The 57,250-nt window shown below is 68.2% G+C and carries 51 protein-coding genes, 1 pseudogene and 1 riboswitch (2 of these 53 only partly in view); of the genes and pseudogenes, 20 read left to right on the top strand and 32 right to left on the bottom strand.

Annotated elements, in window-relative coordinates; all coding sequences use genetic code 11:
* On the top strand, nt 1–157 hold the end of the coding sequence (locus OG817_RS41040; protein ID WP_406050383.1) for a glutathionylspermidine synthase family protein. It extends 1,070 nt beyond the left edge of the window; the window shows 157 of its 1,227 coding nt (coding positions 1,071–1,227); its start codon lies off the left edge, out of view; the stop codon is at nt 155–157.
* On the opposite strand, the gene OG817_RS41035 is transcribed toward OG817_RS41040, so the two are convergent.
* On the bottom strand, nt 158–1,618 hold the full coding sequence (locus OG817_RS41035) for an NAD-dependent succinate-semialdehyde dehydrogenase (RefSeq protein WP_406050381.1): 1,461 nt from the start codon (nt 1,616–1,618) through the stop codon (nt 158–160). It lies immediately after the preceding gene.
* Between the two features lie 33 nt (nt 1,619–1,651).
* Nucleotides 1,652–2,725, bottom strand: coding sequence for an MsnO8 family LLM class oxidoreductase (locus OG817_RS41030; protein ID WP_396392686.1), 1,074 nt, complete (start codon nt 2,723–2,725; stop codon nt 1,652–1,654).
* A 410-nt stretch (nt 2,726–3,135) separates the two neighbouring features.
* Between OG817_RS41030 and OG817_RS41025 the strand changes: the two genes are divergently transcribed.
* The 4 genes from OG817_RS41025 (at nt 3,136) to OG817_RS41010 (ending at nt 10,799) form a co-directional block, all read left to right on the top strand.
* Nucleotides 3,136–6,123 (top strand): type 2 lanthipeptide synthetase LanM family protein, encoded by a 2,988-nt coding sequence (locus OG817_RS41025; protein WP_406050379.1) that lies wholly within the window; start codon nt 3,136–3,138, stop codon nt 6,121–6,123.
* Nucleotides 6,120–6,335, top strand: coding sequence for a hypothetical protein (locus OG817_RS41020; protein ID WP_396392688.1), 216 nt, complete (start codon nt 6,120–6,122; stop codon nt 6,333–6,335). The genes OG817_RS41025 and OG817_RS41020 overlap by 4 nt, the downstream gene beginning before the upstream one ends.
* Nucleotides 6,336–6,444: 109 nt before the next feature.
* The gene (locus OG817_RS41015) at nt 6,445–9,369 is read left to right on the top strand and encodes an ATP-binding protein (protein ID WP_406050378.1); all 2,925 of its coding nucleotides are present in this window, start codon (nt 6,445–6,447) and stop codon (nt 9,367–9,369) included.
* 179 nt (nt 9,370–9,548) lie between these two features.
* Nucleotides 9,549–10,799, top strand: a complete 1,251-nt coding sequence (locus OG817_RS41010; protein ID WP_131359856.1) for an ROK family transcriptional regulator — start codon at nt 9,549–9,551, stop codon at nt 10,797–10,799.
* Here OG817_RS41010 and OG817_RS41005 read toward each other — a convergent pair.
* Nucleotides 10,796–11,554 carry an alpha/beta fold hydrolase gene (locus tag OG817_RS41005; RefSeq protein ID WP_406050377.1) on the bottom strand — a complete coding sequence of 253 codons (759 nt, stop codon included), beginning with the start codon at nt 11,552–11,554 and terminating at the stop codon, nt 10,796–10,798. The two genes, OG817_RS41010 and OG817_RS41005, sit on opposite strands and share 4 nt — an antisense overlap.
* A gap of 161 nt (nt 11,555–11,715) precedes the next feature.
* Between OG817_RS41005 and lysX the strand changes: the two genes are divergently transcribed.
* The 3 genes from lysX (at nt 11,716) to OG817_RS40990 (ending at nt 16,973) form a co-directional block, all read left to right on the top strand.
* A complete protein-coding gene (gene lysX / locus OG817_RS41000) occupies nt 11,716–15,072 on the top strand; it encodes a bifunctional lysylphosphatidylglycerol synthetase/lysine--tRNA ligase LysX (RefSeq protein WP_406050376.1) in 3,357 nt (1,118 codons plus the stop codon).
* A gap of 78 nt (nt 15,073–15,150) precedes the next feature.
* On the top strand, nt 15,151–16,074 hold the full coding sequence (locus OG817_RS40995) for a hypothetical protein (RefSeq protein ID WP_406050375.1): 924 nt from the start codon (nt 15,151–15,153) through the stop codon (nt 16,072–16,074).
* Between the two features lie 71 nt (nt 16,075–16,145).
* A complete protein-coding gene (locus tag OG817_RS40990; RefSeq protein WP_406050374.1) occupies nt 16,146–16,973 on the top strand; it encodes an alpha/beta fold hydrolase in 828 nt (275 codons plus the stop codon).
* Between the two features lie 3 nt (nt 16,974–16,976).
* On the opposite strand, the gene OG817_RS40985 is transcribed toward OG817_RS40990, so the two are convergent.
* The 4 genes from OG817_RS40985 to OG817_RS40970 all read right to left on the bottom strand — a co-directional run bounded on the left by OG817_RS40985 (nt 16,977) and on the right by OG817_RS40970 (nt 19,285).
* Nucleotides 16,977–17,411: a PIN domain-containing protein gene (locus tag OG817_RS40985; RefSeq protein ID WP_406050373.1), complete on the bottom strand. Its 435-nt coding sequence runs from the start codon at nt 17,409–17,411 to the stop codon at nt 16,977–16,979.
* Entirely contained in the window at nt 17,408–17,644 is a 237-nt protein-coding gene (locus OG817_RS40980) for a CopG family transcriptional regulator (RefSeq protein ID WP_396392695.1), read from the bottom strand. The genes OG817_RS40985 and OG817_RS40980 overlap by 4 nt, the downstream gene beginning before the upstream one ends.
* A gap of 22 nt (nt 17,645–17,666) precedes the next feature.
* Entirely contained in the window at nt 17,667–18,311 is a 645-nt protein-coding gene (locus tag OG817_RS40975) for a hypothetical protein (protein ID WP_406050371.1), read from the bottom strand.
* A gap of 143 nt (nt 18,312–18,454) precedes the next feature.
* A complete protein-coding gene (locus tag OG817_RS40970) occupies nt 18,455–19,285 on the bottom strand; it encodes a helix-turn-helix transcriptional regulator (RefSeq protein WP_406050370.1) in 831 nt (276 codons plus the stop codon).
* A 102-nt stretch (nt 19,286–19,387) separates the two neighbouring features.
* Between OG817_RS40970 and OG817_RS40965 the strand changes: the two genes are divergently transcribed.
* Nucleotides 19,388–19,666, top strand: a complete 279-nt coding sequence (locus OG817_RS40965) for an SDR family NAD(P)-dependent oxidoreductase (RefSeq protein ID WP_406050368.1) — start codon at nt 19,388–19,390, stop codon at nt 19,664–19,666.
* 35 nt (nt 19,667–19,701) lie between these two features.
* A complete protein-coding gene (locus tag OG817_RS40960) occupies nt 19,702–20,094 on the top strand; it encodes an SDR family NAD(P)-dependent oxidoreductase (RefSeq protein WP_406050367.1) in 393 nt (130 codons plus the stop codon).
* Here OG817_RS40960 and OG817_RS40955 read toward each other — a convergent pair whose 3' ends face one another.
* Complete coding sequence (locus tag OG817_RS40955) at nt 20,095–21,468, bottom strand: L-serine ammonia-lyase (protein ID WP_406050365.1); 1,374 nt, start codon at nt 21,466–21,468, stop codon at nt 20,095–20,097.
* A gap of 86 nt (nt 21,469–21,554) precedes the next feature.
* Nucleotides 21,555–21,647, bottom strand: a riboswitch (glycine riboswitch).
* Entirely contained in the window at nt 21,645–22,028 is a 384-nt protein-coding gene (locus OG817_RS40950) for a DUF3817 domain-containing protein (RefSeq protein ID WP_393381008.1), read from the bottom strand. (Overlaps the previous riboswitch by 3 nt.)
* Before the next feature lie 122 nt (nt 22,029–22,150).
* Between OG817_RS40950 and OG817_RS40945 the strand changes: the two genes are divergently transcribed.
* On the top strand, nt 22,151–23,638 hold the full coding sequence (locus OG817_RS40945; RefSeq protein WP_406050364.1) for an alpha/beta hydrolase: 1,488 nt from the start codon (nt 22,151–22,153) through the stop codon (nt 23,636–23,638).
* 54 nt (nt 23,639–23,692) lie between these two features.
* Here OG817_RS40945 and OG817_RS40940 read toward each other — a convergent pair whose 3' ends face one another.
* The 3 genes from OG817_RS40940 to OG817_RS40930 form a co-directional block, all read right to left on the bottom strand.
* Nucleotides 23,693–23,920, bottom strand: a complete 228-nt coding sequence (locus tag OG817_RS40940) for a hypothetical protein (RefSeq protein WP_360445773.1) — start codon at nt 23,918–23,920, stop codon at nt 23,693–23,695.
* A gap of 190 nt (nt 23,921–24,110) precedes the next feature.
* Nucleotides 24,111–25,541: an aminopeptidase P family protein gene (locus tag OG817_RS40935; RefSeq protein WP_406050362.1), complete on the bottom strand. Its 1,431-nt coding sequence runs from the start codon at nt 25,539–25,541 to the stop codon at nt 24,111–24,113.
* A gap of 86 nt (nt 25,542–25,627) precedes the next feature.
* Nucleotides 25,628–26,353 carry a GntR family transcriptional regulator gene (locus tag OG817_RS40930; protein ID WP_406050360.1) on the bottom strand — a complete coding sequence of 242 codons (726 nt, stop codon included), beginning with the start codon at nt 26,351–26,353 and terminating at the stop codon, nt 25,628–25,630.
* A 120-nt stretch (nt 26,354–26,473) separates the two neighbouring features.
* Here OG817_RS40930 and OG817_RS40925 point away from each other — a divergent pair, with 120 nt between their 5' ends.
* On the top strand, nt 26,474–30,067 hold the full coding sequence (locus OG817_RS40925) for a hydantoinase B/oxoprolinase family protein (RefSeq protein WP_406050359.1): 3,594 nt from the start codon (nt 26,474–26,476) through the stop codon (nt 30,065–30,067).
* A 120-nt stretch (nt 30,068–30,187) separates the two neighbouring features.
* On the opposite strand, the gene OG817_RS40920 is transcribed toward OG817_RS40925, so the two are convergent.
* The 3 genes and pseudogenes from OG817_RS40920 to OG817_RS40910 all read right to left on the bottom strand — a co-directional run.
* Nucleotides 30,188–32,218 (bottom strand): hypothetical protein, encoded by a 2,031-nt coding sequence (locus tag OG817_RS40920; protein ID WP_406050358.1) that lies wholly within the window; start codon nt 32,216–32,218, stop codon nt 30,188–30,190.
* Nucleotides 32,219–32,272: 54 nt separating this feature from the next.
* Complete coding sequence (locus OG817_RS40915; protein WP_406050357.1) at nt 32,273–32,956, bottom strand: WD40/YVTN/BNR-like repeat-containing protein; 684 nt, start codon at nt 32,954–32,956, stop codon at nt 32,273–32,275.
* 618 nt (nt 32,957–33,574) lie between these two features.
* Nucleotides 33,575–33,918: pseudogene (locus OG817_RS40910) on the bottom strand (transposase); the annotation flags it as partial.
* A gap of 77 nt (nt 33,919–33,995) precedes the next feature.
* Between OG817_RS40910 and OG817_RS40905 the strand changes: the two are divergent.
* Nucleotides 33,996–34,826: a hypothetical protein gene (locus tag OG817_RS40905; RefSeq protein ID WP_406050356.1), complete on the top strand. Its 831-nt coding sequence runs from the start codon at nt 33,996–33,998 to the stop codon at nt 34,824–34,826.
* 81 nt (nt 34,827–34,907) lie between these two features.
* Here OG817_RS40905 and OG817_RS40900 read toward each other — a convergent pair whose 3' ends face one another.
* On the bottom strand, nt 34,908–35,708 hold the full coding sequence (locus tag OG817_RS40900; protein ID WP_406050355.1) for a class I SAM-dependent methyltransferase: 801 nt from the start codon (nt 35,706–35,708) through the stop codon (nt 34,908–34,910).
* A 188-nt stretch (nt 35,709–35,896) separates the two neighbouring features.
* Nucleotides 35,897–36,874, bottom strand: a complete 978-nt coding sequence (locus OG817_RS40895) for a GlxA family transcriptional regulator (protein ID WP_406050354.1) — start codon at nt 36,872–36,874, stop codon at nt 35,897–35,899.
* Nucleotides 36,875–36,943: 69 nt separating this feature from the next.
* Here OG817_RS40895 and OG817_RS40890 point away from each other — a divergent pair, with 69 nt between their 5' ends.
* Both OG817_RS40890 and OG817_RS40885 read left to right on the top strand, forming a co-directional pair.
* Entirely contained in the window at nt 36,944–37,582 is a 639-nt protein-coding gene (locus tag OG817_RS40890) for an HD domain-containing protein (protein WP_396392712.1), read from the top strand.
* Nucleotides 37,583–37,654: 72 nt separating this feature from the next.
* Nucleotides 37,655–38,014 carry a UBP-type zinc finger domain-containing protein gene (locus OG817_RS40885; RefSeq protein WP_406050352.1) on the top strand — a complete coding sequence of 120 codons (360 nt, stop codon included), beginning with the start codon at nt 37,655–37,657 and terminating at the stop codon, nt 38,012–38,014.
* A 7-nt stretch (nt 38,015–38,021) separates the two neighbouring features.
* Here the strand turns inward: OG817_RS40885 and OG817_RS40880 are convergent, their stop codons facing one another.
* From OG817_RS40880 to OG817_RS40860, 5 genes are all read right to left on the bottom strand, one after another.
* A complete protein-coding gene (locus tag OG817_RS40880; RefSeq protein WP_406050351.1) occupies nt 38,022–39,023 on the bottom strand; it encodes a proline racemase family protein in 1,002 nt (333 codons plus the stop codon).
* Nucleotides 39,020–39,922, bottom strand: a complete 903-nt coding sequence (locus OG817_RS40875; RefSeq protein WP_406050349.1) for a dihydrodipicolinate synthase family protein — start codon at nt 39,920–39,922, stop codon at nt 39,020–39,022. Before OG817_RS40875 ends, OG817_RS40880 begins: the two co-directional genes overlap by 4 nt.
* Nucleotides 39,919–41,814, bottom strand: coding sequence for a 2Fe-2S iron-sulfur cluster-binding protein (locus OG817_RS40870; RefSeq protein WP_406050348.1), 1,896 nt, complete (start codon nt 41,812–41,814; stop codon nt 39,919–39,921). The genes OG817_RS40875 and OG817_RS40870 overlap by 4 nt, the downstream gene beginning before the upstream one ends.
* Entirely contained in the window at nt 41,811–42,974 is a 1,164-nt protein-coding gene (locus OG817_RS40865) for an NAD(P)/FAD-dependent oxidoreductase (protein ID WP_406050346.1), read from the bottom strand. The genes OG817_RS40870 and OG817_RS40865 overlap by 4 nt, the downstream gene beginning before the upstream one ends.
* A gap of 111 nt (nt 42,975–43,085) precedes the next feature.
* Nucleotides 43,086–43,691, bottom strand: a complete 606-nt coding sequence (locus tag OG817_RS40860; protein ID WP_406050344.1) for a helix-turn-helix domain-containing protein — start codon at nt 43,689–43,691, stop codon at nt 43,086–43,088.
* 61 nt (nt 43,692–43,752) lie between these two features.
* Between OG817_RS40860 and OG817_RS40855 the strand changes: the two genes are divergently transcribed.
* Nucleotides 43,753–44,688 carry a cation diffusion facilitator family transporter gene (locus OG817_RS40855; protein WP_406050342.1) on the top strand — a complete coding sequence of 312 codons (936 nt, stop codon included), beginning with the start codon at nt 43,753–43,755 and terminating at the stop codon, nt 44,686–44,688.
* Here the strand turns inward: OG817_RS40855 and OG817_RS40850 are convergent.
* Together OG817_RS40850 and OG817_RS40845 are read right to left on the bottom strand one after the other, a co-directional pair.
* On the bottom strand, nt 44,660–44,842 hold the full coding sequence (locus OG817_RS40850) for a DUF3099 domain-containing protein (protein WP_131359803.1): 183 nt from the start codon (nt 44,840–44,842) through the stop codon (nt 44,660–44,662). The two genes, OG817_RS40855 and OG817_RS40850, sit on opposite strands and share 29 nt — an antisense overlap.
* Nucleotides 44,842–45,291, bottom strand: a complete 450-nt coding sequence (locus OG817_RS40845) for a MarR family winged helix-turn-helix transcriptional regulator (protein WP_406050340.1) — start codon at nt 45,289–45,291, stop codon at nt 44,842–44,844. Before OG817_RS40845 ends, OG817_RS40850 begins: the two co-directional genes overlap by 1 nt.
* Nucleotides 45,292–45,519: 228 nt before the next feature.
* Here OG817_RS40845 and OG817_RS40840 point away from each other — a divergent pair, with 228 nt between their 5' ends.
* On the top strand, nt 45,520–48,006 hold the full coding sequence (locus OG817_RS40840; protein ID WP_406050339.1) for a glycoside hydrolase domain-containing protein: 2,487 nt from the start codon (nt 45,520–45,522) through the stop codon (nt 48,004–48,006).
* Here the strand turns inward: OG817_RS40840 and OG817_RS40835 are convergent.
* The 3 genes from OG817_RS40835 to OG817_RS40825 all read right to left on the bottom strand — a co-directional run bounded on the left by OG817_RS40835 (nt 47,995) and on the right by OG817_RS40825 (nt 49,995).
* On the bottom strand, nt 47,995–48,231 hold the full coding sequence (locus tag OG817_RS40835; protein WP_406050338.1) for a hypothetical protein: 237 nt from the start codon (nt 48,229–48,231) through the stop codon (nt 47,995–47,997). The two genes, OG817_RS40840 and OG817_RS40835, sit on opposite strands and share 12 nt — an antisense overlap.
* Before the next feature lie 86 nt (nt 48,232–48,317).
* Nucleotides 48,318–49,034: a sortase domain-bontaining protein gene (locus OG817_RS40830; RefSeq protein WP_406050337.1), complete on the bottom strand. Its 717-nt coding sequence runs from the start codon at nt 49,032–49,034 to the stop codon at nt 48,318–48,320.
* A 1-nt stretch (nt 49,035) separates the two neighbouring features.
* On the bottom strand, nt 49,036–49,995 hold the full coding sequence (locus OG817_RS40825) for a hypothetical protein (protein ID WP_406050336.1): 960 nt from the start codon (nt 49,993–49,995) through the stop codon (nt 49,036–49,038).
* 183 nt (nt 49,996–50,178) lie between these two features.
* Here OG817_RS40825 and OG817_RS40820 point away from each other — a divergent pair, with 183 nt between their 5' ends.
* The gene (locus OG817_RS40820) at nt 50,179–50,883 is read left to right on the top strand and encodes a TetR/AcrR family transcriptional regulator (protein ID WP_406050335.1); all 705 of its coding nucleotides are present in this window, start codon (nt 50,179–50,181) and stop codon (nt 50,881–50,883) included.
* A 3-nt stretch (nt 50,884–50,886) separates the two neighbouring features.
* Here OG817_RS40820 and OG817_RS40815 read toward each other — a convergent pair whose 3' ends face one another.
* From OG817_RS40815 to OG817_RS40800, 4 genes are read right to left on the bottom strand one after another with little or no spacing between them, the layout of a single operon-like run.
* Complete coding sequence (locus tag OG817_RS40815; RefSeq protein ID WP_406050334.1) at nt 50,887–51,249, bottom strand: hypothetical protein; 363 nt, start codon at nt 51,247–51,249, stop codon at nt 50,887–50,889.
* Nucleotides 51,250–51,283: 34 nt separating this feature from the next.
* Nucleotides 51,284–52,732 carry a dihydrolipoamide acetyltransferase family protein gene (locus tag OG817_RS40810; protein WP_406050333.1) on the bottom strand — a complete coding sequence of 483 codons (1,449 nt, stop codon included), beginning with the start codon at nt 52,730–52,732 and terminating at the stop codon, nt 51,284–51,286.
* Nucleotides 52,729–53,715: an alpha-ketoacid dehydrogenase subunit beta gene (locus OG817_RS40805; RefSeq protein WP_396392726.1), complete on the bottom strand. Its 987-nt coding sequence runs from the start codon at nt 53,713–53,715 to the stop codon at nt 52,729–52,731. The genes OG817_RS40810 and OG817_RS40805 overlap by 4 nt, the downstream gene beginning before the upstream one ends.
* A gap of 4 nt (nt 53,716–53,719) precedes the next feature.
* Nucleotides 53,720–54,808, bottom strand: a complete 1,089-nt coding sequence (locus OG817_RS40800) for a thiamine pyrophosphate-dependent dehydrogenase E1 component subunit alpha (protein ID WP_406050331.1) — start codon at nt 54,806–54,808, stop codon at nt 53,720–53,722.
* A 119-nt stretch (nt 54,809–54,927) separates the two neighbouring features.
* On the opposite strand from OG817_RS40800, the gene OG817_RS40795 reads away from it, so the two are divergent.
* Entirely contained in the window at nt 54,928–55,416 is a 489-nt protein-coding gene (locus OG817_RS40795; RefSeq protein ID WP_131359784.1) for an Lrp/AsnC family transcriptional regulator, read from the top strand.
* Here OG817_RS40795 and OG817_RS40790 read toward each other — a convergent pair.
* The gene (locus tag OG817_RS40790; protein WP_406050330.1) at nt 55,413–56,393 is read right to left on the bottom strand and encodes a LacI family DNA-binding transcriptional regulator; all 981 of its coding nucleotides are present in this window, start codon (nt 56,391–56,393) and stop codon (nt 55,413–55,415) included. The genes OG817_RS40795 and OG817_RS40790 overlap by 4 nt on opposite strands.
* Nucleotides 56,394–56,471: 78 nt before the next feature.
* On the opposite strand from OG817_RS40790, the gene OG817_RS40785 reads away from it, so the two are divergent.
* Nucleotides 56,472–57,250, top strand: partial view of a Gfo/Idh/MocA family oxidoreductase gene (locus OG817_RS40785; protein WP_360445712.1) — the 5' portion only. 535 nt of this gene lie beyond the right edge of the window; the window shows 779 of its 1,314 coding nt (coding positions 1–779); its start codon is at nt 56,472–56,474; the stop codon falls past the right edge of the window.

The raw sequence follows: 57,250 nt of genomic DNA, 5'->3' as shown, positions 1-57,250 counted from the left end.
GATCGGGAGCTGGATCGTCGACGGGGTCGCGGCCGGGATGATGGTGCGCGAGTCGGACGGGCCGATCACGGACTACTTCGCCCGGTTCGTCCCGCACGCGATCGGCACCAGCCCGCGACCGGACGACGAGACCGTCCAGCGCTGGCTGGCCGAGTGATCAGTCCAGGTTCACCGCGACGTACTTGATCTCCAGGTACTCGTCGATACCGACGCTGCCGCCCTCGCGGCCGAGGCCGGACTGCTTCACGCCGCCGAACGGCGCTGCGGGGTTGGACACGATGCCCTGGTTGAGCCCGATCATCCCGGTCTCGAGCTTCTCGGAGACGCGGAGCGCACGGCTGAGGTCGTTGGTGAACAGGTAGGAGACCAGCCCGTACTCCGTGTCGTTCGCCATCCGGACCGCCTCGTCCTCGGTCTCGAACGGGGTCAGTGGGGCGACCGGGCCGAAGATCTCCTCCTTCTGCAGCCGGGCGCTGTACGGTACGTCGGCCAGCACCGTCGGTTGGTAGAAGTACCCGTTGCCGTCAGCAACTGACCCGCCGGTGAGCGCCCGGGCGCCTTGAGCGATCGCGTCGTCGACCAGGTCCTTCACCTTGTCCCGCTGGGTCGCGTCGATCAGCGGGCCGACGTCGACGCCGTCCTCGGTGCCGCGACCGACCTTCAGCGCGTCCATCCGCTGGGTCAGTCGAGTGGCGAACTCGTCCATCAGCGGCGCCTGGACGTAAATCCGGTTGGCCGCCGTACAGGCCTCGCCGCCGTTGCGCATCTTGGCCAGCATCGCGCCGTCGACCGCCTTGTCCAGGTCGGCGTCGGCGAACACCAGCAGCGGCGCGTTGCCGCCGAGCTCCATGCTGGTCCGCAGTACCCGGCCGGCCGCCTGCTCGATCAGCTTCCGGCCAACCTGGGTGGAGCCGGTGAAGGACAGCTTGCGGGCGCGGCCGTCGCGGATCAGCGGCTCCATCACGCCACCGGCGTCGTGGGTGGTGATCACGTTGAGTACGCCGGCCGGCAGCCCGGCCTCGGTCATCAATTCGGCCAGCTTCAGCATCGACAGCGGCGTCTGGCTGGCGGGCTTGATCACCATCGTGCAGCCGGCCGCAACGGCCGGGCCGATCTTGCGTGCGCCCATCGCGGCCGGGAAGTTCCACGGCGTGATCAGCAGGCATGGCCCGACCGGTTGCCGCATCACCAGGAACCGGCCCTTGCCGTTCGGCGCGACCTGGTAGCCGCCCTCGATCCGGACCGCTTCCTCGGCGAACCAGCGGAAGAACTCGGCCGCGTACGCGATCTCGCCCTTCGACTCGGCGACGGGTTTGCCCATCTCGAGCGTCATCAGCAGCGCCAGCTCGTCGGCCCGCTCGGTCATCAGCTCATACGTACGCCGCAGGATTTCGCCTCGGTCCCGAGGCGGCGTGGCGGCCCACTCGGCCTGCGCGGCCACCGCGGCGTCCAGGGCAGCCAGTCCATCCGCCGGACTCGCGTCGGCGACGTCACAGATCGTCGTACCGGTGGCTGGGTCCTCGACCGGGAGGGTCTTGCCACCCTCGGCCGCCTGCCACTTACCTCCGATGAACAACTCGGTCGGACACGCCTCGACGACTTCCCGCTCCCGTGACATGAGTCTGCCTTTCGCTAGTCGGCAAGATCCAGACTAGGCGGTGGCGATGAGGGGTGGGGCGTGTCTGGGGACGGTCCGGACGGACTTGGTCAGGCCGGCGGCGATGGTCCGGAGGATGGCCGACCGGACCAGGCCGTCGAAGGCCAGCGGGACCAGCATGATCTCGTCGGCGCCGGTCTCGGCCGCGAGCGTCCCGAGCGCGGACACCACGGTCGCTCGCGAGCCGACGATGTGACCGGGGTCGTCCAGCAGCCGCTCGGCGCGGCCGCGTTCCCGTCCGGTCAGCGGTGGATCCAGCAGAGCCATCAGTTCGGCCGGCGTCGCCCGTGGCGATGCCGTCGCCAGCCGGGTCTTCACCCGGACGTAGTCGGCGAACCGGACGATGGCCGACTCCTCCGAGTCGGCAGCCACGACACCGACGGTCACAGCCATATACGGCTTCACCGTAGGCCCACTCGATTCGAAGTGATCCCGGTACGCTGCCACCGCCGCAGGAGTCGGCGCGGCAGCGGAGTGATGCGCCAGGAACACCGGCAGCCCACGTACCGCAGCCGTCGCGGCAGCACCCGGGTGGTCGGCCAGCACGAACACAGGAGGCGGCAGACCGGCCAGCGACAGCCGTACGTCGCCTACAGGTGCGCGGCCGGGCAGTCCGTCGCGCAGGAACCCGCAGAGCTCGTCCAGCCGCTGCGGGAAGGCATCACGGGCACTGCCGCCGAGTGCGGCCGCCGTACTGGGCACAAGGCCGAACTGCTGGCCGACGCCGAGATCGATGCGACTCGGGTACGCCGCTGCCAACGCGGCGAACTGTTCGGCCACGACCAGCGGCTGATGGTTCGTGAGCAGGACTCCACCGGCGCCGAGCCGGATCCGGTCCGTCCGTGCGGCCAGGACTGCCGCGAGTACCGCCGGTGCCGCGCTGCCGACGCCCCGGACGCCGTGCTGCTCCCCCACCCAGAACCGGCGATACCCGAGGTCATCGGCAGCCTGTGCCACCTCCGCGGTCTCCCGGAGTGCGGCCGCAGCCGACTGACCGGGCAGCTGCGGTACGACGTCCAGCACCGAATGGGCTGAGACGGGCAGTCCGGGAGTGACAGGGGCAAGCACCTGTTCACCGTGGCAGCGCCGGCCCGATCGCACATGGGTGCGCGGCCCCCATGTTCGGACCGCGCGGCACCCATCTGTCCGTGCCTGCCGGCGATCCGAAATTGGGTAGGCGGAGGTCTTGCCGGACCCCAGGACGTGGGGGCATCGTTCCGGGCGTTCCTTCCAGATTTCGCGGACAGAGGAGGCCGAAGACGAGTGCAGACATCTAGCTGGGAGCCGTAGCGCTCCCTACCTGAGCCGGCCGTCCTTCCACCAGAGGCCGACCGGCCGGGCGCTGCTGCCGCGGGGTGGTCAACCCCCAGTCGTCACCCCGCGGCAGGTGCTGCCCCACGCCTGGACCATGAGCTCCCAGGAAATATGGGGGCCGGATACCCATGCCCCGAGCGGGTGGGCAATGGCAGCCTGTCCGCGTGCTCAACTCAGCGACCGCCGGGCCGGCCCGGACCGACCAGCGCACAGCCTGGTGGTCCGCGGGGATGCGCCCGCACGAGCTGGCCCAGACCGCACCGGCCTGGGCCGAGTACGTGGAGCGCAGTACCTCCACCCAGACCGCGCCTGCCGCCGGTCGAGGCCCCGCAGGGACCGGCACCGCAGCCAGCCACACGTCAGGTGGGGCAGGCGGGGCGTCGGGTGGGCCTGACATGGACTGGCGGCAGGCGCTTATGCGCTGCTTGGAGCCATTGCTCTCGGCAGCTCGCCGCGATCTTGCGGCAGCCGGCCGCACCGGCGTACTGGCCGAGCAGTTCCTGCAGCGGCTCGGGCTGCGACTGGTCAAGCTGGCGTCGCGCACGCTGGTGCTGGAGCTCGCTCGGGCACGGGACCGCGGTGAGCTGGCCGGTGACACTCCGGCCGAACGTTTTCTGGACTTCACCCACCGGCTCGTTGGAGGGAGCGAGCTGGCGGACTTCCTGGCCGCATACCCGGTGCTGGCCAGGGTCCTGGGCGAGTCGTGCCGGCAAGGCGTCGAGGGACACCTCGAACTGCTGGCACGGCTCGCCGAGGACCGTGAGTCGCTCGTCACCGGGCTGCTGGACGGCCGTGATCCCGGCGCGCTGACCGCCATCGACCCCGGGGGCGATCCCCATCGGGGCGGTCGGTCCACCGCAACCCTCACCTTCACCGACGGACGGCGGGTGGTCTACAAGCCCCGGCCGCTCGACCTGCACCGGCATTTCAACGAGTTCGTCGCCTGGCTGAACGACAAGACCGGTCTGGGCATCCGCACGGTCGATCTGCTTCCCCGCCGCGGCTACGGCTGGCTGGAGTACGTCGTACCCGAGCCCTGCAACGACGTGGCTGAGGTACGCCGGTTCTACCAGCGGCAAGGCGCTCTGCTGGCACTGCTGTACGTGCTGGACGGCACCGACATGCACTACGAGAACCTGATCGCCGTCGGCGACCAACCGGTGCTTGTGGACGTCGAGACCCTGTTTCATCCGAGCCACCTACCAACCGGCACGCTCAGCCAGGACCCGGCGTACCGGACGCTGCTCAGCTCGGTCTACCGCACAGCGCTGCTACCGCTTCTGGTCGCCGGCGAGCACGGTGTCGCGGACATGTCCGGCCTCGGCGGCGACGCGGACGCGACTGCGCCTTCCAGCGTGGTCGACTGGGGGGACGCCGGACTGGACTCCATGCACCTCATCAGGCGTCCCGGCAAGACGCCCGGCGCTGCCAACCGGCCACATCTCGACGGCGCGGTGATGGAGCCACGGGACCACGAGATCGCCGTCCTGACAGGGTTCCGGGCCGCGTACGAGGCGATCGCCTGGCACCGCGACGAGCTGATCGGTCCGGACGGTCTGGTACGCCGGTGCGCGCAGGACCGGATCCGGTTCGTGCCGCGGAACACCAGTCTCTACACGGGTTTGCTCGACGAGGCGACGCATCCCGACGCGTTGCGGAACGCGGCAGGTCGCAGTCAGTTGCTGGATCTGCTGTGGGACGCCGACGAGTCACTGCACGACGTGGTGCCGCACGAACTGGCCGACATGTGGGCGGGCGACGTACCGCTGTTCACGGCACGGCCGGACAGCCGCGACCTGTGGGCGTCCGACGGCACGCGCATCCCCGACATCCTTGCCACCGAAGGGCTTGCCGCGGTCGAGGCGAAGATCGCCGGGCTCAATGACATCGACGAGCACCGGCAGAAGTGGCTGATCTCCGCATCCCTCGCCACCCGGCCGGAGCCGATCGTGCACGCCAGTACCGCCGGCCGGCGCGGTGTCGGCGCCACCGAGGCGGATCCCGGCTGCCTACTGGCGGCCGCCACCGACATCGCCGACGAGATCGTGGCGCAGGTGATCAGCGAACGCGGCGGTGCCGCCAACTGGCTCGGCCTCGAACTGCTCGACGACCACCACTGGGCCATTCGCCCAATGGGCGCAGGGCTTTCCAACGGCTACACCGGTACGGCGCTGTTCCTCGCACAGGTCGGTGTGCTCACCGGAGCCAACAAGTACTGCGAGCTGGCGCGTGACGCGATCCGCCCGATCCCCTTGGTACTGGAGAGTCTGTCCGCAGACTTGGAGACGGCTCAGCTGGTCGGACCGGGTCTGCACGGCCTCGGCGGGATCAGCTACGGACTCCATCGGCTCAGCACGTTGCTCGACGACTCTGAGCTCACCAGTTGGTTGCACGCAGCCCTGGAACTGACCGATCGACTCAAGCCCGAGCCCACCGAGTTCCCGACGTACGCCGAGGGTGCGGCGGGTGGACTCGCCGCCATGCAAGCGATTGAAGGCAACCCGGCCGCGGCCGACCTGGCCAAGCGGTACGCCGACGAACTGGTCGCCGCTGTGGACCAAGGGCTGCGCGGCGGCCTGGCCGCTCCGGACCACGGGTTCACTCGCGGCTACCAGGGCATCGCCTGGACTCTCGGGCAGTACGGCGTACCTGGCGACAGGTACACGGATGCCGCGCGTACGGCGGCCGACCTGGACCGGCGGACCCGGTCCGGCGGCCATGGATGGTGCTCCGGCGACGCCGGGACCGCGTTGGCCCGGCTGGCGGTCGGAGTACCCGCGGACCTCGACGCCTACCTGAGGACCGCAACAGAACGTCCGGTGCTCGCAGACCTCAGTCTGTGTCATGGCGAGCTCGGCGCGGTGGAGCCACTGGTGTGGCTCGCCGAACGCGAACACCCAGCTGTTGAGGCGGTCCGGCGACGCCGGGCCGGGCTGGTGCTCGCAGCAGTACAGCAGTACGGCCCACAGTGCGGGACACCCCGTGCCGTTCCGTCACCAGGCTTGCTGACCGGCCTGGCGGGCATCGGCTACGGCTTGCTCCGGCTGGCGTTCTCCGAACGCGTCCCGTCCGTCCTGCTGCTCGAACCATCCACCGGGTCGACGCGCCCATCACGGCGCGGACGCCCCACAGCGACAGGGGAAACAGCATGACCGCCCAGCAGCACCACGAAGACGACATCCGCGACGCCCAGCTCGAGCGCCCGGACTCCACCGACCCACTCGGCCCGATCACTCTGCCGAAGCGCACCCACGTCGGCGCCCGCGCGATGGCACTCGTGGGCACGGTAGGGATGAGTGCGTTCGCCCTCGCGGCGGTCGCCAACGCCGGAGGTTTCAGCACCTGGCCCACGATCGAAGCTTGAGCCTGCCAGCAAGCGCTTGATCGGCGGAGTCGCCCGGTCACCCGAGGGTGCCCGGCCGGCCCCGCCGATCCGCTGCGGTGGCAGCGATACGTCGTTAGAGTTGGCAAGCATGCAGACCCGTGCGCCCGGAGTGGTCGGCAGAGACAGGGAGATCGATCAGCTCCACCGCCTGCTGGCTGCAGCCCGTGGCGGTCACGGAGGTGCGGTCTTCCTCGTCGGTGAGCCCGGTATCGGCAAGAGCCGGCTGGCCGGAGTCGCCACCACGCGGGCGCTGGACGATGCGATGGCAACCTTGCGCGGACGCGTCGGAGCGATCGGCACGATGGTTGCGTTCCGCCCGTTCACGGAGGCGTTGCTGTCGTTGATCCGTCGCGGCGAGATGCCTGCGGCGGATGGACTCGGGCCGTACCGCCAGGTGCTCGGCCGCCTGGTGCCGGACTGGGACGACGGGACGGCGCACAACACTGCGACCTCCACTGTCGTTCTCGGTGAGGCTGTCCTGCGGTTGCTGGCCTTGGTCGGCAAGGACCGCGGCTGCCTGCTGGTGCTGGAGGATCTGCACGGTTCCGATCCGGAGACTCTCGCTGTGATCGAGTATCTGCTCGACAACTTGGAGGACCAGCCGATCGCTCTGGTCGCCACACTTCGTTCGGAGACCTGCGCGGCCTTCGAGCTCGCCCAACTGTCCGCACAGCGTGGAGCGGCCGGCCTGGTCGAGCTGCAGCCCTTGGACCGCGCAGAGGTGGGTGAGCTCGCGGCCGGGTGCCTCGAGGTCCCAGCGGACGGCGTGCCCGATGCGCTGGTCGACAGCCTGTGGCGGGACAGTGCCGGAGTCCCTTTTATCGTTGAGGAATTGCTGCAGGAGGCGAGTCGGACCGGACAGCTGCTGTCGAAGGAGGACGGCAGTGTCCAGGTGGTCGATGGCCTGCAGACCACCGTCCCGGCGGCCGTTGTGCGCAGCATCAGTAGCCGGACGGACCAGCTCGGACCACAGTCGCGTGACCTGCTGGTGCTTGCCGCGGTCATCGGCCATCGCTTCCCGCTGAGCGTCGTACGCAAGGCCACCGGGACCGATGAGCGGTTGCTGCTGGCCACGCTGCGCGCCGGTCTTGCGGCGCAACTGGTCGGGCCGGACGAACCCGTTCCGGACTGGTACGCATTCCGGCATCCATTGACCGCGGATGCACTCCTGGCCGGGCTGACACCGACGGAGCGCTCTACCCTTGCACGACGGTGTGCCGATGCGATCGAGGAACTGCATCCGGGTCTGCCGGGTGAGTGGTGTCCGATGGTCGCGGAACTGGCTGAGACCGGTGGCGACCACGGGCGAGCCGGGCGGCTCTTCGCGATGGCCGGGCGACGATCGTTCGACGATGGGTCGATGGCCTCGGCCGTCAACCTGCTCGAGCGCGCGAACGCCTTACTGGCCGGCGATCCCGACACCATCTACCGCGCCGAGGTACTGGGGTCGTTGCTGATCGCACTCAGTGAGACCGGCCAGTTCGAGAGCAGCGCCGAGCACGCGGCGACCATCGAGGAGATGGCCGACCGCAACCTCGACAGCAGCAGGGTCGCCGCCCTGCATGTCCAGTTGGCCAATCTCGAACACATGGCGGGCCGCTGGTCTGCGGCACTGACCCAGGTCGCGACCGCGCGATCGTTGCTCGGCATCGACGCGGGCGACGCCGACCTCGCACCGGTCGATGCCATCGCCGCACACCTCGAGCTCGCCCGGCCCAGTCCCGGCCGGCTGAAGGCGGCCACCGAGCTCGCCACTCGCGCTGCCGAAGCGGCGGAACGCGCCAAGCTGCCCGCGGTGGCGTGCGATGCGCTGCAACTGCTCGGCATCCTGTCCCGTGAGCACGACCTGGACCGGTCGATCGACTTCTTCCACCGGGCCCGGCTGGTGGCCGAAGAGCACAACATGACCTTCCAGCGGGTGTGCTCGCACATCTTCCAGGCCGGCACGATCTGCCTGGCCAACGGCAGCATCGCCGAGCTCGAACGGGCCCGGCAGCAGGCACTGCGGATCGGCGCGATTCCCCTCGCCTACGAGGTGGACGGCATCCTCGGCCAGCAGGCGATCCTGCGGTCGGAGTATGCCAAGGCCGCGGTCATCATCGACGAGTGCCTGGAGGTGACCCGGCGCCTGCGGCTCGGCCGCTCGGCGACGTACTTCCTGTCCACCAAGGCGATCCTCGAGGCGCATCAGGGCCGTCGTACGGCGATGGAGGCGACGCTGGCCGAGGTCGCGAACTGGGGTGGCGAACGGGCGTCGTACGAGCTGCCGTACTCCTACGGGCTGGCGCGGACGTTCTGCGCGCTGCTGGAGGAGAACCGCGAGCTGGCCGACTCCGAGATGGCACAGGCGCTCGCGTACGACGCGCAGAACCCGACCACCCTGCACACCTCGGGGAAGTACGGTCTGGGCCTGCTGCTCGGCGTACTGTCCGGCCGCAACGCCTGGGCGCACTTCGAGGCGATCACCGCCGCGGCTGCCAGTGGGATGCGGTGGAACAAGCAGTTCGTCCAACTGGCGCATGCCGTACTGCTCGGCCGGGACGGTCGGGTGGACGCGGCCAACGCCAAGGTGCTGGAGGCGCTGGAGACCGCGTCGCTTTACCCGATGGCGCGCTATCTGGGTCTTCGGCTGGTGGCCGAGCCGGCCCATGCGGACGGCTGGGGCGACCCGGTCGCGTGGCTGCGGCAGGCCGAGGACTACTTCCACAACGCGGAGGTGCCGGCGGTGGCCAGTGCCTGTCGTAGTCTGCTGCGTCAGCTCGGGGCAACCGTCTCGCAGCGGCGGAGCGGGACCGAGCAGGTGCCGGCGCACCTGCGTCAGCTCGGGGTCACCACCCGCGAGTACGAGGTCTGCCGGTTGCTGGTCGACCGGATCGGGAACAAGTCGATCGCCTCCCGGCTGCACATCTCGCCACGGACGGTGGAGAAACACGTGGCGAGCCTGATGACCAAAACCCAGCAACCGGATCGGGAGGCACTGAGCAGTTTCGCCCGGACCGTTGTGCAGGACTGAACAGCGGACCGGGACACTCCGCGAGTCGCGGGTCCGATTCCGGCACTGATGCGTGTTCTGGAGGATCGGACCCCCAGTGGGTGATAGTTGTCGACGCACGCAGTCGGGACCGCCGGCCGCTTGCGGACACGGGAATCACGGTAATTTATGAACGCTCGCTTTCTATATAGGATGGGCGAGTGGCAGGCAAGGGGTCGGACATGGGCAAGGGAACGGTCGGCGGCGGCGGTACGACGATGCTGCGGCGGATCAACGTCGCGGCAGTCCTGGACGCGGTACGGCGCTCCGCACCGGCACCACTGCGTGTCGCGGAGCTGGTCGAACGGACCGGCCTGGCCAGACCGACCGTCGCACAGGCGGTCGATGAACTCCTGGACGCCGGCTGGCTGCAGCAGCACGGCCCCGACTCGGCGGACCGTTCGCTCGGCCGCCCGGCGATCCGCGTGTCGCTGCGCGGCCGCGCGGCGCCGGTGCTCGGCCTCGACGTCGGCCCGCACCGGGTGACCGTCGGCGTCTCCGACCTGGCCGGCCGCAAGCTCTCCCTGGTACGGCGCTCCGGACCCGGATGGACCGCCCAGGAGCTGCTCGGAGTCATCAGCGAGGTGATCACCGAGGCTCTCGCAGAGGCCGAAGTACCGGCCGAGGACGTAGCCGCAGCCGTCGCCGCCAGCCCCGGCATCGTGGACGAGCACACCGGTCGGGTCCAGTTGGTCCCGAGTGTGCCGGGCTGGTCTGCGATCGACCTGATCAAACACGTCCGCGGTCTGCTCGACTGCCCGGTGATGCTCGACAACGACGCCAACCTGGCCGCCCTCGCCATCGCCGCCGCACGTGGCGGCACAGGCACGCTGCTGGCAGTGCAGTGGGGCGAGCGACTCGGCGCCGGCATCGTCATCGACGGGCGGCTGCACCGCGGCACGGGAGCGGCGGGCGAGATCGGCTTCATCGCCACCGCGCCGGACGACGTGATCAACCCGGAGGACAGCCGGGGCCCGTTGGAGCGTGCGGTCGGCTCGGAGGCGATCGCAGCTCTCGGACGGCAGGCCGCACTGGACAACCCGAAGTCCCGGCTCGCCGAGCTGGGTGGAGAGCAACTCGACACGGCTGACGTGTTCGCGGCCGCGGCGGAACGCGATCCCGTGGCTCAGGCCGTCGTGCAGCAGGTCGCCCGCGACTTCGCCCGCGCGCTGGCGCCGTCCATCCTCGTGCTCGACCCGACGGCCGTCGTCATCGGCGGCGGCGTCGCCCGGGCCGGCGCCGTACTGCTCGACGCCATCTCCGACCAGTTGCGCCTGCTCACCCTGAACCACCCAAAGCTGGAGCTGTCCGCCCTGGCCGAGGACGCTGTGGTCACCGGCGCCATGCGCATGGCCCTCGACGAGGTCTGGCAACGCAAGCTCCCCACCCCGACCCTCACCACAACCGCCTAGGTCGCCCGCCCGCGGACGGCCGCGGCGATTGCGTCTGGGCGGTCCAGGTGGACGAGGTGGGCGGAATCCGGTAGCACCTCGACCGAGCCGCCCAGCGCGTCCGCCAGCCGTTGCTGACCCGCCACCCAGCGGTTGGCGGTGAAGCGCGAGCTACCACCGGTGGCGACCAGCAGCACGGTCGGCGCGATCGCATCAACCGGCCGGGCGACCAGGCGTCCGACCTCGGTCGCCAGCTCCCAGCTCCCAGCCAGTTCGTCCCAGAACAGCAGCCACGACGACGCAGCGCCGTACCGGGACCTTTCAGTTGCCTTGGACAACAGATCCCGCTTCGTCGCGCTGCCGATCCGCACGATCAGCCGCCGCAGTCCAGGTCCCAGCAGTTGCGGTACGCCGATCCGCCCGAGCAACCGCAGGAACCCACGCACCGCCCGATCACCCCGCGTCCCCGGATACAACCACCGCACCCCGGTCTCCGAGGTGAGACTCGTGTCGACGAGCACGAGACCGACCACCTCGACCGGCCGGGTCAGCGCCCACCGCAAGGCAGCCAGTCCGCCGATCGAGTGACCGACCAATCCGATCTCCGCATCCACCGGTAGGCCGGCCGCCGTACGCAACTCGTCGACAGCGGAGGTGACCGGCGTACGCCAAGGATCGATCACGCGCAGCTCGGTGCCCGGCAACAACTCGACGACCCGCGCGAACTCCTCCGGAGTCTCGGCCAGGCCGGGCAGCACGATCCAGGTGACGGTCATCGAGAGCAAGCGTGCCTCACGCCGGGCAGTACTGTCCCCAGGAATATGCACATGCCCGACAGCGTCGCACCCGAACCAAGGGATTGACTGTCGTCTCAGCTATACCCTTGAGGTGGACTAGCACGACCGAAGCCGCGGCGAGGTAGTGGCATGATCGCTGCGTGCGGTCGGAACAAGCCGAGGTGATTCCCGCGTGGCAGCATCGTGCTGCCGTGTGGGTCGGACGTGTTGTGGTGGCCGCCGCGGTCTGGTCGTTCATCGCGATCCCGTTGCACTTGTTCGCCCCGGCGTACGTGAAGCGCGTCGACCAGGCGTTCGACTTCTTCGGCATCCCGGCCGGACACACCTTCTTCCCAGCGGTCTACCTGGCCGTCGTCGGCAGCGCGCTGCTGCGCGGCAAGCGCGCCGCGTTGCTCTGGGTGCTGTGGGTCTTCGAGGCCCTCTGGTTACTGGCACAGACCGCGGCCGTCGCGTTCACCAGCGTCCGCCTGGCCAATCCGAACGACGCCGAGCTGCTCTCCGACTTCGGCCCGGCCACGGTCAAGGACCTCGAGCTCGGCATCGTCCAGGTGGTCGTGGTGATCGCGATCATCGTGCTGCTGTGGACGATCCGGGGCGCGTTCCCGGCCCGACTGGCGCCCGGCACCCGGCGGCTCGCGATCGGCGCGTTGGTCGCCGGCATGCTGATCTCGATCGCGGTCAGCATCACGCTGACGCAGATCTTCCCCAACACCCTGACCGGTCAACGGGAGAAGATCGGCTGGGCGATCGTCGCGGCGTTCGGCCAGTCCCGCAATCGGATGGGCGGGCACGAGGGCCACGGCTGGATCGGCCTGACGGTCGGCGCGATCTCGGCCGCGACGCTGGTGATCGCGTTCGCCATCTTCCTGCGCTCGGTCCGCCGAGTCCGCTACCTCACGCAACCCGAGGAGCTCGACGTACGCCGCCTGTTGCTGGAGCACGGTGAACGCGACTCGCTCGGGTACTTCGCCACCCGGCGCGACAAGGCGGTCGTCTTCTCCCCCGACAAGCAGGCGGCGATCGCGTACCGCGTGGTCAACGGGGTCAGCCTGGCCAGCGGCGACCCACTCGGCGATCCGGTCGCCTGGCCTGGCGCGATCCAGCGCTGGCTCGCGGAAGCCCGCACGTACGGCTGGTCGCCCGCGGTCTTGTCGGTGAGCGAGGAGGGCGCACACGCGTACGTCGACGCCGGCCTGCGCGCACTGTCGATGGGTGACGAGGCAATCATCGACGTCGCGGACTTCACGCTGGAAGGCCGGACCATGCGGCCGGTCCGGCAGGCGGTGACGCGGGTCCAGCGGGCCGGCTATCACGCGGAAGTCGTCCGGCACGGAGACCTGTCGCCCGAGGCCCTGGCGCAGTACGTCGGTCTCGCCGAGAAGTGGCGTGGCGCGCAGACCGAGCGCGGGTTCTCGATGGCGCTCGGGCGGCTGGGTGACCCGTCCGACGCGCGCTGTGTGATGGTCATCGCGCGCGACTCCGACGGCCAGGTCCGCGGGCTGCTGTCGTTCGTGCCGTGGGGTGTACGAGGGGTTTCGCTGGACCTGATGCGGCGCGACCCGGAGTCCGTGAACGGGTTGATGGAGTTCATGGTCACGTCGCTCGTGGACGCGTGCGGCGACCTCGGACTGCACCGGATCTCGCTGAACTTCGCGATGTTCCGGGAGATCTTCAGCGATGCCGAGCGAGTCGGGGCCGGGCCGGTACTGCGGCTGACCAACGCGCTGCTCACCGCCGCCTCACGCTTCTGGCAACTGGAGAGTCTCTACCAGTCGAACGAGAGGTACCTGCCGCGCTGGTCTCCACGACTGATCTGCTACTCCCGTGGGGCGTCGCTCGCGCAGGTCCTGCTGGCGGCGGGGACCGCGGAGGGCTTCCTGCCCGCACCGAGGCCGTGGACCCGGGTCGACACCGTGGCGACCGCCGAGCGGCACGCGATCATGGCGGCGGACGGCGGCGCGTTCGCTACCGCCGTTCGTGAGCAGGAGGAGAAGCTGCTGCGACCGGCGCTGCCTGATCGCAAGCTCACCGAGCAGGAGCTGATCCGCCGGACCAAGCTCGGCGAGCTGATTGCTGCGGGCATCGATCCCTACCCGGTCAGCGTGCCGCGCACGGAGACCCTGGAGCGGGTGCGCGCACTGCACCCGAACCTGCCGACCGATCACCGCACCGGCGACACGGTGTCGATCACCGGGCGGATCATGCGGATGCGGGACCACGGTGGTCTGTCGTTCGCCCAGCTGCAGGACGGCCTGGCGCAGCTTCAGGTGATGCTGACGATTGAGGACTGCGGCGAGACGGCACTCGAGCAGTGGCGGCGATTTGTCGACATCGGCGATCACGTCAGCGTCACCGGCGAGGTGGTCACCAGTCGTCGCGGCGAGCTGTCGATCGCGGTGACCAGCTGGCTGATGGCGGCGAAGTGCCTGCACCCCCTGCCGGACAAGCGGAAGGGTTTCACCGATCCGGAGGCACGGGTCCGGCAGCGGCATCTCGACCTGATCATGAACCCGGACTCGCTCCGGATGATGCAGCAGCGCAGTACGGCGGTCCGGGCCCTGCGCAACGGTTTCGAGGCGCGCGGGTTCATCGAGGTGGAGACGCCGATGCTGCAGGCGGTCCACGGCGGGGCGAACGCGCGGCCGTTCGCGACCCACATCAACGCCTACGACACCGAACTGTTTCTCCGGATCGCGCCGGAGCTGTTCCTGAAGCGGCTGAGTGTCGGCGGGATGGGCAAGGTCTTCGAACTGAACCGGAACTTCCGCAACGAGGGCGCCGACGCGACCCACAACCCGGAGTTCACCTCGGTCGAGGCGTACCAGCCGTACGCCGACTACCAGGTGATGCGGGAGCTGACCCGCGAGCTGCTGATCGAGGCGGCGACCGCGGTGTTCGGCAAGCCGGTGGTGCAGCGACCGGACGGCGAGATCGACATCTCCGGTGAGTGGCCCGTCATCACCGTGCACGACGCGGTCGGCCGGGCCGTGGGCACAACGATCGACGTGGACACACCGGTCGAGCGGCTCCGCGAGCTGTGCGCGGAGCACGGCGTACACACGACCTTCGAACTGACCGCGGGCGAGCTCGTCCTCGAGCTATACGACGAGTTGGTCGAGCCTGCGACGACCGTGCCGACGTTCTACACCGACTTCCCGTTGGAGACGTCACCGCTGACCCGGAGCCACCGGTCCGAACCGCGGCTGGCCGAACGCTGGGACCTGGTTGCCTTCGGCGCGGAGATCGGTACGGCGTACTCCGAACTCGTCGACCCGGTCGAGCAGCGCCGCCGGCTGACCGAGCAGTCCCTCAAGGCCGCGGCCGGCGACCCCGAGGCGATGTCCCTGGACGAGGACTTCCTCAGCACCCTCGAGTACGCGATGCCCCCGACCGGCGGCCTCGGTATCGGTGTGGATCGAGTCATGATGATGCTCACCGGCCAGAACATCCGCGCCACCCTCGCCTTCCCGTTCGTTAGATCCGCTCCCAGAAGCTAGAGCTCGACTCGCACGGACCTGGCCGGTGCGCATACCCTGTGCGGCACAAGGGTTGTGGGGCGACCTGGGGGGACGTGCATGAAGCGGTTCTGCGTGCTCTGGGCCGGTGTTGCGGTGCTGGGGCTGGTGGCTGGTTGTGGTGGTCCGGCCGAGGACGATGCCTCGGGTGCGCCGTCGACGCCGGCGGGTGCGTCGTCCTCGGCGCCGGCTTCGTCGACCCCGACCGGGCCGCTCGGGACGGCGGCGTACCAGGCGGAGCTGACGAAGCTCGAGCAGGGTCTGGCGAAAGACCTGCGGAGTCTCACCCGAGTGCGCACCGCCGAGGCGCTGGCTCAGACCATGACAAGCCTGGCGGAGTCGCTGAACACCGCCGCCTCACGACTTGCCGACTCCACGGTGACCAGCCGCCTGACCGCCGTACACGAACTGCTGCAGGACAGCCTCGGCACTGCCGCGGTCTCACTGGCCGACTCGGACCAGGCCGAGCTGAACGCGCGCTGCGGCGGAGTCGCGTACACCTCGCAGAAGGTCCGGCGGACGCTGCGCGCCGATCTGAAGACCGCGATCGCGGCCCTGACGAAGCTCAAGCTGAAGTTCGGCGCCACACTGCCCGATCCCGGCCCGGCACCGGACAACGAGCGACCGGACAACGGCGAGATCCTGGTCCGCGAGGGGGACTCCGGCACCGGCCGGATCAAGGTCACCAACGGAACGGCGAACGACGTCGCGATCTCGGTCGTCAACGACGGCGACCCACCCAGCGAGCCGCATGTGATGATGTTCGTCCAGGCGAACAAGGCCGCCACGATCACCCGGATCGGCGGCACGTACCGGATCTACTACAAGAGCGGCACGGACTGGAACTCCGAACGTCGCCAGTTCAGCGCCGGCTGCACGTTCCAGAAGTTCGACCGCTCCTTCGGCCGGAACGAGTCCTGGCAGGTGAACCTCGAACCGACCGTCGACGGCAACGCGTCGACGACCGAGGTCGAAGCCTACTGAGGCCTGTCGAGGTTATGTGACATCGGCCATGTCACGGTGACAGGACTTCGTCCCGCGGTCACGATGAAGTGATGAGCGCCATCGCAACCGTGACCGTGGCCGGCGTCCCGGGAGTGGAGATCGCCTACCACCGCAAGGGAGCCGGCGAGCCGCTGCTGCTCCTGCACGGCATCGGCCACCACCGGCAGGCCTTCGACCCGGTCCTCGACCGGCTGGCCGAACACCGCGACGTGATCGCCCTCGACCTCCCCGGCTTCGGCGAGTCACCCGACGTACCGGCCGGCGTCCCGAACGAGCTCGACACCTTCGCCTACGCGATCGAGGCTTTCTGTACGGCCCTCGACGTCGACCGGCCGCAGGTCGCGGGGAACTCGATGGGCGGCCTGGTCGCGCTCCGCATGGGCCAGCTCGGTTTCGCTCGGTCCGTCAGCGCGCTCTCCCCGGCCGGCTTCTGGACGCCCCGTGAACGCACCTGGGCGATCGGCCTGCTGACCAACCTCCGCCGCGTCGCCCGGCGTACCCCTGAAGCGACCGTACGGCGGCTGTCCCACACCGCAGCCGGCCGACGGGTGATGACCGGCGCGATCTACCACCGCCCGGCCCTGCGCGATCCGGACGCCGTGGTCGCCGAGACGCGCGCCCTCCGCAACGCACCCGCCTTCGATCGCGTCGCCGCGCATGCGCGCGCCGGCGTCACGTTCGACGGCGACGTACCGGACATTCCGGTCACGATCGCATGGGGCACGCACGACCGCGTTCTCATCCCGACCCAGGCGGCGCGAGCTCACCTTCAGCTCCCGCGCGCCCGCATGATCCCACTTCTCGACTGCGGTCACGTCCCGATGAACGACGCACCCGCCCTGGTAGCAGACACCATCCTCCAAACCCCGGAGGGCTGACGATCACAGATCGTCAGGCAGCAGCCGGAAAGCAGCATGTGGCGTGAGCGGACGGACGGCTCTGAAGTCCCTCCGGTCCAGGGTGAGGACAGCATCGGTCCGGTAGTCCGCGGCGAGCGCGACGCTGACAGCATCAGCCAGATCGAGATCCAGGTCCGCGTACCGGCTCATGATCGCCAAGGCAGTCGCGAAGGTTTCCGGGCGAATGTCAGGTACCTGAAAACGCATCCGCCGGACCTGGGTCAGCAGTAACTCGAGGATCGACGCCCTGGCCGCGCCACCAAGCCGGGCTCGGGCCAGGTGATCAACCTCTGCAAGCACCAGCGGCGAAAGAACAACTGTCCCGGCGTCCTGGAGGAGCTTCCTGCACAATGGCCCCTCGGGTGCGTTGCGATCGAAGGCCGCGATGATGCCCGAGGTGTCGGCGACGAGGATCACCGGTCGGTACGACGCACGACCTCGGCCCGAACCTCATCCTTGGTCAGCGGCTCGCCGCTGCCGTCGAAGGTCGGCCAGTCGAGCGGCTCGTCCCAGACTCTGTTCGCCATCGCCGCGAGGTGAATGCCCTCCCGGATGATCTCCGCTTCCGGGATCCCACGTCGACGTGCCGCATCCTTGATCAGCGCCAGATCCTCAGGATCGGCGTAGACGTTTGTGCGCTTCATCGACATGTACCGACCCTAACACACGTACCTACAGGCCGAGGGTGTGGAGGAGGCCGCCGAGTAGGCCGCCGAGGGTGAGGGGCGGGTCCGGATCCGGGTCCGGGTCCTGGGTTCCTGGGTCGTCAGGAGTGGTCGGCGGGTCGTCCGGGGTGGTGGGCGGCGGACTGGTCGTCGTGTCCGGAGGATCGGTCGTCGGGTCAGGCGGCGGCGCGGTGGTGTGCGTCGGCGGGCGCTTGGTACCGACCGGGGTGGTCGGATCGTACTGATCGACGACCTGCTGCGACGGCTTGACCACCTCCGTCGGGGAGGGCGTCTTCACTCCGCTGTCGACGACGGAGTTGCCCGTGCCGGTCGTCTCCTCCGGGGTGGTTGCCGGCGGCAACGGCGTACTCGCGAGCGTGGCACCGGGGGTCGGCGAACTGCCGCCCGGGATCGTCGGGACGTTCTTGGTCGGCTGACTGGGCTGGAGCCCGGCGACCGGGTTGGCCGGGTCCGGTCCGCCGCCGGGCAGCGGCAGGAACGACGCACCCAGCCGCGGGCCGCCGAGGAGAGCGACCAGGACCAGCACAAGGTAGAGCAGCAGCAGTGCGCCGGCGACGCCGGCGACCTGTCGCAGCCGCTGCGGGTTCTGCCAGGGCGGGCGGCGGGCGGCCACGGCAGCGATCGGTCTCACAAGTCCCGGAGGGTATCTGGTGCACCAGCGCTTCAAACAGCCCTTGGAAGAAATTCCACGCTAGATCGCAACTTTTCGGCAGCCGAGTTACCCCTACGCGCGCGTAGGATTTCGCTCCGTCATGGGACCGGTGAGTTCAGTTATCACCCGAGCGCCTGCAGGCCGACGACCGACAGCAGACGCAGCTTCTCGGTGGCCTCGCTGTTCGGCGCGGCGGTGTAAACCACGATGCGCAGATCATTGCCCGGCACTGTGAGTACGTCGCAGTCGATGACGATGGCACCGAGATCGGGGTGGTTGATGGTCTTCTGCTCGCTCTGATGGAACCCGACGACCGGTTGATCCCAGAGTTGGGCGAACGCGTCGTAGCCGGTCCGCAGTTCGTGGATCAGCCCCTTGAGCTCCGGGTCGTGCGGATAGCGAGCGATCGAGGCACGCAGGTCCGTCACCATCGCGGCCCGGAACGTCCGCTGCTGCTCGGGTGTCTGTACGACGCGTTCCCCCGGAGCCGCGTACTGGCGCCAGATGATGTTCCGCCACCGGCCACGCCACTCGGACGGATCACCGATCAAGGCCGCGAAGAGCGGATTCCAGGTGATCACCGTCCAGGCGGCGTCGCACACGCACAGCGGCGCACCGTCGAGCTGGTCCACGATCCGCTGCACGCCGGGCGGGATGTACGCCGAAATCCTCCCTGGAGACGGTTCCACCTGGCCGGCGAGCACGAAGAGATGGTTGCGCTCGGCATCGGACAGGCGAAGTGCCCGGGACAACGCGGTCAGCACCTGAACCGACGGCGAGTCCGACCGACCTTGCTCGAGGCGGACGACATAGTCCACCGACATTCCGGCCAGGTGCGCCAGCTCTTCCCGGCGCAGTCCCGGCGCGCGCCGCTTGCCGCCCGCCGGAAGGCCGACCGCGTCCGGCGTCACCCGATCCCGCCACGCGTGCAGTGTCCGGCCCAGCTCGCTCATGCACCCAGTATTCCGCGCACCGCACCGGCCAGCCTGGTACTGCCGTTCCCTAGGACATCGCGGGTACTACCTGGCCGAAACCCCTGGCACGAGGCTGAGTACATGACCACGACACTCATCACCGGGGCCAACAAGAGCCTTGGATTCGAAACCGCCCGCCGGCTGATCGCCGCCGGGCACACCGTCTACATCGGCGCCCGCGATCCCCAGCGAGGCAAGGAGGCCGCGGCCACTCTCGATGCGCGCTACGTGCCGCTCGACGTCACCAGCGACGAGTCGGTCGACAATGCGGCCACTCAGATCGAGGCCGAGGCCGGCGGACTCGACGTACTGATCAACAATGCAGGGGTTTTGGCCCGATCCGCACCGCCTGGGACCTGACGGCTGATGACCTGCGACAGACGTACGACGTCAACGTGTTCGGACCGATCCGAATGCTGCACCGTTTCCTACCGCTGCTCAAGCGCAGCGCCAACCCGGTCGTCGTGAATGTGTCCAGCGGGCTCGGCTCGATCGCCACGGCCGTAGATCCAGAGGGACAGTCCGCTGGGGTCCCGGTCTGGGTTCCCGCACCGGGCTACGGCTCCTCGAAGGCAGCACTCAACATGCTCACCGTCCAGTACGCGCGGCAACTGCCGCAACTGCGGATCAACACGGTCGACCCCGGCTACACCGCGACCGACTTCAACGGGCACAGCGGCGACCAGACGGTCGAGCAGGGAGCGGAGATCATCGTCCGGCTGGCCCAGATCGGCCCGGACGGACCGACCGGTGAGTATCTGAGCCTGACCGGAACCGTGCCTTGGTGATCAGCATTCGATGACGTTGACGGCCAGGCCGCCACGGGACGTCTCCTTGTACTTGATCTTCATGTCGGCGCCGGTCTCGCGCATCGTCTTGATCACCTTGTCGAGGGTGACCACGTGCACCCCGTCGCCGTGCATCGCCATCCGGGCCGCGTTGACCGCCTTCACCGACGCCATCGCGTTCCGCTCGATGCACGGGATCTGCACCAGGCCGCCGACCGGGTCGCAGGTCAGGCCGAGGTTGTGCTCCATCGCGATCTCGGCCGCGTTCTCGACCTGCTGCGGCGTACCGCCGAGAACCTCGCACAGCCCGGCCGCCGCCATCGAGCAGGCCGAGCCGACCTCGCCCTGGCAGCCGACCTCGGCGCCGGAGATCGACGCGTTCTCCTTGTAGAGCACGCCGATCGCGCCGGCGGTGAGCAGGAACCGGACCGCGCCGTCGTCGGTTGCCCCCGGCACGAACCGCCGGTAGTAGTGCAGTACGGCGGGGATGATGCCCGCGGCTCCGTTCGTCGGCGCGGTGACGATCCGCCCGCCGGACGCGTTCTGCTCGTTCACCGCGAGCGCGAACAGGTTGACCCAGTCCATCACCTTGAGCGGATCCACCGACCACGGGTCGCGGCTCAGCTTCTGGTGCAGCGCGTGCGCCCGCCGCGGGACCTTCAGGCCGCCGGGCAGGATGCCCTCGGTCTCACAACCCTCGCGGACGCAGTCCTGCATCACCTGCCAGATATGCAACAGGCCGTCGTGGATCTCGGTCTCGGTCCGCCAGGCCAGCTCGTTGGCGAGCATCACCTCGCTGATCGGCAGCTGCGACTCACGGCACCGCTCGAGCAGCTCGGCGCCGGTCGTGAACGGGTACTTCAGCGGGGTCGTGTCCGGCACGATCCGGTCCCCGGCCGCCGCGTCCTCGTCGACCACGAACCCGCCGCCGACCGAGTAGTACGTCCGCTCCCGCAGTACGCCGCCGTCCGCGGACCGGGCCACGAACGTCATCCCGTTCGGGTGGTACGGCAGGACCTTGCGCCGGTGCATCACCAGGTGTGCGTTCTCGTCGAACGTGATCTCGTGGGTGCCGGCCAACAGCAACCGGCCGCGCTCGCGGATCGTCTCGACACGTGCATCGACCGAGTGAGTGACGACGGTCTCGGGATCCTCGGCCTCGAGACCGAGCAGGACGGCCTTGTTGCTGCCGTGGCCGTGGCCGGTCACCCCCAGCGAACCGAACAGCTGTGCCTCGACGGTCGCGGTAGTAGCCAGCAGGCCGGCATCGGCCAGGCCGAGTGCGAAGGTGCGGGCGGCGCGCATCGGTCCCACCGTGTGGGAGCTCGACGGGCCGATCCCGATACTGAACAGGTCGAAGACGCTGATCGCCATCGTGTGGAGGTTTCCTTCCGGTCGCCGTTGACCGTTTGGTGTCCTCCCCGCTCTGTCAGACGTCCGGGGACGTCTTCCAGAGGTGCCTCGCCCGTGCGGTGAAGGTGCCTGAGAGATTCTTGGGGAGAGTTGCTCCTACGGCGCCCGGGTCGTACCCGGGACTCTCCCGCACGGGTTCATGCGGCTGTTGAATTAGCTGACGCCCTGGACGGTACGGCGGTGTCCCGGCCGTCGTCAATCCGGCCCGTGCGCACCGCCCAGATCTCGAAGAACCAGGTGAACAGCGGCGGAACACTGGCCGCCAGCGCGAGCAGCGTGACCGGCCAGGACCAGCGCAACGGGCCACGCACCAGCAGCACGGTGAGCACGTACACGATGAAGATGCCGCCGTGGATCGGGCCGAAGATCTTCACTCCGAGCTCGTTGTCGGACAGCACGTATTTGAACAGCATTCCGATCAGCAGACCGGTCCAGGAGATCGCCTCGGCGATCGCCACCGTGCGGAACCAGGTCGCGTGTTTCTTCGTGCCGGCCGGGGCGGCAACAGTCGTCTCGGTCATCGACCAGACCCTAACAAGTCCCCCAAGCCGCGGCCGGGGTGTGTCGAGGGCTGCTCCCCGATGTGCGCAGGCAAACGGTTGCTGAGGATCGAGGGAGGTTCCCCAGACAGGAGACTTCCCTGATGACGTCCAGACAAATACTCAGGACCACCGCGTGGGGTGTGGTCCTGGGATTCGCCGCGGCGGGTCTCACCGCGGTGCCCGCGCCGGCCGACGTACCCAAGCCGGCGACAGTGCAGTGGTCCGACTGTAAGCCCGAGGGCAAGGACGATCCCGCGGAAGTGAAGGGATCGCAGTGCGCGACCCTGCAGGTGCCGGTGGACTGGCACCATCCGGACGGACCGACGTTCGGCCTCGCGATCGCCCGGCGTACGGCGAGATCCCCGAGCGACCGGGTCGGCGTGCTGGTGTTCGGCCCGGGCGGCCCCGGTGACTCCGGCGTCGACCGGATCAAGACCGGCATCGAAAGATTCAGCCCGGCCCTGCAGGATCGCTTCGACATCGTCAGCTTCGATCCGCGGGGGATCGCCCGCAGCAACCCGGTGCTCTGCTCCGCGGCGCTGCTCGCCCGGCAGCCGTCGCCGCTGATGAAGAGCCAGGCCGACTTCGACGCGACCGTGCGCTACAACCGCACCCTTGCCGCCGACTGCCGCAAGCACACCGGACCGCTCTACGACCACATCGACACCTGGCAGACGGTGCGCGACGTGGACGCGATCCGGAAGGCACTCGGCGAGTCGCAGATCTCCTTCCACGGCTCGTCGTACGGGACGATGCTCGGCGCGCAGTACGCCGAGGCGTTCCCCGGGCACGCTCGCGCGATCGTCATCGAGGCCGTGATGGACCACAGTGTGCCGACCGCGCGCCTGTTCCTCGACGACGAGTCGGCCGCGGTGCAGGACTCGTTCGACGAGTTCGTGAAATGGTGCGATCAGGCAACGGCCTGTTCACTGCACGGCCGCGACGTCCGCGCGCTCTGGGCGGACCTCCTGCAGCGATCCGGGCGCGGTGAGATCCCGGATCCCCGGCAGCCGAATGTCGCCATCACCCCGTTCTACCTCAGCTTCGCGGTGTTCCGGACCTTCTACGACCCGCAGTGGGCCAGGCTGGCCGACATGCTGAAGCAGCTCGACGAGAGCGAGCCGCCCACCGGCCAGGCCCCGGTGCCGACCGGCTTGGAGAACAACACGATTGCCCCGTTCTGCCAGGACTGGCACCTGCCGGTGCGCGACTACCGGGAGTACTCCGGCCTGATCGACCGGATCGGCCGGAACAACCCCGACATGCGGTACCCGGGTGAGCTGATCGCCGTCACGACCTGCCTCGGCACACCGAAGGCGAACAACCCACAGCACACGCTGAAGGTTCACGATCTGACGACGCCGGTCCTGCTCGCGGGCGGGATCCACGACCCGGCCACTCCCTACAGCTGGGCCCAGAACGTCGCCCGCCAACTGGGTCGCGATGGCAGGCTGTTGACCTACGAGGGCTGGGGGCACGGCAGCTACACGACCAGTCCGTGCGTGCAGTCGACAATCGACGACTATCTGATCAAGTTGCAGGTCCCGAAGCGCGGCACCAGCTGTCCCGCCGTACCACCGGTGGGCTGACACGAGTCCGGGCCGGCGCTCCCAACAAGCGCCGGCCCGGGGTCCGTGTGAACTTCAGACCGGTACGCCGGTTACATCGAGCACACGGATGATCTCGTCGCCGCGGACCATCCGGCCCGCCAGCAGCCGGAGTTCGGCGCAGGCCGACTCCAGGGCCTGCGTCTGGGATCGGCAGTTGTCGACGTACCAGAACGGATCGTCGGGCTGCGGATCATCGGCGTCGTCGATGTCGGCGTACCAGCGTCGATCGCCGCAGTGAACTACGCGCACTCGTAGATTCATGACGTGCTCCCCGTGCCCCAGGATTCTGGGTCCCCCACGGCCCCAGTCGGGGCCGCCTCGGCCGGGCGCGTGGTACGCGGCCCCCCACTACCACGCGCCGAGCCGAGTTCGACCCTCCCCCGCTCCCTACATCGTTGCCGAGGGCGTCAGTGTTACTGCTTGTGATCGATAATTTTCCGGAGTCGTCCGGTCACCGCGCGTCGAGGTGGGACCGCGTCCAGTTCTCGAGGCCGTCGGTGGTGATCGGAAGGTCCTTGGTGAGGATCTCGAGCCGGTCGGAGTGGACCACGACGTTGTCCTCGATCCGGATTCCGATCCCGCGCAGTTCCGGCGGCACGGTCTCGTCGTTCGGGTGGAAGTAGAGCCCGGGCTCGACCGCGAGCGCCATCCCGGCCTCGATGTCGCCGGCGAAGTACGCCTCCGGACGCGAAGCGTCACAGTCGTGGACGTCGAGGCCGATGTAGTGGCCCGTCCCGCACACGATGAAACGACGGTGCTGCTGCCCGTCCGGGCCGAGCAGTTCGTCGATCGAGACGTCGAGCAGCCCCCAGTCGCGCAGCCCTTCGGCCAGCACCTTCATCGCCTCGTACTGGAAGGCACGGTACGGCGCTCCGACCTTGACGGCGTCGAGTGACGCCAACTGGGCCTTGTGCACCAGGTCGTGCACCTGCCGCTGGGCCGCGGTGTACTCCCCGGTGGCCGGGAACGTCCGGGTCACGTCGGCTGTGTAGAGCGTCCGGGTCTCGACGCCGGCGTCCAGCAGGATCACGTCGCCCTCGTTCACCGGGCCGTCGTTGCGGACCCAGTGCAGCACCGGCGCATGCTTGCCAGCAGCAACGATCGAGGCGTACCCGACGCCGTTGCCCGCGGTCCGCGCGCGCCGGTCGAAGGTGCCCTGCAGCCACCGCTCGCCGCCGCCCCGGATCGCCTCCGGCAGCTCACTCGCCACGTCGCCGAACGCGAGCACGCTGGCCGCGACGGCCTCCCGCAGCTGGTCCAGCTCCCAGTCGTCCTTGATCCGGCGCAGCTCCGCCAGCGTCTGGCGCAGCGAGTTCCCGTCGGTCGGGGAGGTCCGCACCAGAGCGTCCAGCATCGGCTCTACGCCCGGCACCGACAGCATGAACGGCACCGCGCCGCGCACGCCCTGGGGCAACTCCTCGATCGGGCGGCAGGGGATCTGCAGCGCGTCCGACCAGTCCTTCAGCCCGGGCACCGGCCCGATCCACAGCTCACCGTCGCGCGCGTTGGCGAAGAAGTCGGCCTCGTCCGGCCCGGCGGTCTCCCGCAGGTACAGCGTCGCGTCGCCGTCGGCCGACAGCACCAGTACGGCGCCTTCGGCCTGGCAACCGGTGAGCCAGACGAAGTCGCTGTCGGCGCGGAACATGTAATCCGTGTCGTTCGAACGAACCGGTGCGCGGCCGGCCGCGATCGCGATCCGCCGGCCCGGCAACGACGCCGACAGCTTGCGCCGGTGTTCGGCTGCAGCCTCGGCCAGTCCCTCCGGCACGGTCACGGATCGGTCGACGGGCCCCCAGCCGCGCGAGATGGACTCCCGGAACCCCTTCGCGTCGATCGGGCGGTAGGACTTGGGTGTCTGCTCGGTACGGTCGTCGTCGGTCATGCGCTGTGCTCCCCTTTGCAGCTGACGGTTACAGGTATCAACTCAGGTCGTGGCGGGGCGCGCAAGCCCTTATCGCCTCTGGTGGATCAGCGGGCCCGGAATGCCTCCAGCAGACCGCGCTCGGAGTCGAGCAGGTACTGATGCAGGTCGGCCGCCGCCTCGTCGTACTTACGCGCCTCGAGCAGCTCGAACAGCTCACGGTTCCGTGTGATGTACGGCTCGTGCAGCTCACGCGGCGTCGCGATCACCTGGAAGACAAGCCGCAACTCGGCCAGCAGCCGCCCGGTCATCGCATCCATCCGGGCACTGTCGGCCAGACCGATCAGGTGCTCGTGGAACCGCATGTTCGCCGTACCGACGGCCGGCCAGCGATCCGTGAGCGCGGCCGCCTCCGCGGCTTCGACATCGTCCTGCAGCGGCTCGAGCCGGCTCGTCGGCAGCTCCGGATCGCGCTCGGCCAGACCCCGCACAACATCGACCTCGAGCACCCGGCGGAGCCGGTACAGGTCGACCACGTCGCGCTCGCCCAACTCCGGGACGAACACGCCGCGATGCAACTTGTAGACCAGCAGACCTTCGTGGGTGAGCAGCCGGAAGGCTTCGCGGAGGGTGTTGCGGCTGACCTCCAGCACCTCGGTCAGCTCGATCTCGGACAGCTGGGCACCCGGGGGCAGCGCACCCTCAGTGATGCTGCGGCGCAGGATGTCCGCGGCCCGCTCGGCCGAGCTGCTGCGGTCCAGGCGCGCGACATCAGCGGCAACCGATCGCAACCACGCCTGCCGGGGTGTGTCGTCGGCCTCACCCGTGCTCATCTGCGCATCATCCCGCAACCAGGCCACTCGACGAAACTTTGGTCGAACAAAGCTCTTGCAGGATTGTTGAACAATCTCTAGTGTTTCCACCACGACGGCTATCCGGGAAGGCGGGAAGGCATGGCGGGGAAGTGGGAGTTCTGGATCGACCGTGGCGGCACCTTCACCGACGTCGTCGCTCGGCGTCCGGACGGCACCCTGGTGACGCACAAGCTCCTGTCCGAGAACCCGGAGCGCTACCGGGACGCCGCCGTCGAGGGCATCCGCCGGCTGCTCGCGGTGCCGGCCGGGGAACGGATCCCGGCAGAGCGCATCGAGGTCGTCAAGATGGGCACGACGGTGGCCACCAACGCGCTGCTCGAACGCGACGGAGAGCCGACCGTGCTCGTCATCACCAAGGGCTTCCGCGATGCGCTACGGATCGCCTACCAGAACCGCCCGCGAATCTTCGCACGCGAAATCGTGCTGCCGGAGCTCGTCTACTCGGCGGTGATCGAGGCGGACGAGCGCGTGGCCGCGGACGGCAAGGTCCTCGTCCCGCTCGACGAAGAGGCCGTCGCCGACGACCTGCGGCGTGCGTACGACGACGGCCTGCGATCGGTAGCCGTGGTGTCGCTCCACGGCTACCGCTATCCGCGGCATGAGGCGGTGATCCGCGAGATCGCCCGCCGGGTCGGCTTCACCCAGATCTCGCTGTCGCACGAGTGCAGCCCGCTGATGAAGGTGGTCTCGCGGGGCGACACGACCGTGGTCGATGCCTACCTGTCGCCGATCCTGCGCCGGTACGTCGATCAGGTGGCGTCCGAGCTGGACGGTGTCCGGCTGATGTTCATGCAGTCGAACGGCGGGCTCACCGAAGCGCACACGTTCCGTGGCAAGGACGCGATCCTGTCCGGACCCGCGGGCGGCGTGGTCGGGATGGCGCGGACCACGACGGCTGCCGGGTTCGACCGGGTGATCGGCTTCGACATGGGTGGCACGTCGACCGATGTGTCGCACTACGCCGGCGAGTTCGAACGCGAGCTGGAAACGCTTGTCGCCGGGGTACGGATGCGCGCGCCGATGATGAGCATCCACACCGTGGCGGCGGGCGGCGGCTCGATCCTGACCTTCGACGGGAGCCGCTACCGGGTCGGTCCAGGATCGGCGGGCGCGGATCCAGGTCCCGCCTCGTACCGTAGGGGTGGTCCGCTCACGGTCACGGATGCGAACGTGATGCTCGGCCGGGTGCAGCCGGGCTTCTTCCCGGCCGTGTTCGGCGAGAACGGCGACCAGCGGCTCGACTCAGACGTCGTACGGCGGAAGTTCGCGGAGCTCGCCACCGTGATCGGGGACGGGCGAGCTCCGGAGGAGGTCGCGGCCGGCTTCGCCGACATCGCCGTCGCGAACATGGCGAACGCGATCAAGAAGATCTCGGTGCAACGCGGGTACGACGTCACCCGGTACGTCCTGGCGACGTTCGGTGGAGCAGGAGGCCAGCACGCCTGCGCGGTCGCTGACGCCCTGGGCATGACACAGGTGCTCATCCATCCGCTCGCGGGCGTGCTCTCGGCGTACGGCATGGGTGTCGCCGACGTCGCGGCCCTGCGCGAGCGGGCGATCGAGACGACACTGAGCGCCGCCGTACTCCCCGAGCTCGCGCAGGTCCTCGACGAACTCACCGACGACGCCGGGCGTGAGCTCGAGGGCGAAGGCATCCCGGCCGAGCGGATCACCGCGATCCGTCGCGCGCTGCTGCGCTACGACGGCACCGACACCGCTGTCGCCGTGTCTGTCGGCGGAGTGGACGAGATGGTGGCGGAGTTCGAGGCCACCTACCGGCGACGGTTCTCCTTCCTGATGGCGGACCGGCCGATCGTCGTCGAGGCAGTGTCGCTCGAACTGCTCGGCGCCACCGGATCCGGCGAGGCGAACTGGATCCGTTCGGAGCGACCGGGTGGCGAGTTGCGCGCCGTGGCCCGGGTACCGATGTTCTCAGCCGGCGCGTGGGTAGACGTCGATCTGTATCAGCGCGACGACATCGTCCCCGGCGACCGGGTGGACGGACCGGCGGTCATCGCCGAGGCCAATGCGACCACGGTGGTCGAAGCCGGCTGGCGGGCCGGCGTCAACGATCTCGGTCACCTGCTGCTCAGCCGGGTGGCGGCACGAGCGGTTGGGCAGGGGATCGGGACCGAGGTCGACCCGGTGATGCTGGAAATCTTCAACAACCTGTTCATGTCTATCGCCGAACAGATGGGTGTGCGGCTGCAGAGCACCTCACAGTCGGTGAACATCAAGGAGCGGCTGGACTTCTCCTGCGCGCTGTTCGACGCCGAGGGCAACCTGATCGCGAACGCGCCGCACATCCCGGTCCACCTCGGCTCGATGGGCGAGAGCATCAAGATGGTGATCGCTGCGAACGCCGCAAAGATGGCGCCGGGTGACACGTACATGCTCAACAACCCTTACCGGGGCGGCACCCACCTGCCGGACATCACCGTGGTGACCCCGGTCTTCGACCAGGCGGGGAAGGACATCTTGTTCTACGTCGCGTCCCGCGGCCACCACGCGGAGATCGGTGGCATCACGCCCGGTTCGATGCCGGCCAACAGCACCCGGATCGAGGAGGAAGGGGTGCTGATCGACAACTGGCTGCTGGTTTCGGGCGGCGCGTTGCGAGAGCGCGAAACCGTCGAACTGCTGCGCACCGCGGCGTACCCGTCGCGCAACCCCGCGACGAACATCGCCGACCTGCGGGCCCAGGTCGCGGCCAACGAGAAGGGGGTCGAGGAACTGCGGGCGATGGTCGACCACTTCGGCCTCGACGTCGTATCTGCGTACATGGAACACGTGCGCCGCAATGCGGCCGAGGCAGTGCAGCGGATCATCCCGACGCTCCACGACGGCAGCTACAGCTATGAGCTCGACTCGGGCGCGCGGATCGAGGTGGCGGTCAAGGTGGACGCCTCCGCGCGGACAGCGGAGATCGACTTCACCGGAACCTCCGCACAACAGCCCGGCAACGGCAACGCGCCGTCCTCGGTGGTGATGGCCGCAGTTCTGTACGTCTTCCGCACCCTGGTGGACGACGAGATCCCACTGAACTCAGGCTGCCTGGAACCGCTGCGGGTGATCGTCCCGTCGGGAACGATGCTGTCACCGGAGTACCCTGCGGCGGTTGCCGCAGGCAACGTCGAGATCTCGCAGGCCGTCACCGGCGCTCTCTACGCCGCCCTCGGCGTCCAGGCGGAGGGCTCCGGGACGATGAACAACCTCACGTTCGGCAACGACCTGCACCAGTACTACGAGACCGTCGGCAGCGGAGCCGGCGCGGGCGAAGGCTTCGCGGGGGCCGATGTCGTCCAGACCCACATGACGAACTCACGGCTGACAGATCCAGAAGTGCTGGAGTGGCGTTACCCGGTACGGCTGGAGAGCTTCGAGATCCGCGACGCCAGCGGTGGTGCGGGCCGCTGGCGCGGCGGCAGCGGTGGCCGCCGCCGGATCCGGTTCCTGGAGCCGATGACCGTGAGCACACTGGCCAGTCACCGCCGCGTGCCGCCGTACGGCATGGCCGGCGGACTGCCCGGCAGCCTCGGCCGCCAGTGGATCGAGCGCGCGGATGGCTCCGTGACACAGATGGCCGGCAACGATTCGCTCTCCGTGGCCGCCGGCGACGTACTCGTGCTCGAGACCCCTGGCGGTGGCGGCTACGGCGAACCTGCCGACTGACTCGTCAACCAGAGCTCGAATCTTCGACATCGTCGACGTACGGACCGGCCCACAGTGACTGATCTGTGACAGATCGTGGCGCCTTCGTTCAACTCCGCCCGGCCGACCCCACCGCTCCACCTAGGTGAGCGGTGGGAACCTCCGCCGGCCGTCGACGCCCACCCGCATCCGGTCCGCCGGGTGGCGGTAGCAGCCTCGGTCCCGCGAGGGCCGGAACCAGAACCCACCTGCCTCGATGTCCATCTCTTGCAACTCGTCGGGCAGCGGCACGGCGCTGTCGCGGGCGGTACTCTCCGCCTTCAGTCGCAGGTCGTCGCCTGGTTGTGGCGAACCGGGGGTGTCGAGCGACTTGAACGCGGGGTCGTTCGACTGGCCGTTCTGTTCCTGCGGCGATTCGGCTTGCACGTAATCAGCAAGGTCCGGGTACTGGTCGAAGTGGTCGGTATCGCCTGCGATCGTCACGAAGAACTTCTCCTCCGGGCCGGTGCCGAAGCGGTGGTAGGTGTTCCCATCCGTCGGTCCGGCGAACTCGCTCGGTGGCAGGAAAGCGATCGTCCTGGCCTCGCCCGGTTTCGAGTACACCGCAACGAAGATGTTGTTGTACGCCCTCCGTCGACCAGCAGGGCCCAGCGGTTTGTAGTGGCCGAAGCCGGTGAGCGCGATCTCCTCGCGCGCCGCGCCGACCGCCCCGGGGTCGAGGACGATGCAGGTGTTGTGGAACAGGTCGAACGGTCCTTCGTCCTTGCCGTCCTTGTAGAACTGGCCGTAACGCAACGATCGCTGCTCTGTCTGCTTGCGCGGCCGGTTTCCCAAGGTCGGACGCCGAATGTCGAACAGGTTCCGGAAGATGGAGATCTGTCCGACACCGCCACCGGCGAAGCTCAACGCCGTCAGGCATTGCGTGATCACGTTCTGGTAGATCCTTGCATCCTTGGTCCCTGGTACGCCGGCCACGATCATGCTGTCGTCGTTGATGTTGTGCACCCAGTTGTGGTGGAAGCGCGTCTGATCGCCGAAAGCGACCGAGACGTCATGGCCGTTGACAATCTCGCAATGGTGCACCGCAACGCGCAGGGCACCTTCGTCCGAGGACAGCAGAACCCCACCGGTGGAGGCGCCAAGCCGGTTCCGGACCACGGCAGCATCCGGAGCCGGGCGGAACCTGTACTCGTCCTTGCGGTCGCTGCGGAAGAACCACGTCGGGAGGCCGCCGTCGATCAGACAGTGCTTGACCTCGATGTCCGTGTTGGCCTCGTCTGACTCGGTCTGGAGCCGGATCCCGCGACTGGCTGCCCAGACCCGAACGTGGTCGAAGGTGATGTCGGTGCAGTTCCGGAGCCGGACCGTATCTTCGTCACCGAACCGCAGGGTGAGGTTCTGGAACACCATGTGTTCGCAGGTCACCAGCCGCAGGACGTGACTCTCGGCAGTGGACAGGGCGAGGCGCAGCTGCCGTGGGTCCGTCTTCCCGGTGTAGTCCGGCCATCCGTCGATCCCGTTGGAGGTGTGCGACAGACGGATATGGACTCTGCGCCCCTCGGCGCTCTCGTCGAACCAGATGCCGGGGCCCATGTACACGAACGGCCGGTACCGAGGAGGCTTGAACGACTTGTCCTTGTCGGTGAGCTGCTCGTGGGACACGTCGGGCCCGAGTTGGTCCGGATTCTCCGCCAGTTCCTTGGCGTCCGGCCACAGTTGGTTCGGGGACCGCAGGTCCTCCACACGGTCGTAGGTGATCAGCCGCGTGTACCGCCCCGCGTTCAGAAACGCGCCCTTGCGGACCACCATGGAACCGTCCTCAGGCGACGGTTCGAACTGAGCCGTCGATTCATACTCGTCAAGCTGCCCTGCCACGGGTTGCCAGTCGGTTGCGAACGATGCCCCACGGAACTGGGCGACCGTCGAGTCGATGGTCACCCGCTCGAGCTTGTACGGCTTGACCACGATCTTGACCGAGTCGCTCCCCTCCACTCCGGTGAGATTGATCGATTCCACATAGGTCCCGCCACGCAGGTACACGAAACCGCCACCGGCCGCCGCGGTGATGCCCTGCGCGATCAGGTGGTAGGGGTCCTCCAGCGTGCCCGACCCCTCCGGCACGGGATCGACTCCCGGCGGCGGTGGGCTGACGTAGAACTCAGGAACGACCATGACCTGTCCCGATCCGATCAGCGTCGCGGCGACTGCCGTACATGGCGACCGCATTCATCGCAGTAGCTCGGCGGCTTTGAGGTCCTTGCCTACGGCCCAGCAGGCGTCTTCTGTGCAGCTGACACCGCGCAAGTCGTTCTGGTCGAACCGGCGCCAGGTGCGCCCGCCGTTGGTGGTGATGTCACTGCCCGTGAAGCCAACGGCCACGGCGGTGTCGCGCCGGTTCGATGGAACCACGGCCATGTTGAGACGGAATCCGGCCAGCGATCGCACCCGCCTCCAGGTCCTGCCACCATTGGTGGTCCTCGCAGCCACGCTCGGCTTGTTGGAGGAAGGGTCGCCACCCCCGAGCGCCAAGCCGTGCCTGGTGTCCCAGAAGGCCAATGAAGCGATGCCGAACTCTGGGTCACCGGGTATCGGGGTGTCTGCCACCGACCACGTGCGACCACGATCGTCGGTATGGAACACGCGAGCGTTGGCGTCCGACGGCTGGGTGCCGAACCAGGCGTCGTGAGGACCCTTGGTGACCAGACAGGTCCCAGTCGCGCGCCCGAACTCGCCGGGCAGAGCGTCGGGCATTCCCTTGGTGGGTGCGACTTTCCAGGTCCATCCACCGTCGTCCGTGAGCAGGATACGGAATGTGCCCCGGACCGGGTCGCTCATCGCAAGACCGTGAACCGCATCAAAGAACGCGATGCCGTTGTAGAACGCCTCCTTCTCCCAATTCTCGAACACCAACCGCCAGGTCGCTCCGCCGTTGACGGTCCGATAAATCCTCGAACCTTGGGACTCACCGGACGCCAGTGCGAGGACGTGATCGCGGCCGAAAGCGCGGACATCACGAAAGGTCAGGCGACCGGCGTCGGGAGGAGTGACATTCTCCCAGGACTGTCCTCCGTCCAACGTCCGGACAACCAGTCCCGGACTGCCGGATTCGTCAGGGCCGTCAAAACCGCCGGAGGCCCACACAACATCGCGGTTGACGACGTCGATGCCGATGAGACTTGAAGGAATTGTTTGCATGAAACGCCAGGACGACATGGCTCCTCCGATGACAGCTGTCCGTCAGTGCTGAGGGCCGGTCTACCTGGCACGCCACATGCTCGGCCGGCTTGCCTCAGCAACTGGGGCCGCCATGAGGTCTGAAGAACTATCAATCTGCTGAGGTAGAGAGATACCTGTCAATTTCGACATTTGCGCCCCCCGGTCGGTTTCCTGATTCCTCGGCCGTGCCGCACCAGAAAACCGCCGCTTTACGATCACATTACAGCGGCGGATACGCGCAGTCGATAGTCGCCGTCAGGTCGGGCCTTTGCGGGCTCAACGCAATCGAGGGTGTGGCCGGGGTCTGAATCCGCCGGTATCCAGGAGCGATCTGGCGATGTAGCTGGTGTGTGATGACTTCGGCCAGTGCGGCCGGGACGCCGTGGCCGGCTCCGGTGTGCGGCACTGGTCGAGCGCGTCGCCGGCCAGGCGGACGACGTGGAAGGGGTCCATGACTGCGACCGCGTCGGACAGTTCCTCGGTGGTGGCGGTCTTGAACCCGGTGAACCGTCCATCGCGACGACCTCGACCGCCTGGCGCCAGGACTCGGGCCGCTCGGCGAGCCAGGTCTTGAAGGCCTGCTTGGAGCGGCCCTCGACCATGTCGAGCAGCCGGGCTGGGCCGGTGCCGTCGCGGACGCCAGTGAGAATTAATAGGTACTCCGGTCTAGCGCTGAGGGGGTCTGTGGGTTAAGGCTGCTCGTGTTCCTGTGGGCGGGCTTGAGGAGATGGTGATGGCTGAGCGGATTTCAGTGGATGTGCCGGCGTTCTGGGAGAACGGGTGGCAGATTCTGCGTGGGGTGTACACCCCGGAGGAGGTGCAGAAGTTTCGTGACGGCGCGAACGCGTCGAAGGGGGTGAGCGGCGAGCTACTCTCGCGGCCGCTGATGAGGCACGCGATCCTGGACGGGAAGATGGTCGAGGTGGCCAGGCAACTGCTTGGTTCCGAGGACATCATGTACGCCGGTGACAGTTCCTTCACAATCAACTCCGGCCAGCACGGCTACCACAAGGACAACGCGGACCGGAAGGATGCGAACGCGCCGGACTGGCAGGGCCGTTACACGATCCTCAGGTTCGGGATCTACCTGCAGAATCACACCAGGCACACGGGTGGCTTGAACCTGCGGCACAAGTCGCACAACGAACCTGACCTGACCACCGGCAAGACGATCTATGTGAAGACCAGGCCGGGCGATCTGGCGGTGTGGAGTCTGCGCACGACGCACAGCGGCAACGGCAAGCTGCTCAGCTTCCCCTGGTGGGTGACGCCCGAACCGCAAAGCGAGGACCGGTGGCCCTGGTTCTTCCGCGAGGCCAAGCCGGATGGCGACCGGATCGCCGTGTTCGCCGCCCTCGGCCTCGACGACGACCATCACGACCGCTATACGACGTACCTGAAGACGCGGAAGTACATGGTCGACATGTGGCACCGATCGAAACTGGATCCGGAGGTCTTCGACCAGGCCGCCCAGATCGGCCTGAAGATCCGCGACATGCACGACGAGGTCGCCGACGACCTCAACGCGGGCCAGAACGTCGAGTGGAAGCCGATCCCGTACTGATCAGAACGGGGCCGGTCCTTTACCGACCGGCCCCGACTGGTTTGGTTGATCAGCTGATGGTGAGAGAAGGCTTCTACACCCTCAACTGTGAAGAGCCCCTTTGCGGCCGACGAGGTGGAAGATTCGGCTGAGTTGGCGGTAGGGGTCTCGGCGGCCGGCTTCGAGTTCTACTGCGGCTGTTGCTTCCAGTTGCTTCGTGTCATTGGGGTCGAGCTCGGCTCCGGCGAAATCGAGCCAGTCGACGAACAGCCATACGCCGTACCAGCGCAGAGCCTCCACGTCCCGGCTTCGCAGGAGGTCGGTGAGCTGCTCCACCGTGTGGGCTCGAGTCAGGAGTCCCAGTACTCCGATCTCTTCCGTGGCGTCGAATGCTGCCAGAGCGTCGCCCCACCGCCGTTCCATGGCCGGCCGCACCGCGGACGTGTTGGCGTTGCCCGCCATGATCGAGACGATGCCACCGGGAGCAGCGCATTGGCACAGCTGGTCGAGCAACGGCTCCTGTTGCTCGAGGTACCCGAGCACCCCATGGCACAGGACGGCCTCGAAGCGCCGACCGCCGACCGCTTCATCGGCATGCGCACCGTCAGCCTCCACGAACGTCACCCGTCGCTGGGCGTCAGCGGGCAAGCCTTCGAGTCGCTGACGCGCCTTGTCGAGCATCGCGGGTGATGGATCGAGCAGCGTCACGTCGTACCCGGCTCGCGCCAACGGGAACGACTGATGGCCCGCGCCGCCGCCGACGTCGAGCACGGTCGCCGGAGGCGGTGGCAGATGCTCCAGCAGCTGCTGGTGCATCACGTACGTGCGCACCCGCCCCTTCACCGTGGCGTAGGCCCCATCGGCGAATTGGTCAACCAAACCAGCCCAGGCGTCAGTCTCCACCCGACCACAGTATGGGTTCGCACGACTACGAACTGCTCGCTGACCGCCTGACCATCAACCGTCTCGCTCAGCGGTTGGTGGTTCTTGTCTGCATTTCTGTGGCGAAGGGAGCTGCTGCGTTGTCTGCGTCAGGCCGTCGAGTCCGGCGCAGGAAGCGGCCAGCTTTTGTCCTCTTCTCGGAATCCTGGTCAGCCGGCCGCGCGGAAGCGGCGGAGGTACTCGGTGGGCGTCGTACCGAGGTGTCTGGCGAAGGCTCGGCGGAGGGTCTCGTCGCTGCCGAGGCCGCTGAGCCGGGCGGCTGAGGTGATGCTGTGGCCGTCGAGGAGGAGTTGCTGGGCTCGGTCGAGACGTACGCGTTCGACCCACCGGGCCGGCGTGGTGTGGAACTCGGTGTGGAACAGGCGAGTGAGGTGCCGCGGGCTAAGGGCAGCCGACGCGGCCAGGGTGGGCAGGCTGTGGTCAGCGGCGGGGTCGGCGACCACAGATTCGGTCACTGCCCGGAGTGGATCGCTGCGAGGTGGTGGGGTTGCGATCGCTGTGGAGAACTGGGATTGACCGCCGGGTCGTTGCATGAAGACGACCAGCTCCCGGGCTATCTCGCGAGCGACCTCTGCGCCATGGTCCGCCTCGACGAGGGCGAGGGTCAGGTCGATGCCGGCGCTGATGCCGGCCGAGGTCACGTACCGGTCGTCGTGGATGTGTAGCGCGTCCGGTTCGACACGCACTGATGGATAGCGGCGCGCGAGGGTCTGGGCATGGCGCCAGTGGGTCGTGGCGCTCCGGCCGTCCAGGAGCCCGAGTGCTGCGAGTACGAAGGCACCCGTGCACACGGACGCCACCCGGCCGGCCTGATCCGCGAGAGCGCGAACCGCGGCGAGGAGGTCGTCGGGCACTCGATCGACCAGGTGGTCGGCTCCCGCGACCATCACCGTTTCGAAGGGACCTGCCCCGGCTGCTGCTGTGGTGGCGGCGAGGGTCGGACCGGAGGATGTCGCGATGTCACCGCCTCTTGGGGAGACGAGGGTCGACTCGTACCGGGCGCCGTTGCGGTTGGCCTGGTGAAGGACCTCGAGAGGGCCGCTGACGTCGAGGAGGGTCACGCCGTCGAACACCACCAAGGCGATCCGATGTGTCCGAATCTGTGGTTCATGTGGCGTTCTGGACATGGCACCAGCGTAGCCACTCCGGCGAATCTGGACGCACAGACGAGGCCACACCAGGAAGGCAGAACGACGATGAGTGAAGAGATCGCCGGAGTACGGATCCCGGACAGCGCCCTGGCCCGCGAGGCGACCGAACTGGTTCGTGAGGTGGCGTCACCGCTGCTGTTCGATCATTCGCGGCGGGTCTTCCTGTTCGGTGCGTTGCGCGGCCAGGAGCAGGGCCTCGAGTTCGATCCGGAGTTGCTGTACGTCGGCGCGATGTTCCACGACCTCGGTCTGACCAGCCGGTTCCGTCGTACCGACCAGCGGTTCGAGATCGACGGCGCCGATGAAGCGCGCCGGTTCCTGCAGGCGCACGGCGTCACCGGGGAGCCGGCCGATCGGGTCTGGACCGCCATCGCTCTGCACACGACCCCGGAGATCCCGTTGCACATGGCGGCCGAGATCGCGCTCGTCACTCGCGGTGTGGAACTGGATGTCCTCGGCATCGGTTATCTGGCGATCACTGACGAGCAGCGGACGGCCGTGGTCGCGGCGCATCCGCGGCCGGACTTCAAGAGCCGGATCCTGGCCGCGTTCACGGACGGCATCAAGGACCGGCCGGAGACGACCTTCGGGAACGTCAAGGCCGACGTCCTGGAGCATTTCGTCCCCGGTTTCCACCGCGGCGACTTCGTCGACGTGATCAAGAACTCCGACTGGCCCGAGTAGATCCGAGGCACATTCGGCGGACGGGTCGGGCGTGCCTGGGGCTGCTTGTTTGGGGGCGGTGGGCAGGCGAGGATGTGGGGTATGACGGAGAGTTCTGGGACACCAGGAATCGACAGCACGGTTCCTCCGAGCGGGACCGGGTGCGCGGAGTGTCTGGAGGTTGGCGGCTGGTGGTTTCACCTGCGTCGGTGTGCGCAGTGCGGACATATCGGGTGCTGTGACTCCTCCCCTGCGCAGCATGCATCGGCTCACGCGTCCACGACCGGGCACCAGATCGTGCGCAGCTTCGAGCCGGGCGAGGACTGGTTCTGGCACTACGGCGAATCCCAGTACTACGAGGGTCCCGCGCTCGCACCGCCGGAGTCCCACCCGGTCGACCAGCCGACGCCGGGCGGCAACGTCCCACCCGACTGGCAGAACCACCTCAACTAGCGCCGGGCTAGAGAACGAAGCCGGCGGGGAACGGGTCGTCGGGGTCGAGTAGGTAGTTGGCTGTTCCGGTGATCCACGCTCGGCCGGTAACGGTTGGTACGACGGCCGGCCGCGTGCCGACCGTGGTTTCCTCGATCAGGCGTCCGGTGAAGCGGGTGCCGATGAACGACTCGTTCACGAAGTCGGTGTTGAGCGCGAGCTCACCGCGGGCATGCAGTTGCGCCATCCGGGCCGACGTACCCGTCCCGCACGGCGACCGGTCGAACCACCCCGGGTGGATCGCCATCGCGTTGCGTGAGTCTGCCCCGTCGAGACCGGGCGCGGTGAACTGCACGTGCTTGCACCCGTTGATCCCGGGATCGAGCGGATGCACCGGCCGGTCGGTCGCGTTGATCGCGTCCATGATGTCCAGCCCGGCCTGCAGGATCCGGTCCTTCTCGGCCCGGTCGAACGGGAGGCCGAGCTGCTCCAGCGGCAGGATCGCGTAGAAGTTGCCGCCGTACGCGAGGTCGTAGGTCACCTTCCCGAGCCCCGGAACCTCCACCGTCGCGTCCAGTGCATGGCTGTACGACGGAACGTTGCGCAGCGTCACGTGCTCGGCCCGTCCGTTGCTGACGGCAACGTCGACGACGACCAGGCCGGCCGGGGTGTCGAGGCGGACCTTGGTGACCGGCTCGGTCACCTCGACCATGCCGGACTCCACCAGCACGGTGGCGACGCCGATCGTGCCGTGGCCACACATCGGCAGCAGGCCGGACACCTCGATGTACAGCACGCCCCAGTCCGCGTCGGACCGGGTGGGCGGTTGCAGGATCGCGCCGCTCATCGCCGAGTGTCCGCGTGGCTCGTTCATCAGGAACAACCGCAGGTCGTCCAGGTGCTTGATGAAGTACTGGCGCCGCTCGGCCATCGTCGCACCAGGGACGACGCCGACCCCGCCGGTGACGACGCGGGTCGGCATTCCCTCGGTGTGCGAGTCGATCGCGCTGATGGTCCGGACGGACCTCATCGCAGCGACTCCACGGCCTTCTTCATGTCCTGCTCCAGTTGGGCGAGGTGCTCGGGCACCAGGGGTCCACGCGGCGGGCGGCACGGACCGCCGTACCGGCCGACGTAGTCCATGCCGTACTTGATCGCCTGGACGAACTCGGTCCGCGAGTCCCACCGGAACGCGGCGACCAGCGGTTCGTACAGCGCCCGCGCCTCTTCCAGCTTGCCTTGTACGGCGAGGTCGAACAAGCGGACCGATTCCTTCGGGAACACGTTGGGGAATCCGGCGAACCAGCCGGTCGCGCCCATCAGCAAGGCCTCGAGGGTCAGGTCGTCGGCGCCGGCAATGACGGCCAGGTCCGGCGCGAACTCGCGGATCTCGAGGATCCGGCGGACGTCACCGGAGAACTCCTTCACCGCGACGATGTTCTCGATCTGCGCGATCTCGCCCAGCAGGTCCGGGGTCAGGTCGACCTTCGTGTCGTGTGGGTTGTTGTAGACCATCACCGGCAGACCGGCCTTCGCGACCTCGGTGAAGTGGTGGATCACCTCGCCGCGGTTCGCGCGGTACATGGTCGGCGGCAGGCACAGTACGCCGGTTGCACCGTCCTCGGCCGCCCGCTCCGCCCACGCGCGCGCCTGGTGTGCACCGACGCCGTGTACGCCGACCACCACGATGCCATCGTCGCCGACGGCCTCGATCGCAGTGCGGGCGACGGCTCGGCGCTCGTCGTCGGTGAGTGACGAGTACTCGCCGAGGGAGCCGTTCGGGCCTACTCCACGGCAACCGTTGTCGACCAGCCACCGGCAGTGCTCGGCGTACTTGTCCAGGTCCGGACGCAAACCTGCCGGCGCCGACGCGTCCTCGGCGTACGGCAACGCGGTGGCGACGATCACGCCTTCCAATTTCTCCGTCACAGATCCTCCTGAGCTTCTGCCAGATCCCGCAGCCTCACCGGCACGGCGATCGGTCGTTTCATCGATGATTCCGGTGCACCAACCAGCGCACCGACGGTCCGCGAACAGACCCGTCCCTGACACATCCCGAGCCCGGCCCGGCTGCTGAGCTTGAGCGCCCGGCCGTCCTGCACACCACGTCCTGCCACAGCCGCTTCGATCTCTCCGCGCGTAACTTCTTCACACCGGCACACCACGGTCTCGGCCGTGCTCCACGCTCGCCACCCGTCTCGCACTGGATAGACCCGCGCCAACACCTCCGCAAACTGTCGCCCGCGCACGACGGCTTCCCGCGCCTCCACCGCGCCTGCCAGGTCCGCGCGCTCTGCGGCTGCCCGGGCACCGGGCGGTCCTGGCGCATCAGTTCCCGCGTGAAGCGCGGCAGCCGCACCGGCCACTCGACCTTCGGCAGCCGCTAGGTCCGCGCCGCCGATTCCGGTGAGCTCACCGGCGGCAAACACCCCCGGAGTGGTGGTTTCTTGGTGGACGTCGACGACAACTGCTGAGCCCCCGTCCGGACCGGTCGTGAGGTTGCAGCGGGCCGAGACTGCGAGCTCGAGTTGAGCCGTGAAGCCGAAGCCGAGACATACCGCGTCGACCTCGATCCGTCGCTCGGAGCCCGTGATCGGCTGCCACGAGTCGTCCAGCCGTACGACGGTGACGGCCTCCACGTGATCGGTGCCGTGTGCGGCGACAACGGTCCAGCCGTGCCGGAGCGGAATGCGATGCTTCGCCAGCAGCGTGCCGTACCCGAGGACCTCGCGGAATTTGCCAGAGGCAACTAGTGGGTTGGTGAGCCAGCCGCGGCGGACTGTTCGCAGGGTGTTGGCCTCGAGTAGCTCGACGACCTCGGCGCCGACGCCGATCAGCGATTCCGCTACCGGTAGGAGGAACGGGCCGGTGCCTGCGACGAGTACGCGTTTGCCGATGGAGATGCGTTGCCCTTTGGCCAGCGATTGTGCGGCGCCGGCGCTGTAGACCCCTGGCAGATCCCAACCAGGGAAGGGAAGTACGCGATCGTATGCACCTGTGGCCAGGACGATCGCCCTCGCGTCAACCGCGAAGACCTGCCGCCCGACGCTGTCCGCTGGTCCTTGTTGCACCCACAGTCGGAGCCCTTCCATCGCCCACACGGACGTCTCCGCGAGATGCGTGATCCGCTCATGCCCCGCAAGCCGATCCCGCTGCGCGACGAATCCTTTCCACCCGTGCTGCAACCGGCCGGCCCGCCGAGCCCCGAATTCCACGGGCAGTTGCCGGTTGAACTGCCCGCCCACACTCCGCCCGGTGTCAATCAACGTCACCGACGCACCACCATCCGCAGCCGCCAAAGCTGCGGCGATCCCGGCCGGCCCAGCCCCCACCACAACCACGTCAGCCACCCGCGGGACATTCGAGGTGGAAGCGGGACGGGACGACGCCGGGGCGAGATCCGCCCGAGGCTGCGCGTCGGAGGTGGCTGATGCCCCGCCTGCCCACTCCCGAGGCTGCGCGTCGGAGGTGGCTCGCGTTCCGCCTGTCCGCTGCCCGTCTGCAGGTTGGGGTAGGGCCGCGCCTGTTTGGGTTGTGATTGTGTCTGCTGGCTGGATGGTGCGTTGGCAGGCTCGGATGTCAGGGGTGCCGTTGACTATGACGAGGCAGTCGTGACAGGCGCCGATACCGCAGAAGACGCCGCGGGGGCGTGCGGCGACGCGGGTGGTTCGCCAGGAGTCTCGGCCGGCGGAGAGCAGCGCGGCGGCGACTGTTTGGCCGGCCAGGGCGGTCACTGGTTCGCCGTCCACGGTTATCTCGACGGGCGTCGGCGTACCGACTCGGGCGGGGTCGCCGTCGCGGGGGCGGAGGTAGGCGGTCATGAGGCGAGCACCGCCGGACGGTCGACGCGGAACGGATCGGGGTCTACATGTGGAGCCAGCCCCAGGAACAGCTCGGTGATCAGTCGACCGGTCGACGGCGCGAGCCCGATGCCTGCACCTTCGTGACCAGTCGCGTGCCACAGACCCGGCGTGCGAGGGTCCGGACCGATGACCGGCAGATGATCCGGCGCATAAGGACGGAAGCCGCCGTACGCCCGGATCACCGGCACGTCGCCCAGGAAGGGAAACAGCCCAACCGCCTTCGCAGCAAGCTCACGCAGCACCTTCACCCGGACTGAGTCGTCGAACCCGATCCGCTCCCGACTCGAACCGATCAGGATCGTCCCGGACCGCGTCGACTCCACCACTGTCGACGTCTGCAGCTCGGCGTCGCCGCTCCCGACCGCACTGACGTAGTCCGCGTCGTACACCTTGTGCCGAACGCATTCCGGCAGCGGCGCCGTCACCAGAATCACCCCGCGCCGAGGCAGCACCTGAATCGGCGCACCGGCATCGGCACTGAACGACCCGGCCCACGGCCCGCAAGCATTGAGTACGGCGCCACACGCGATCACACCGTCATCGGTCTCGACCCCGACAACCCGTCCCTGCGCCGAACGTCGTACCGCCCGCGCCGTCACCCCCGAGCGCACTTCACCACCGCGGTCCCGGACGGCCGCGAGCAAAGCCGTTGCCGCGAGCACCGGTTGGACCTGCGCATCGTCCGGGTAGTGCACCCCGACCGTCACCCGAGGAGTCAGCAAAGGCTCCAGCTCAAAGGCCTCCGCCGGCGTGATCACGCGAGCATCGACCCCCGCCGCCCTCTGCTTGGCCGCGAACGCCTTCAGCGGCTCGGGGTCAGTCGTCGCGACCACGACCCCGCCCTTGGTCTCCCACTCGACGTCGGCGACCCGCTCAGGCAGCCGCGACAGTACGACGTCCCACTCGGCCCGCGACGCGAGCGCCAACTCGAGCTCGGGCCCGGACTCCTTGTCCGAGACGAGCACGTTGCCCTCACCGGAGGCCGTCGTACCGGCAGCCGGGCCGTCGCGATCGATCACTAGCACCCGGACGCCCGCGCCGGAGAGCGCCTCGGCGCAGGCCGCGCCGATCATGCCCGCGCCGACGACCACCACGTCGGGTGTCGCGGAACCAGGCATCAGACTCTCCGTTCAGTAAAATGAACGAAACCGAGCCTACGCGTCCACCCTCGGCACGGTCAATGCACCCATCCGGCACTCACCAGGCATTCACTGGGCACTAAACATGCACTACCCCGGCAGATGCGGGCTGCCCGGCGTGATCGGGTACGCGTCCGGCGGGTACTCCAGCAGCAACACCGACCGCACGAGACCATCCACCGCCTCGTACCCGTGCGGCCCACCGGCCCGGAAAGCCAGGTAGTCCCCCGGCCCCAACTCCTCAGTCCTGCCACGCGCCGTGATCCGCAGCCGCCCGGTCAGGACGATGTGATGCTCGGTCCCAGGATGCCCGTCCGAGTGCTGTACGGCGTCCGGCCGGACCTCCTGGTTGTAGACCTCGAACAACCCACCGGGGTTCTCCAGCCGCCGCAGCATCCGCAGATCGATCGCTTCACCGGACAGTACGTCGATGTCCGCCGACCGTACGAGGACCAGTTCCGCGCTCGGCGACTCGCTCAGCAGCGCCGACACCGGGACACCCAGAGCGTTCGACAGACTGAACACTGTCTCGATCGTCGGGTTGCCCGCCCCGGACTCCAGTTGCGAAAGCGTCCCTTTCGCGATCCCCGACCGCCGGGCCAGCTCGGACAGCGAGATGCCCTGCTCGTCCCGCCGCATCCGCAGATTCGTCCCGAGCAACCGTCCCGCACCCATCGCCGCCACAGCCCGGAGCATGCCACATGCCACGAAGCACGGGCTCGGTTTGACCCAGCCACCCCGCGGGCACGCGAGGTGGATGGCAGAGGAATCCGTCGGGACCGTACTACTGGCCGGAGCGGCGAATCTGGCGATCGCGATCGCCAAGGTCGTCGCCGGTCTGCTCTCCGGCTCGACCGCGCTGCTCGCCGAGGCGGCACACTCCGTCGCGGACACCATGAACCAGGCGTTCCTGCTGACCGCGCTCCACCGCAGCCGGAAGCCTGCCGACGCACGCCACCCGTTCGGCTACGGAATGGAGCGGTACTTCTGGTCCCTGCTCGCCGCGGTCGGCATCCTCGTGCTCGGCGCGGGTTTCTCGATCGCCGAGGGCCTGCGCGCACTCATCAACCCCGAGCCGATCGCCTCACTCGGGTTGATCTACACGGTCCTGGCAGTCTCGGCGATCTTCGAAGGTACGTCGTGGTTGCGGGCAGTCAGGCAGGTACGACGGGAGGCCCGCCACGAAGGCGTGCCGGCGCTCACGCACCTGCGAAACGCCGAACCAGCAGTCAAGACCGTCGCATTCGAGGACACCGCCGCCCTGATCGGACTGCTGATCGCGGCAGTTGGCGTGACGCTCTCGGTCGTCACAGGACAGCACCTGTGGGACGGCGTCGCGTCGATCGGCATCGGCGTACTGCTGATCGTCGTCGCCTTCACACTCGGTCGCGACAACAAGGCGATGCTGATCGGCCGGGCACTGCCGGAAGACGTACAGCAGCGGATCCGCGCGATCATCAACGACACACCAGGCATCGACAGCGTCCTCGAACTGCTCAGTCTCCGGCTCGCTCCAGACCAGGTCCTGGTGGTGGCGACCGTCGACCTGGCCGACATGCAGACCACCGGCGCTGCGATCGAACAGCTTGCCGAGCGGGTCGACTTCGAGGTACGCCGGAACTACCCGATGGTCCGGCACCTCTACCTCGATCCCACCCCTGGGATCAGTCCTGACCCCAGTTCGCGACGATGACTGCGATCGGCGGCAGTACGGCGGCGACGGCGCTCATCCCGATCGCGACCGGAATCGAGAACAGCCGCACGACGAACCACGCCAGCCCGATCAGCACCAGACAGCTGCCCATCAGCCAGTAGTAGAGCTTGCGGTTGTCGTACTTGCGGGCCATCAGACCTTCATCGCCAGCCTGTCCAGAGCACCGACCAGCGGAGCCAGCTCGGGCAGCCCAGCAGCCTTCTCCAGAGCAGCAGTCAGTACGGCGTCGTGCGTCGGCTGGGCCTGGCCGCGCAGGTCACGGCCGGCCTGGGTGACCTCGGTGTAGACGCCGCGGCGGTCGGCCGGGCACAGGTACCGCTGCAGGAGCTTGCGGTCCTCCAGACGGTTCACCAGCCGGGTCGTGGCCGACTGACTCAGCACGACCGCGTTGGACAGCTGGTTCATCCGCAGGTGGTAGTCGTCCTGCCGCGCCAGCACGTCGAGCACGCTGTACTCACTGACGGACAGGCCGTGCTGCTTCTGCAGCGCGCGCTCCAGCTCGTCCTCGATCCGGGCGTGCAGAGCGGCCAGGGTTCGCCAGCCCGCTGCCCGCGCCTCCGCGGTATCATCCGGCAGTCCCACGACGCCTCCACGTGAACGATGGCGAATAGCCCGCTTCTGCAACTATCGCGCACGCCGGTAACAGTCACAAGACCACGGTCCGATCGCGCCTGCCGGCCAGGCTTTTCGATGCAGAGCAGTAAGCCTTGACAGTCGGCATCCTCGCTCCTACGGTGAGCAACCAGGTGGATTATGGCCATGACCGTAATCCGACCGACCTACCGTGAGGCTACCTGAGAGGGGCCGGTCGTGAGGAAGTTCGGGTTGTTGCTGACGGCAACCGTATTGGTCGCCGGAAGTCTGGTCCAGGCCGGAACGGCGCGGGCCGCCGTACCAGCCGGGGTGTTCCAGGATTTCGAGACCGATGCCGATCTGACGGGTGCGACCGTCACCCTGCCGCAGGCCGACAAGATCGAGCGGACCGCCGATCCGACGCACGGCGCCTCCGGGGTGAGGTTCAGCATCGCGCCGGCCGGCACGCCGGGAGCGACGGCCTCGTCGGGACTCACGCTCAACGCTGGTACGCCGAGCCTGCCGGTCAGCGACTGGTCCGGTCACACCCTGCTCGGGTTCGACTTCTTCACCGAGCAGGACTACACCGTCGTCGGCCGGATCACCGTCCGGGACCAGGCCAACAAGGCGTACGGCGTCGACTACAAGATCAACGCCCGCAGTTGGACGCCGGTCGACCTGCGGTTGAGCGCGATCACCGCCGCCGGCGTCGACATCACCCGGATCGCCTACATCGGCATCTCGATGCCCAGGGCGGGAACGACGGTAGTCGGCCACTACGACGCTTTCCGGCTCGTCGACACCGACCCGTACGACAAGACGGCGTACGGCGACCAGGCTGCGGCGCAACTACTCCGGCTGTCGGACTTCAACGGCGTACTGACCAAGCTCGCGGATCAGATCGCCACCATGGACCGTCAACTCGGCCACACGCCTGCCGATGAGCGGCTGCGGGCGCAGGTCGACTCCGCGGCGGCACAGTGCGCCCAGTTGCGCCAAGCGCTGTCCGCGGGGCCAATGACGTATGCGCAGTACGCGCCGTTCAATGCGGGCGTCGCGGCGTTGCAGCGATCGGTGCCGCGGCTGGCGAACACCATCCAGGCGCGGTCGCACGACAAGCATGCGGACTTCGGGCTGGAGTCGGCCGACTCGATGGCGCTGGTCTATCCGAAGGACCTGCCGTTCAGCTCGACCGGACCGTCGCCGTCGGTGTCGCTGACTCGCGGTGAGTACGAGAACGTGCAGGCCGTCGTACTGCCGTTCGCCGAGCAGCTCAACGGCGTACAGGCCCGGGTGACCTCGGTGTCCGGCCCGCAAGGTGCACTCACCGCCTCGGTGGCCCCGGTCGGATCGCTGAACGTGACGCCGACGAACCAGTACCACCGTCCGACGTACGCCGGCTGGACGCCGGACCCGATCCGCGACGACCTGTCCTCGGTGGATGTCCCGGCCGACACGATCCAGCCGTACTGGATCCGGCTGAAGGCCTCGCCGGACGCGCGGCCCGGCATCTACGAGGTGAAGGTCGCGTTCTCCGCGGACGGCAAGCACACCCGGACGATGACTGTGTCGGCGACGGTGTGGCCGGTGACCGTTCCGGATCGGCCGAAGCTCAACACCACCTTCCAGTTCACGCCGGCGATCGTGAACGACATCTACGGGATCACCGATCCCGCCGCGCAGGAAGCGACCAAGCACACGTACTGGTCGTTCCTGAACGACTACAAGATCGAGCCGGACCAGCTCTACACCTGCCCGTGCATACCCTCGAGCCCCGGACCGGTGATCGTGCCGACCCCGGTCGAGGACGTGCTCTACATCCGCGACCACTACGGGCTGCGTGACTTCAATGCCTTCTACCTGTGGGCCGGAATGCTGAACCCGGCGAAGCCGGAGACCTGGCAGGCGCAGATCGACACCTGGATCTCACAGCTGCGGACCGCGATGGACGGCTACCGCGCTGCCGGTGTCGACAAGTACGCCTACGTCTACGGATTCGACGAGGCCAACGGGCCACTGCTGCAGGCCGCCAAGCAGACCTTTGCCGCGGTCAAGGCCGCCTTCCCGGACGTGCCGATCATGACCACGCTGCGGGACAACTCGATGGGAGTCGACACTGGACTGGCCGGGCTGGTCGACATCTGGGCGCCGCAGCAGGACCTGTACAACCAGACGGTGGCCGAGCGGACCCGGGCCCGCGGCGACCAGGCCTGGTGGTACCCGGACATCGCCACCGGTTCGCCATTGCCGAACTGGTTCAACGGCTACCCGCCGATCGACTCGCGCACGCTGATGGGCCCGATGTCGTACAAGGCCGGGGTCGAGGGCGTCCTGTACTACGCGACGAACCGTTGGCTCCGTTCGGACCACGCCAACCAGTTGCTGGTGAACGACGGCATCCTGTCGGCGTGGAAGGCGGCGACGTTCAACGGCACCGCGGGCGACGGGTCGATGTTCTACCCAGGTCCGACCGGGCCGATGGCCTCGATCCGGCTCGAGAACTTCCGCGACGGCATGGAGGATTACAACCTGCTCTGGCTGCTGTCGCACGACGTGGCGGCGAAGCCCCATCTGCCACCCGCGCTGAAGGCGAACGCCGCCAAGCTGCTGACGGCCGACGACGTGGTCACCGACCAGCGGAACTTCACCGAGGACCCGGTCCGCTACCGGCACTGGCGCACCGACGTCATCGCGACCATCACCGCGGTCGGGTTAGTGCACTAGATAGAAGCGAGAGACCGCCCGGAAGGACTCCTTCGGCTGCCAGTGGTACGGCGATGCCGGGTCGTCGGAGTCCTTCCGGATCACCTTGCAGAGACTGAAAGCAGCGATGTCCTCGTCGTGGGGATGGTCGTGCGGGCGGTGCGGTGCGTCGGGTGAGATGAAGGTGTACGGCGACGCACCGAGGTCCTGGCCGGGACGACTTGGTCGCGTGACGTCGCGTGACACAGCAATGACCAGTCAAAACTTCGGTCTGACAGCTCGGATCAACAGCTGATCGCAGGATGAGGGGCCGGCCCACGGGGGCCGGTCACTCATTTCTTCGGATGCGCAATCACGACGGCATTGCTGAGGAACGCCGTACCGTCCCAGTCCTCGCAGGTGACCAGAACCAGCCGGCCCGGAACACTCTGGTCGAAAACCTGCGCGGCCTGGGTGGCGAGTGCCTTCTTCCGATACGTGGTCACGGACGCGACCACGTAGTTGAGAGTCCCTTTGCCTGTGGTGACCTTGACCGCGTCTCCGGCCTTCAACTGGCCGAGGTCGTCGAATACGCCACCGCCGTCGTGCACGGTGTGGCCGGTGATGATCGCCGACCCCTTGGCCGCGCCGGGCTGAGCGCCGTCGGACCACCAGCCGACCAGCTGCGGATTGGACGGCGGGATGAGAGCACCACCGCGGGCGTGGATCCCCAGCACGCGGGCGGAGACCCCGAGACTCGGGACGGACACCCGCACCGGGTTGCCCGGCCGCGCCGGGGCGGTGCTGCGGACCTCGGGCGGAAACGTGGTCTTCGGTGCTGTGCCGTTCGGTGTAGTGGCCTTCGGCGTGGTCGCCTTCGGCGAGGTGGGCTTCGGTGACGGTTTCGACGGCACGGCGGACGTAGTCCCGGTTGGGGCGGAGTCAGTGCTGTTGTCTGTCCTGAGCTGCAGGTAGCCGCCGGTCAGGAGTAGTACGGCGCCGACCGCCAGGGCCCCGATCGTCCACCACGACGAACGAGCGCGACCCGGGCGGCGACGCTGTGCGGACATGTCAGGCAGCGTGCTGACCGCGGTTCTGCCGCGACTTCAGGATGCCGGCGAACACGAGCACACCACCGAGCATGATCAGGGTGATACCCCACGCGCTCTGGTGACCGGTGATCGCCGAGGTGAGCTTGAGCCCACCGGACTGTCCGGCGTCGACCTCAGTCGGAACCGCGACCGGCGAAGTCGAGGTGCTGGTCGGGCTGTCCGACGGCGTGACCGACGGAGAGTCGGACGGGCTCTGGCTCGGCGACTCCGACTGGCTCGGCGACTCCGACGGCGACTGGCTCGGGGACTCCGACTGGCTCGGCGACTCCGAGGGCGACTGGCTCGGCGACTCGGACGGGCTTTCGGACGGCGACTCGCTCGGCGACTCCGACGGGCTCTCCGACGGCGACTCGCTCGGCGACTCCGAAGGGGTCTTGGTGGGCGTCGGAGTCGGGGTCGGGGTCACCTTCTTGACACAGAAGTTGAGGTGGCTGACGCCGTAGTACTTGTCGTTGCTCGAGTTCACCGGCGGGTGCAGGCCGGTGTCCTCGGTCTTCCCGTCCGGCTGGTAGTTGTAGTAATTGGCCGCCGGGCCGCCCTTGACCAGCACAGCCAGCACGACGCCGCCCGTGGCGGTGAAGTCGACGACCTGACCGCCCTTCTGGTCGCCGGGGTGATCCGGGTCGTCGGCCTGCAGGGTACGCTGCGTCCAAGTGACCTCGACGCCGTCGGCAGTGCCCGAGCCCGGTATCGGCGGGTTGCCCTGATCGTCTCCGTCAAACTTGATCTCGGTCGAGCCCGAGATCACGTTCTCGCAGGTCGGGTTGCCGTCGATGATCTCACCGCTGGCTGAGGCCGACGGAGCCAAGGCCAGCGTGACGCCGCCAAGGACGAGTGCCAGCGTGCCGGCTCCACCGAGCAGCGCGACCACTCGCGGGCTCTTCGATTTCGCGCGCACGTCGATCGGTGCCTCGTTCACAGCTCTTCCCCACTCATGCTCAGTGACCAGCCGACTCGGCTATGTCGTCGGCGCTCCCCCCGGAGCGATCCCCGGAATACTCCGGGAACCTCGGCAGTCTGGTGGCGCGGAGTTCCCACGCACAAGAAACCTCGCGAAGATCTAACACAAAAACATCGTGTTAGTTCGTGAGACACTGTTTTCGTGCGTGAAGCTGATCAGAAGACGGTGCTCGGATCGGTCTGGTTGCGGACCGATCCGGAGGCGACCAGATCGCCGCTGAGCCGGGACGACATCGTCCGTACGTCGATCAAGGTGCTGGACCGCGACGGGCTGGATCTGTTCTCGATGCGGCGGGTGGCGGCGGAGGTCGGCACGGCCGCGACCTCGGCGCTGTACTGGCGGATCGCCAACAAGAACGACCTGCTCGAGCTCGCCTTCGACGAGGTGCTGGGTGACGCCTTGGTCCCACCCGGTGACGGCGATTGGCGCGACCAGGTGACCGTGGTGGTGCGAGCGGCGTACGAAGCGCTGTGGATTCATCCCTGGGCGCCGCAGTTGCTGGCCTCGCATGCGGGGCTCGGGCCGAACTACCAGGCGCTGGCCGATCAGGTGCTCGCGATCCTGCGGGCGGCCGGGTTCAAGGGTGTGCATCTCGACTCGGCCATGTCGGCGATCTTTCACTACCTGATCGGGTCCGCAGTCACCGACGCCGCGTGGTCGGCCGTCGTACGGCGCAGCGGCCTCAGCGAACCCGACTGGGCATCCGAGGCCGGCGACCAACTGGGGGTGGGCGCGGCCAGTCTCGCGGCGTACCTGAACCGCGAGAATCTGGCTGGGCCGGAGGCACGTTTCACTTCGGGGCTGCGGGTCATCCTGGTCGGGCTGCGGCCGCGGCAGCTCTCCTGAGGCTCAGCTGGCCGGCTTCTTCTTGCGGGTCGTGGGCTTCGGCTTGAGCGATCGCGCGTAGGAGACGCTCACTGCGAAGTGCTCGCGCACCTCATCGGTGTCGGCCAGGAGCGCGTCGGGGACGACGACGTACTCCTTCTGCTGCACTCCATGCGCGACGTTGAGGGTGGTGTCGTACCTGGAGAGAAACGCCTCGCGCTCGGCTTCGGGAAGGCGCAGCGCGAGGGTGCCGTTCTCGTTCAGCATCGAGAACATGTTGCCGTTGACCGCGGTGTACGGGAAACCGGCGCCCTTGCGCTCGACGTCGGGGAACTGTTCGACGAGTGCGTCGAACAGTGCGACCTTGTCAGCCGGAGCTTTCGCCATGAGCATCACGGTAAGAGCTCGGGTGAGACGACCGCTAGAGATCGGCGAACGCTGACGCCGGGTTCTCGAACGCGTCGGCGACGAACCGGAGGAACGCGGCCGCCGTCCCGCCGTCGCAGACCCGGTGGTCGAACACGAGCGACAGTTGAGTGAGCTTCCGGATCGCGATCTGGCCGTCGACGACCCATGGACGGTCGATGATCCGGCCGACGCCGAGGATCGCGACCTGCGGGTGATTGATGATCGCCGCGCTGCCGTCCACGCCGAAGCTGCCGTAGTTGTTCAGCGTGAACGTCCCGCAGCCGAGTTCGTACGGCGTCAGCCGGCCGGTCCGCGCGGATTCGGTCAGTCGGCGGATCTCACCGTCAAGGGCGCGCGTGGTCATCGTGTGCGCGTTCGCCACTGCGGGTACGACGAGGCCGCGATCGGTCTGGGCGGCCAGTCCGAGGTTGATGCCGTCGTACTGGACGAGTTCCTCTCGCTCGGTGTCGACGAAACCGTTCAGCTCCGGGTAGCGCTGCAGGCCAGCCACCGTGAACCGCGCCATCAACGCCAGCAGCCCCGGCCCGGAATCCTTTGCCGACCGCAACGATTCCCGCAACTCCACCAGGGCGGTCGCATCCACGTCCACCCAGGTCGTCGCCTCGGGGATCTCCGCCCGGCTCCGAGTCAGTGTCGCCGCCACAACCTTCCGGAACCCGCTCATGGGGATCCGGCGTAGCTCGGGCAGCCCGGTCCGCGAACTCACGTCCTCAACCGTCGACTTCTGCTCGAACCGTTGAGCGATCGCCTGCTCGACATCCCGGCGGACGATCAGACCGTCCGGCCCGGAACCGGTCAACGTCCGCAGATCCACCTCAGCGTCCCGCGCGATCCGCCGTACCAGTGGCGAGATCACCAGCGGCACTCGCCGCGCACTGCCCGCGTCCGGCGCCGACACGTACTCCGGTGTAGCGGCGCTGCGCGCCGGCTGGAGGTCGGGCGTTGCCGGCGTAGCGGCGCTGCGCGTCGGCTGGAGGTGGGGGCGGGGCTTGCGGCGCCGACCTGAGCCGGTGCCGGTACCCGTGCCGTAGCCGACGAGTACGCTGCCGGACCCGGCCCGCTCCTCCTGCCGGTACGCCGCTCCGGCCACCTCGGACCCTGCACCCGACAGGGCAGGCTCGTCCTGCCGGTTGTGCCCACCGGCCGCCTCGGATCGTGCGTCCTGCCGGTTGGTCCCACCCTCGGCCCCAGGCCGTGCACCGGCGTCGATCTCGCCGATGGTGATGAGGGGTTTGCCCACCGGGATGGTTGTGCCGGGATCGCCGTGGAGTTCTTCGACAACGCCGGCGTACGGGGACGGGAGTTCGACGATGGATTTGGCGGTCTCGACCTCCGCGACCGGGGCGTCGACGGTGACGACGTCGCCGACCTTCACCAGCCAGCGGACGATCTCGGCCTCGGTCAGGCCTTCACCGAGATCGGGCAGCAGGAAGGTGTTCACGAGTCCTCCCACTGCAGGTCGTCCACCGCGTCGAGGATCCGGTCCACACCGGGCAGCTGGTACTTCTCGAGCTTCGGCGGCGGGTACGGGATGTCGAACCCGGTCACCCGCCGGATCGGCGCGGCCAGCGAGTGGAAGCACCGTTCGGTGACGCGGGCAACGATCTCCGACGACACACTGGCGAACCCGCTGGCCTCCGCGACCACGACAGCCCGCCCGGTGCGCCGTACCGCCGCGCACACCGTCTCGTCGTCGAACGGCACGATCGATCGCAGATCCACCACGGACAGCTGCCGCCCTTCGGCGGCCGCGACCTCGGCCGCCTCCAGCGCGACCGGCACCGTCGGCCCGTAGGCGATCAAGGTCGCGTCCGCGCCTTCCCGCCGTACGACGGCCGTGCCGATCCCGGGCTGGTCCTCGGTGAGATCGACCTCTTCCTTGGCCCAGTAGAGCTTCTTCGGCTCCATGAACACGACCGGATCCGGCAGTTCGATTGCCCTGCGCAACAACGTGTACGCGTCCGCGACGGTGGCCGGCGCGACGACGGTCAGTCCTGGCGTGTGCGCGTAGTAGCTCTCCGACGAGTCGCAGTGGTGCTCGACGCCGCCGATCCCACCGGCGTACGGCATCCGGATCACCATCGGCAGGGTGATCTTGCCGCGGGTCCGGTTCCGCATCTTGGCGACGTGGGAGACGATCTGCTCGAACGCCGGGTAGCCGAACGCGTCGAACTGCATCTCGACGACCGGGCGCATCCCGTTCATCGCCAGCCCGACGGCCATCCCGACGATGCCGGACTCGGCCAATGGGGTGTCGAAGCAACGATCCTCGCCGAACTCCTCGGTCAGTCCGTCGGTGATCCGGAAGACGCCACCGAGCGCGCCGACGTCCTCACCGAACATCAGCACGGTGTCGTCGGCCTTCATCGCATCGCGGAGGGCCTGGTTGAGAGCCTGCGCCATGGAGATCTTCACATGCGTCATGAGCTCAGACCTCCTCTCGCGCCAGCTCGTCGCGCAGGAACGCCGCCTGCTCGCGCAGCTGCTGCGTCTGCTCGGAGTAGAGGTGCGTGAACAGTTCCCGCGGATCCACCTCGGGCTCCGGGATCAGTCCGTCGCGCAACCGCGTCCCGACCTGGTTCGCCATCGCCTCCGCACGCTCGCGCACCGCGTCGTCGAGCCAGCCCTGCTCGTTGAGGTAGGTCTCGAGCCGCTTGATCGGGTCGCGCTCCAGCCACGGCGTGACCTCGTCGTCCTCGCGGTACCGGGTCGCGTCGTCGGCGTTGGTGTGTGCCTGCACTCGGTACGTGTGCGCCTCGACGAGCTGCGGTCCCTCACCCGAGCGTGCCTTCTCCACGGCCTGTCCGAGGACGGCGAGCAGGCCGGCCAGGTCGTTGCCGTCGGCCCGTTCGCCGGGGACGCCGTACCCGATGCCCTTGTGGGCCAGCGACGGAGCGACGGTCTGCCGGGCGAGTGGCACCGAGATCGCGTACTCGTTGTTCTGGATGAAGAAGACGACCGGGGCGTGGAAGACGGCGGCGAAGTTCAGCGCCTCGTGGAAGTCGCCTTCGCTGGTCGCGCCGTCGCCGCAGAGCGCCATCACCACCGTGTCCTCGCCCTTCAGCCGGGCCGCGTGCGCGACGCCGACCGCGTGGGTGAGCTGCGTCGCGAGCGGGGTGGACTGCGGCGCGACGTTGCGCGCGTACGGGTCGTACCCGGAGTGCCAGTCGCCGCGGAGCAGCGTCAGCGTCTCGATCGGGTCGACACCGCGGCTCACGATCGAGACCGTGTCGCGGTACGTCGGGAACAGCCAGTCGCCCTCGCGGAGCACCATCGTGGCCGCGATCTGACAGGCCTCCTGGCCGTGCGACGACGGGTAGACGGCGAGCCGGCCCTGGCGGACCAGCGCGCTGGCCTGGTCGTTGATGCGACGGCCTTTGATCAACTGAACGTAACCGTCGACCAGGGCTTCCTTGGTGGGCAGCCGGTACGACGGATGGTCGTGCGGTACGCCGTCCTGGTCGATCAACCGGACGGGTTCGGCGGAGGGGAGCAAACGCTCCTCGACGGTGGTCATGGACACTCCTGCGCAGGAGACGGACGGTGGCCTCATCGTCGTACTTCTGGCCAATCGGATCCAGACCTGTGACAATCACGAGACGATTGGTTCCGACCGCCGCGAAGCGAGGTGCACAGATGTCCGACGAGGTGACGGTCCACCGGGCCGGTCCTGGACAGATGGTCGTCGCCCCGGCGCTGGACGAGGTCGATCGGCAGATCGTCGAGGCGCTCGGGCAGGACGGACGGCTCTCGATCCGGGCCCTCGCGGACCAGGTCCACATCTCCCGCGCGAACGCCTACGCCCGGGTCGAGCGACTCACCGCGACCGGGGTCATCACCGGTTTCACCGTCACGGTCGACCCGCTGAAGCTGGGCCTCGCGACCTCGGCGTACGTCACTCTCAGTCTCCGCCAAAGCTCGTGGCGAACCCTGAGAGAACAACTCCAGGCGATCCCCGAAATCAAACACATGGCACTCGTCGGCGGCGACTTCGACGCCATCCTCCTGGTCCGAGCCGCCGACAACGAAGGCCTCCGCCGAGTAGTCCTCGAAAAGCTCCAGGCCATCCCCGAGGTCCTAGCCACCCGAACCGCCCTAATCTTCGAAGACCTCGGCACGCTCTAACAACCGCAGGATCTTCGGAGGATGAGGTCGGTTGGGTAGGTGAGGGCCTGGACGGCGTCCTCGCCGTCTATGAGGCGGCTGACGGCCTCGTGGGCCATGCGGTCCAGGGGTTGGCGTACGACGGTCAGGGGTGGCCAGCTGTACTCCGTTTCGGCTGTGCCGTCGAAGGCTAATACCGCGATGTCGTCGGGGACTCTGAGGCCGGCCTCGTGGATCGCGCGGAGTGCGCCGACCGCTTGCAGGTCTGAGCTGGCGAAGATCGCGGTCGGTCGTTTCGTTGCCGCGAGCAACTCTCTGCCGGCGTCGTATCCGCCCTGCCGGCTGAATCTCGCGCGTGCGATCGGACCGTCCTCGAGCCCTGCCTGGCGAAGTGCGTCCCGCCACCCAAGCTCACGCTCCGGCGCCCGACCGCCGGTGCCGCGACCACCGATCACCAGCCCGATCGTGCGATGGCCGTGCTCGATCAGGTGCTTGACGCCGGCGCGCGCACCTGCGCGGTACTGCGGCCGGACCGAGCTCACGGTCGGCAACACCCGGTTGATGGCGATCACCGGGATGCCGACCTCGGTCAGGTCTGGATCCTCGGTCGGAGCAACCAGGAGCAATCCGCTGACCTGGCGGACCAGCAGTTCGGCGATCTTGGCCTGCTCGGTGACCGGATCACCGTCAGCACTGGTCTGCAGAACGACGTACCCGCGGGCCGACGCCTCCTTGTCGATCGCCTTGGCGAGTTCGGCGAACAGCGGATTGCCGCCGTCCGGCGTGATGAGCCCGAACGTGCGCGTCGTACCCATCCGGAGTGCCCGCGCGGTCGCGTTCGGCCGGTAGCCGAGTACGCGGATCGCCTCCAGGACCCGGTCCCGGGTCTGCGGCGCGACCCGGCGCGGGCCTTCGTTCACCACGTAACTGACCACAGCGGTGCTGACCCCGGCGTACTGCGCCACGTCGTTGCGGGTGATGGGGGTGGCCTTCGGCATGTGCCGATAGTACGACGGTTGACCGGTTTGGAAAGCGGTTGCTAGCGTGCTGTTCTACACGAGTAGAAAGGGTCCGCCGTGCCCAGACGTTATGCAGTCGCCGGAACCGGGTCGCGAGCGCGGGCGTATGTCCGCGCGATCTTCCAGGAGCACCCCGAGGAGGCGCAGCTGGTCGCCCTGCTCGACCCGAACCAGGGCCGTCTCGCCTTCCACGAGCGGTACGTCAAGGAGCTCGGTGGTCCCGAGCTGCCGCAGTACGGCGCCGACGATCTCGAGCGGATGATCAAGGAGCAGTCGGTCGACCGGGTGGTCGTGACGAGCCCCGACTACACGCACGCAGCGGTCGTGTCCCGGATCCTGCGGGCCGGCGCCGACGTGATCGTCGAGAAGCCGCTGACCATCGACGCGGACGGCACCCGGCAGATCGTCGCCGCGATGAACGAGTCCGGCAAGTCCGTGGTCGTCACGTTCAACTACCGCTACTCGCCGCGGAACAGCGCACTGCGGCAGGTGATCGCGGACGGCGAGATCGGCACCGTCACCAGCGTCGAGTTCCAGTGGGTGCTCGACACCCGGCACGGCGCGGACTACTTCCGCCGCTGGCACCGCGAGAAGAAGAACTCCGGCGGCCTGATGGTGCACAAGGCCTCGCACCACTTCGACCTGGTGAACTGGTGGATCGCGTCGACGCCGACCAAGGTGTACGCGTCCGGCGGCCTGTTCTTCTACGGCTCGGACAACGCGGCAGCCCGTGGCCTTGGGCAACGACCTGCCCGGGGCACGATCGAGGGCTCGGCCAACGATCCGTGGTTGCTGGATCTGCGCACCGACGAGATCAACCGGCAGCTCTACCTGGA

It is taken from the genome of Kribbella sp. NBC_00889, assembly GCF_045207705.1.
In the GTDB taxonomy this organism is placed as follows: domain Bacteria; phylum Actinomycetota; class Actinomycetes; order Propionibacteriales; family Kribbellaceae; genus Kribbella.
Note: the sequence above shows the minus strand (reverse complement) of the source record. Positions and strands in the feature narration are given on the sequence as shown.

What these genes read in the sequence shown, in the direction of transcription:
- OG817_RS40790 (WP_406050330.1), bottom strand. Translation starts at nt 56,393, where the DNA reads ATGCCGAAGGCCACCCCCATCACCCGCAACGACGTGGCGCAGTACGCC.
- OG817_RS40805 (WP_396392726.1), bottom strand. Translation starts at nt 53,715, where the DNA reads ATGACGCATGTGAAGATCTCCATGGCGCAGGCTCTCAACCAGGCCCTC.
- OG817_RS40850 (WP_131359803.1), bottom strand. Translation starts at nt 44,842, where the DNA reads ATGGCCCGCAAGTACGACAACCGCAAGCTCTACTACTGGCTGATGGGC.
- OG817_RS40905 (WP_406050356.1), top strand. Translation starts at nt 33,996, where the DNA reads ATGGCTGAGCGGATTTCAGTGGATGTGCCGGCGTTCTGGGAGAACGGG.
- OG817_RS40945 (WP_406050364.1), top strand. Translation starts at nt 22,151, where the DNA reads ATGACGTCCAGACAAATACTCAGGACCACCGCGTGGGGTGTGGTCCTG.
- OG817_RS40795 (WP_131359784.1), top strand. Translation starts at nt 54,928, where the DNA reads ATGTCCGACGAGGTGACGGTCCACCGGGCCGGTCCTGGACAGATGGTC.
- OG817_RS40940 (WP_360445773.1), bottom strand. Translation starts at nt 23,920, where the DNA reads ATGAATCTACGAGTGCGCGTAGTTCACTGCGGCGATCGACGCTGGTAC.
- OG817_RS40855 (WP_406050342.1), top strand. Translation starts at nt 43,753, where the DNA reads ATGGCAGAGGAATCCGTCGGGACCGTACTACTGGCCGGAGCGGCGAAT.
- OG817_RS41015 (WP_406050378.1), top strand. Translation starts at nt 6,445, where the DNA reads ATGCAGACCCGTGCGCCCGGAGTGGTCGGCAGAGACAGGGAGATCGAT.
- OG817_RS40830 (WP_406050337.1), bottom strand. Translation starts at nt 49,034, where the DNA reads ATGTCCGCACAGCGTCGCCGCCCGGGTCGCGCTCGTTCGTCGTGGTGG.
- OG817_RS41035 (WP_406050381.1), bottom strand. Translation starts at nt 1,618, where the DNA reads ATGTCACGGGAGCGGGAAGTCGTCGAGGCGTGTCCGACCGAGTTGTTC.
- OG817_RS40870 (WP_406050348.1), bottom strand. Translation starts at nt 41,814, where the DNA reads ATGACCGCCTACCTCCGCCCCCGCGACGGCGACCCCGCCCGAGTCGGT.
- OG817_RS40880 (WP_406050351.1), bottom strand. Translation starts at nt 39,023, where the DNA reads ATGAGGTCCGTCCGGACCATCAGCGCGATCGACTCGCACACCGAGGGA.
- OG817_RS40920 (WP_406050358.1), bottom strand. Translation starts at nt 32,218, where the DNA reads ATGGTCGTTCCTGAGTTCTACGTCAGCCCACCGCCGCCGGGAGTCGAT.
- OG817_RS40955 (WP_406050365.1), bottom strand. Translation starts at nt 21,468, where the DNA reads ATGGCGATCAGCGTCTTCGACCTGTTCAGTATCGGGATCGGCCCGTCG.
- OG817_RS40990 (WP_406050374.1), top strand. Translation starts at nt 16,146, where the DNA reads ATGAGCGCCATCGCAACCGTGACCGTGGCCGGCGTCCCGGGAGTGGAG.
- OG817_RS40995 (WP_406050375.1), top strand. Translation starts at nt 15,151, where the DNA reads ATGAAGCGGTTCTGCGTGCTCTGGGCCGGTGTTGCGGTGCTGGGGCTG.
- OG817_RS40965 (WP_406050368.1), top strand. Translation starts at nt 19,388, where the DNA reads ATGACCACGACACTCATCACCGGGGCCAACAAGAGCCTTGGATTCGAA.
- OG817_RS41005 (WP_406050377.1), bottom strand. Translation starts at nt 11,554, where the DNA reads ATGACCGTCACCTGGATCGTGCTGCCCGGCCTGGCCGAGACTCCGGAG.
- OG817_RS40800 (WP_406050331.1), bottom strand. Translation starts at nt 54,808, where the DNA reads ATGACCACCGTCGAGGAGCGTTTGCTCCCCTCCGCCGAACCCGTCCGG.
- OG817_RS40895 (WP_406050354.1), bottom strand. Translation starts at nt 36,874, where the DNA reads ATGTCCAGAACGCCACATGAACCACAGATTCGGACACATCGGATCGCC.
- OG817_RS40935 (WP_406050362.1), bottom strand. Translation starts at nt 25,541, where the DNA reads ATGACCGACGACGACCGTACCGAGCAGACACCCAAGTCCTACCGCCCG.
- OG817_RS40980 (WP_396392695.1), bottom strand. Translation starts at nt 17,644, where the DNA reads ATGTCGATGAAGCGCACAAACGTCTACGCCGATCCTGAGGATCTGGCG.
- OG817_RS40815 (WP_406050334.1), bottom strand. Translation starts at nt 51,249, where the DNA reads ATGGCGAAAGCTCCGGCTGACAAGGTCGCACTGTTCGACGCACTCGTC.
- OG817_RS40930 (WP_406050360.1), bottom strand. Translation starts at nt 26,353, where the DNA reads ATGAGCACGGGTGAGGCCGACGACACACCCCGGCAGGCGTGGTTGCGA.
- OG817_RS40925 (WP_406050359.1), top strand. Translation starts at nt 26,474, where the DNA reads ATGGCGGGGAAGTGGGAGTTCTGGATCGACCGTGGCGGCACCTTCACC.
- OG817_RS40950 (WP_393381008.1), bottom strand. Translation starts at nt 22,028, where the DNA reads ATGACCGAGACGACTGTTGCCGCCCCGGCCGGCACGAAGAAACACGCG.
- OG817_RS40970 (WP_406050370.1), bottom strand. Translation starts at nt 19,285, where the DNA reads ATGAGCGAGCTGGGCCGGACACTGCACGCGTGGCGGGATCGGGTGACG.
- OG817_RS40885 (WP_406050352.1), top strand. Translation starts at nt 37,655, where the DNA reads ATGTGGGGTATGACGGAGAGTTCTGGGACACCAGGAATCGACAGCACG.
- OG817_RS40865 (WP_406050346.1), bottom strand. Translation starts at nt 42,974, where the DNA reads ATGCCTGGTTCCGCGACACCCGACGTGGTGGTCGTCGGCGCGGGCATG.
- OG817_RS40860 (WP_406050344.1), bottom strand. Translation starts at nt 43,691, where the DNA reads ATGCTCCGGGCTGTGGCGGCGATGGGTGCGGGACGGTTGCTCGGGACG.
- OG817_RS41020 (WP_396392688.1), top strand. Translation starts at nt 6,120, where the DNA reads ATGACCGCCCAGCAGCACCACGAAGACGACATCCGCGACGCCCAGCTC.
- OG817_RS40890 (WP_396392712.1), top strand. Translation starts at nt 36,944, where the DNA reads ATGAGTGAAGAGATCGCCGGAGTACGGATCCCGGACAGCGCCCTGGCC.